The sequence below is a fragment of the Paenibacillus cucumis (ex Kampfer et al. 2016) genome, from assembly GCF_019748695.1.
Lineage (GTDB): Bacteria > Bacillota > Bacilli > Paenibacillales > Paenibacillaceae > Paenibacillus > Paenibacillus polysaccharolyticus.
In genome coordinates, this window is the sequence record NZ_JACLIC010000039.1 from 115,344 (window position 1) to 173,014 (window position 57,671).

Annotated in this window: 63 protein-coding genes (1 of these 63 only partly in view); 4 read left to right on the plus strand and 59 right to left on the minus strand. The window is 43.2% G+C overall.

Annotation, left to right across the window (positions count from 1 at the left end; genetic code table 11):
* Window positions 1–3: 3 nt before the first annotated feature.
* Window positions 4–1,041, minus strand: coding sequence for an ROK family protein (locus tag H7T88_RS22080; RefSeq protein WP_221790327.1), 1,038 nt, complete (start codon window positions 1,039–1,041; stop codon window positions 4–6).
* A gap of 223 nt (window positions 1,042–1,264) precedes the next feature.
* Window positions 1,265–1,387 (minus strand): hypothetical protein, encoded by a 123-nt coding sequence (locus H7T88_RS28880; RefSeq protein WP_260511070.1) that lies wholly within the window; start codon window positions 1,385–1,387, stop codon window positions 1,265–1,267.
* 29 nt (window positions 1,388–1,416) lie between these two features.
* On the opposite strand from H7T88_RS28880, the gene H7T88_RS22085 reads away from it, so the two are divergent.
* Window positions 1,417–1,638, plus strand: a complete 222-nt coding sequence (locus H7T88_RS22085; RefSeq protein WP_221790328.1) for an amidohydrolase family protein — start codon at window positions 1,417–1,419, stop codon at window positions 1,636–1,638.
* A gap of 948 nt (window positions 1,639–2,586) precedes the next feature.
* On the opposite strand, the gene H7T88_RS22090 is transcribed toward H7T88_RS22085, so the two are convergent.
* The 20 genes from H7T88_RS22090 to H7T88_RS22185 form a co-directional block, all read right to left on the minus strand.
* Window positions 2,587–3,744, minus strand: coding sequence for a cysteine peptidase family C39 domain-containing protein (locus H7T88_RS22090; protein ID WP_221790329.1), 1,158 nt, complete (start codon window positions 3,742–3,744; stop codon window positions 2,587–2,589).
* Complete coding sequence (locus H7T88_RS22095; protein WP_221790330.1) at window positions 3,722–4,732, minus strand: hypothetical protein; 1,011 nt, start codon at window positions 4,730–4,732, stop codon at window positions 3,722–3,724. The genes H7T88_RS22090 and H7T88_RS22095 overlap by 23 nt, the downstream gene beginning before the upstream one ends.
* 23 nt (window positions 4,733–4,755) lie before the next feature.
* Window positions 4,756–5,154 (minus strand): GNAT family N-acetyltransferase, encoded by a 399-nt coding sequence (locus H7T88_RS22100; RefSeq protein WP_221790332.1) that lies wholly within the window; start codon window positions 5,152–5,154, stop codon window positions 4,756–4,758.
* 15 nt (window positions 5,155–5,169) lie between these two features.
* A complete protein-coding gene (gcvT, locus tag H7T88_RS22105; RefSeq protein ID WP_221790333.1) occupies window positions 5,170–6,306 on the minus strand; it encodes a glycine cleavage system aminomethyltransferase GcvT in 1,137 nt (378 codons plus the stop codon).
* Window positions 6,288–7,271: a HipA family kinase gene (locus tag H7T88_RS22110; protein WP_221790334.1), complete on the minus strand. Its 984-nt coding sequence runs from the start codon at window positions 7,269–7,271 to the stop codon at window positions 6,288–6,290. Before H7T88_RS22110 ends, gcvT begins: the two co-directional genes overlap by 19 nt.
* The gene (locus H7T88_RS29205; RefSeq protein WP_221790335.1) at window positions 7,268–7,522 is read right to left on the minus strand and encodes an acyl carrier protein; all 255 of its coding nucleotides are present in this window, start codon (window positions 7,520–7,522) and stop codon (window positions 7,268–7,270) included. Before H7T88_RS29205 ends, H7T88_RS22110 begins: the two co-directional genes overlap by 4 nt.
* Window positions 7,509–8,525 carry an ABC transporter ATP-binding protein gene (locus H7T88_RS22120; RefSeq protein ID WP_260511071.1) on the minus strand — a complete coding sequence of 339 codons (1,017 nt, stop codon included), beginning with the start codon at window positions 8,523–8,525 and terminating at the stop codon, window positions 7,509–7,511. The genes H7T88_RS29205 and H7T88_RS22120 overlap by 14 nt, the downstream gene beginning before the upstream one ends.
* A 21-nt stretch (window positions 8,526–8,546) precedes the next feature.
* Window positions 8,547–9,332, minus strand: a complete 786-nt coding sequence (locus H7T88_RS22125) for an ABC transporter permease (protein ID WP_312027649.1) — start codon at window positions 9,330–9,332, stop codon at window positions 8,547–8,549.
* A 14-nt stretch (window positions 9,333–9,346) separates the two neighbouring features.
* Window positions 9,347–10,135: an ABC transporter permease gene (locus H7T88_RS22130; protein ID WP_221790338.1), complete on the minus strand. Its 789-nt coding sequence runs from the start codon at window positions 10,133–10,135 to the stop codon at window positions 9,347–9,349.
* Complete coding sequence (locus H7T88_RS22135) at window positions 10,136–11,896, minus strand: hypothetical protein (RefSeq protein WP_221790339.1); 1,761 nt, start codon at window positions 11,894–11,896, stop codon at window positions 10,136–10,138. It lies immediately after the preceding gene.
* Window positions 11,897–13,246 carry an alpha/beta fold hydrolase gene (locus H7T88_RS22140; protein WP_221790340.1) on the minus strand — a complete coding sequence of 450 codons (1,350 nt, stop codon included), beginning with the start codon at window positions 13,244–13,246 and terminating at the stop codon, window positions 11,897–11,899.
* Window positions 13,236–13,667: a GNAT family N-acetyltransferase gene (locus H7T88_RS22145; protein ID WP_221790341.1), complete on the minus strand. Its 432-nt coding sequence runs from the start codon at window positions 13,665–13,667 to the stop codon at window positions 13,236–13,238. Before H7T88_RS22145 ends, H7T88_RS22140 begins: the two co-directional genes overlap by 11 nt.
* Window positions 13,668–13,687: 20 nt before the next feature.
* Window positions 13,688–13,939: an acyl carrier protein gene (locus H7T88_RS22150; RefSeq protein ID WP_221790342.1), complete on the minus strand. Its 252-nt coding sequence runs from the start codon at window positions 13,937–13,939 to the stop codon at window positions 13,688–13,690.
* Complete coding sequence (locus H7T88_RS22155) at window positions 13,926–14,708, minus strand: amidohydrolase family protein (protein WP_221790344.1); 783 nt, start codon at window positions 14,706–14,708, stop codon at window positions 13,926–13,928. The genes H7T88_RS22150 and H7T88_RS22155 overlap by 14 nt, the downstream gene beginning before the upstream one ends.
* A 146-nt stretch (window positions 14,709–14,854) precedes the next feature.
* Window positions 14,855–16,339 (minus strand): class I adenylate-forming enzyme family protein, encoded by a 1,485-nt coding sequence (locus H7T88_RS22160; protein ID WP_221790346.1) that lies wholly within the window; start codon window positions 16,337–16,339, stop codon window positions 14,855–14,857.
* 27 nt (window positions 16,340–16,366) lie between these two features.
* The gene (locus H7T88_RS22165) at window positions 16,367–16,597 is read right to left on the minus strand and encodes a ferredoxin (RefSeq protein WP_221790348.1); all 231 of its coding nucleotides are present in this window, start codon (window positions 16,595–16,597) and stop codon (window positions 16,367–16,369) included.
* A gap of 224 nt (window positions 16,598–16,821) precedes the next feature.
* Window positions 16,822–17,415, minus strand: coding sequence for a YdeI/OmpD-associated family protein (locus tag H7T88_RS22170; RefSeq protein WP_221790350.1), 594 nt, complete (start codon window positions 17,413–17,415; stop codon window positions 16,822–16,824).
* 21 nt (window positions 17,416–17,436) lie between these two features.
* Window positions 17,437–17,865 carry a hypothetical protein gene (locus tag H7T88_RS22175; RefSeq protein ID WP_154887691.1) on the minus strand — a complete coding sequence of 143 codons (429 nt, stop codon included), beginning with the start codon at window positions 17,863–17,865 and terminating at the stop codon, window positions 17,437–17,439.
* Between the two features lie 259 nt (window positions 17,866–18,124).
* Window positions 18,125–18,667, minus strand: coding sequence for a DinB family protein (locus H7T88_RS22180; RefSeq protein ID WP_221790352.1), 543 nt, complete (start codon window positions 18,665–18,667; stop codon window positions 18,125–18,127).
* Window positions 18,668–18,733: 66 nt separating this feature from the next.
* Window positions 18,734–19,681, minus strand: coding sequence for a helix-turn-helix transcriptional regulator (locus H7T88_RS22185; protein WP_221790354.1), 948 nt, complete (start codon window positions 19,679–19,681; stop codon window positions 18,734–18,736).
* A 73-nt stretch (window positions 19,682–19,754) separates the two neighbouring features.
* On the opposite strand from H7T88_RS22185, the gene H7T88_RS22190 reads away from it, so the two are divergent.
* Entirely contained in the window at window positions 19,755–20,105 is a 351-nt protein-coding gene (locus tag H7T88_RS22190; RefSeq protein ID WP_221790356.1) for a hypothetical protein, read from the plus strand.
* Between the two features lie 64 nt (window positions 20,106–20,169).
* Here H7T88_RS22190 and pstB read toward each other — a convergent pair whose 3' ends face one another.
* From pstB to H7T88_RS22220, 6 genes are all read right to left on the minus strand, one after another.
* The gene (pstB, locus tag H7T88_RS22195) at window positions 20,170–20,928 is read right to left on the minus strand and encodes a phosphate ABC transporter ATP-binding protein PstB (RefSeq protein WP_090915327.1); all 759 of its coding nucleotides are present in this window, start codon (window positions 20,926–20,928) and stop codon (window positions 20,170–20,172) included.
* A gap of 81 nt (window positions 20,929–21,009) precedes the next feature.
* Window positions 21,010–21,918 carry a phosphate ABC transporter permease PstA gene (gene pstA, locus H7T88_RS22200; protein ID WP_090915329.1) on the minus strand — a complete coding sequence of 303 codons (909 nt, stop codon included), beginning with the start codon at window positions 21,916–21,918 and terminating at the stop codon, window positions 21,010–21,012.
* Window positions 21,915–22,883: a phosphate ABC transporter permease subunit PstC gene (gene pstC / locus H7T88_RS22205; protein WP_154887679.1), complete on the minus strand. Its 969-nt coding sequence runs from the start codon at window positions 22,881–22,883 to the stop codon at window positions 21,915–21,917. Before pstC ends, pstA begins: the two co-directional genes overlap by 4 nt.
* Before the next feature lie 122 nt (window positions 22,884–23,005).
* A complete protein-coding gene (locus H7T88_RS22210) occupies window positions 23,006–23,869 on the minus strand; it encodes a phosphate ABC transporter substrate-binding protein (RefSeq protein WP_123062783.1) in 864 nt (287 codons plus the stop codon).
* 57 nt (window positions 23,870–23,926) lie between these two features.
* Complete coding sequence (locus tag H7T88_RS22215) at window positions 23,927–25,327, minus strand: stalk domain-containing protein (protein ID WP_260511072.1); 1,401 nt, start codon at window positions 25,325–25,327, stop codon at window positions 23,927–23,929.
* Between the two features lie 330 nt (window positions 25,328–25,657).
* Window positions 25,658–26,485, minus strand: a complete 828-nt coding sequence (locus tag H7T88_RS22220; protein WP_221790357.1) for a sugar phosphate isomerase/epimerase family protein — start codon at window positions 26,483–26,485, stop codon at window positions 25,658–25,660.
* 144 nt (window positions 26,486–26,629) lie between these two features.
* On the opposite strand from H7T88_RS22220, the gene H7T88_RS22225 reads away from it, so the two are divergent.
* A complete protein-coding gene (locus tag H7T88_RS22225; protein ID WP_221790359.1) occupies window positions 26,630–27,331 on the plus strand; it encodes a DUF6199 family natural product biosynthesis protein in 702 nt (233 codons plus the stop codon).
* A 147-nt stretch (window positions 27,332–27,478) separates the two neighbouring features.
* On the opposite strand, the gene H7T88_RS22230 is transcribed toward H7T88_RS22225, so the two are convergent.
* From H7T88_RS22230 to H7T88_RS22355, 26 genes are all read right to left on the minus strand, one after another.
* A complete protein-coding gene (locus H7T88_RS22230; protein WP_090915340.1) occupies window positions 27,479–28,297 on the minus strand; it encodes a purine-nucleoside phosphorylase in 819 nt (272 codons plus the stop codon).
* Between the two features lie 140 nt (window positions 28,298–28,437).
* A complete protein-coding gene (locus tag H7T88_RS22235) occupies window positions 28,438–28,782 on the minus strand; it encodes an immunity protein TriTu family protein (RefSeq protein WP_154983342.1) in 345 nt (114 codons plus the stop codon).
* A gap of 74 nt (window positions 28,783–28,856) precedes the next feature.
* Window positions 28,857–29,027, minus strand: a complete 171-nt coding sequence (locus H7T88_RS22240) for a hypothetical protein (protein WP_167375614.1) — start codon at window positions 29,025–29,027, stop codon at window positions 28,857–28,859.
* A gap of 267 nt (window positions 29,028–29,294) precedes the next feature.
* A complete protein-coding gene (locus tag H7T88_RS22245) occupies window positions 29,295–30,197 on the minus strand; it encodes a carbohydrate ABC transporter permease (RefSeq protein WP_090915344.1) in 903 nt (300 codons plus the stop codon).
* A gap of 13 nt (window positions 30,198–30,210) precedes the next feature.
* Window positions 30,211–31,110 carry an ABC transporter permease gene (locus H7T88_RS22250; protein WP_090915693.1) on the minus strand — a complete coding sequence of 300 codons (900 nt, stop codon included), beginning with the start codon at window positions 31,108–31,110 and terminating at the stop codon, window positions 30,211–30,213.
* A 185-nt stretch (window positions 31,111–31,295) separates the two neighbouring features.
* Window positions 31,296–32,954 (minus strand): ABC transporter substrate-binding protein, encoded by a 1,659-nt coding sequence (locus H7T88_RS22255; RefSeq protein WP_154983343.1) that lies wholly within the window; start codon window positions 32,952–32,954, stop codon window positions 31,296–31,298.
* Between the two features lie 142 nt (window positions 32,955–33,096).
* The gene (locus H7T88_RS22260) at window positions 33,097–34,650 is read right to left on the minus strand and encodes a response regulator transcription factor (protein WP_154957944.1); all 1,554 of its coding nucleotides are present in this window, start codon (window positions 34,648–34,650) and stop codon (window positions 33,097–33,099) included.
* 25 nt (window positions 34,651–34,675) lie between these two features.
* Window positions 34,676–36,421 carry a sensor histidine kinase gene (locus H7T88_RS22265; RefSeq protein WP_244159176.1) on the minus strand — a complete coding sequence of 582 codons (1,746 nt, stop codon included), beginning with the start codon at window positions 36,419–36,421 and terminating at the stop codon, window positions 34,676–34,678.
* Window positions 36,422–36,425: 4 nt separating this feature from the next.
* Window positions 36,426–37,544: a response regulator transcription factor gene (locus H7T88_RS22270; RefSeq protein WP_221790422.1), complete on the minus strand. Its 1,119-nt coding sequence runs from the start codon at window positions 37,542–37,544 to the stop codon at window positions 36,426–36,428.
* A 241-nt stretch (window positions 37,545–37,785) separates the two neighbouring features.
* Complete coding sequence (locus tag H7T88_RS22275) at window positions 37,786–38,784, minus strand: endo-1,4-beta-xylanase (RefSeq protein ID WP_221790361.1); 999 nt, start codon at window positions 38,782–38,784, stop codon at window positions 37,786–37,788.
* 134 nt (window positions 38,785–38,918) lie between these two features.
* Window positions 38,919–39,266: a hypothetical protein gene (locus tag H7T88_RS22280; protein WP_154983345.1), complete on the minus strand. Its 348-nt coding sequence runs from the start codon at window positions 39,264–39,266 to the stop codon at window positions 38,919–38,921.
* A gap of 144 nt (window positions 39,267–39,410) precedes the next feature.
* Window positions 39,411–40,283 carry an aminoglycoside phosphotransferase family protein gene (locus tag H7T88_RS22285; protein WP_221790362.1) on the minus strand — a complete coding sequence of 291 codons (873 nt, stop codon included), beginning with the start codon at window positions 40,281–40,283 and terminating at the stop codon, window positions 39,411–39,413.
* 11 nt (window positions 40,284–40,294) lie between these two features.
* Window positions 40,295–40,789: a DinB family protein gene (locus tag H7T88_RS22290; RefSeq protein ID WP_154957946.1), complete on the minus strand. Its 495-nt coding sequence runs from the start codon at window positions 40,787–40,789 to the stop codon at window positions 40,295–40,297.
* 67 nt (window positions 40,790–40,856) lie between these two features.
* Window positions 40,857–41,147 (minus strand): hypothetical protein, encoded by a 291-nt coding sequence (locus H7T88_RS22295; protein WP_154957947.1) that lies wholly within the window; start codon window positions 41,145–41,147, stop codon window positions 40,857–40,859.
* Window positions 41,147–41,656, minus strand: coding sequence for a hypothetical protein (locus H7T88_RS22300; protein WP_154957948.1), 510 nt, complete (start codon window positions 41,654–41,656; stop codon window positions 41,147–41,149). The genes H7T88_RS22295 and H7T88_RS22300 overlap by 1 nt, the downstream gene beginning before the upstream one ends.
* Before the next feature lie 185 nt (window positions 41,657–41,841).
* Window positions 41,842–42,372 carry a DinB family protein gene (locus H7T88_RS22305; RefSeq protein WP_154983347.1) on the minus strand — a complete coding sequence of 177 codons (531 nt, stop codon included), beginning with the start codon at window positions 42,370–42,372 and terminating at the stop codon, window positions 41,842–41,844.
* 239 nt (window positions 42,373–42,611) lie between these two features.
* The gene (locus H7T88_RS22310; RefSeq protein WP_221790365.1) at window positions 42,612–43,343 is read right to left on the minus strand and encodes a metallophosphoesterase family protein; all 732 of its coding nucleotides are present in this window, start codon (window positions 43,341–43,343) and stop codon (window positions 42,612–42,614) included.
* Entirely contained in the window at window positions 43,340–44,284 is a 945-nt protein-coding gene (locus H7T88_RS22315) for a GNAT family N-acetyltransferase (protein WP_154957951.1), read from the minus strand. Before H7T88_RS22315 ends, H7T88_RS22310 begins: the two co-directional genes overlap by 4 nt.
* A 12-nt stretch (window positions 44,285–44,296) precedes the next feature.
* Window positions 44,297–44,920, minus strand: a complete 624-nt coding sequence (locus H7T88_RS22320; protein ID WP_154957952.1) for a hypothetical protein — start codon at window positions 44,918–44,920, stop codon at window positions 44,297–44,299.
* Window positions 44,917–45,648, minus strand: a complete 732-nt coding sequence (locus H7T88_RS22325) for a DUF1361 domain-containing protein (protein WP_154957953.1) — start codon at window positions 45,646–45,648, stop codon at window positions 44,917–44,919. The genes H7T88_RS22320 and H7T88_RS22325 overlap by 4 nt, the downstream gene beginning before the upstream one ends.
* A gap of 33 nt (window positions 45,649–45,681) precedes the next feature.
* Window positions 45,682–46,110 (minus strand): GNAT family N-acetyltransferase, encoded by a 429-nt coding sequence (locus H7T88_RS22330; protein ID WP_154957954.1) that lies wholly within the window; start codon window positions 46,108–46,110, stop codon window positions 45,682–45,684.
* 12 nt (window positions 46,111–46,122) lie between these two features.
* Window positions 46,123–46,593 carry a GNAT family N-acetyltransferase gene (locus H7T88_RS22335; protein ID WP_154957955.1) on the minus strand — a complete coding sequence of 157 codons (471 nt, stop codon included), beginning with the start codon at window positions 46,591–46,593 and terminating at the stop codon, window positions 46,123–46,125.
* Window positions 46,594–46,596: 3 nt separating this feature from the next.
* The gene (locus H7T88_RS22340) at window positions 46,597–47,025 is read right to left on the minus strand and encodes a GNAT family N-acetyltransferase (protein WP_154983433.1); all 429 of its coding nucleotides are present in this window, start codon (window positions 47,023–47,025) and stop codon (window positions 46,597–46,599) included.
* Window positions 47,026–47,232: 207 nt separating this feature from the next.
* Complete coding sequence (locus tag H7T88_RS22345; RefSeq protein ID WP_221790366.1) at window positions 47,233–48,462, minus strand: amidohydrolase; 1,230 nt, start codon at window positions 48,460–48,462, stop codon at window positions 47,233–47,235.
* A gap of 38 nt (window positions 48,463–48,500) precedes the next feature.
* The gene (locus H7T88_RS22350; protein ID WP_154957957.1) at window positions 48,501–49,055 is read right to left on the minus strand and encodes a methylated-DNA--[protein]-cysteine S-methyltransferase; all 555 of its coding nucleotides are present in this window, start codon (window positions 49,053–49,055) and stop codon (window positions 48,501–48,503) included.
* A 33-nt stretch (window positions 49,056–49,088) separates the two neighbouring features.
* Window positions 49,089–49,811, minus strand: coding sequence for a DNA alkylation repair protein (locus tag H7T88_RS22355; protein ID WP_221790368.1), 723 nt, complete (start codon window positions 49,809–49,811; stop codon window positions 49,089–49,091).
* Between the two features lie 162 nt (window positions 49,812–49,973).
* On the opposite strand from H7T88_RS22355, the gene mgtE reads away from it, so the two are divergent.
* Complete coding sequence (gene mgtE, locus H7T88_RS22360; RefSeq protein WP_221790370.1) at window positions 49,974–51,344, plus strand: magnesium transporter; 1,371 nt, start codon at window positions 49,974–49,976, stop codon at window positions 51,342–51,344.
* 108 nt (window positions 51,345–51,452) lie between these two features.
* Here the strand turns inward: mgtE and mmsB are convergent, their stop codons facing one another.
* The 5 genes from mmsB to H7T88_RS22385 all read right to left on the minus strand — a co-directional run.
* Window positions 51,453–52,616: a multiple monosaccharide ABC transporter permease gene (gene mmsB, locus H7T88_RS22365; protein ID WP_221790372.1), complete on the minus strand. Its 1,164-nt coding sequence runs from the start codon at window positions 52,614–52,616 to the stop codon at window positions 51,453–51,455.
* Window positions 52,600–54,150 (minus strand): multiple monosaccharide ABC transporter ATP-binding protein, encoded by a 1,551-nt coding sequence (gene mmsA / locus H7T88_RS22370; protein ID WP_221790374.1) that lies wholly within the window; start codon window positions 54,148–54,150, stop codon window positions 52,600–52,602. Before mmsA ends, mmsB begins: the two co-directional genes overlap by 17 nt.
* A gap of 122 nt (window positions 54,151–54,272) precedes the next feature.
* Window positions 54,273–55,358, minus strand: a complete 1,086-nt coding sequence (gene chvE / locus H7T88_RS22375; protein WP_221790376.1) for a multiple monosaccharide ABC transporter substrate-binding protein — start codon at window positions 55,356–55,358, stop codon at window positions 54,273–54,275.
* A gap of 277 nt (window positions 55,359–55,635) precedes the next feature.
* Complete coding sequence (locus H7T88_RS22380; protein ID WP_221790423.1) at window positions 55,636–56,865, minus strand: response regulator; 1,230 nt, start codon at window positions 56,863–56,865, stop codon at window positions 55,636–55,638.
* A 44-nt stretch (window positions 56,866–56,909) separates the two neighbouring features.
* Window positions 56,910–57,671: the final stretch of a cache domain-containing sensor histidine kinase gene (locus H7T88_RS22385; protein WP_221790378.1), read on the minus strand. It continues 1,206 nt past the right edge of the window; only the last 762 of its 1,968 coding nucleotides appear in the window; its start codon lies off the right edge, out of view; it ends in the stop codon at window positions 56,910–56,912.

The window sequence follows — 57,671 nt, forward strand, 5'->3', positions numbered from 1 at the left end:
TTCCTACCACTGCTTCTCAACTACCTGAATGCGGTAGGTCAGGCTTTCGAGTGTTACAGCTACCAGCCCAGTAACATACTCGCGCCGGGTGTCGCGGCGAATCATTAGCTCAGGCATATGCTCCTGTGGAATATGGTGATCCCGGCAGCCTTGGATCAGGCCATCCCGCATCGCTGGGTCCATCGTATCGCCCGTCACCACAATGGCCGCCGGGTTGATGATGGCAATAATGGAGACCAGCGTCTGTACGACGAGTTCCTGCAATCCGTCTGTCGTTTTCAACATGCGCAGCTGTTCTTCCCGTGACACGCCAAATGGCAAAAAGGACACCTCTCCCCCAAATTGCGTATTCCCGGTGATTGGCCGACCATCGATAATAAAACCTGCTCCCGGAAAATGATTTTCAGGGAACGTCACCACCGCAAAGTTCTTCTCTTGCTCAAATTGCTGTTCATTGTACAGTCCGTACACCGTCAGATTCATATCGTTGCCAATGACCACTTCGATGTCTTCGTATTGCTCTTTGAGTCTTAAACCGAGCGGCTGATTAGCCAACTCTGGTACGTCACAGATACCGATCACACCATTGTGCGCCACCCCTGGTATCCCGATTCCGATGGACTGCACATTGTGATGCTGCTCGATCAGCCCAGCAATGAGTTCCTCCACCACCGTGACATTAATCTCATCTAAAACAAGTGTCTGTTCGTCCGCCATCTCTCCGTTCAGGTTGGCATATGTATGTGTGATCGAGTGGATGCCGCCTTCCGTACGAATAATCAGACACAGCACATTTGCGTAGTCCGCATTAAACTGATATCGACTCGCCGGTCTGCCCCCGCTGGACTCATCCGGGCCGAGATCAATGATCTCCCCTGTCTGGAGTAATTCATTTAGTATCGTTCCGCAAGTCGCCACGCTGAGTTTGGTCAGGTTTGCAATGGAAGCCTTCGTGCCTACACCCATCGACCGGAGTGTATTTTTTACAATTTCAACGTTAATCCGTTTGACCTGTTGGGTGTTGTGGGAAGTGGGTAACATTATTTGTTGTGTGCCTCCTTTCGTTTGTATGTATATGGGTGATTGCATATTCGAGAAAGTATTGGATGGAAGTTTTTAAAAGTGTTTTAATAATTGAAGTTTAGGGGGATTGGTGTGGAAAGTCAATGCTTATTTGGAAGTGGTTTGGGGCGGGTGAAAAGATAAAAAGGACAGGGCAAGATCATCTTGGGAATGATCCTGTACTGTCCTTTCGTTCAATCGATTATGTAGACTGGCTCATTTGATGGGCCAAGATGCTCTTCTCCAGCCTGACATCAAATAACTTGCGGTTCAGATCCTGTTCCATCGAATGAAGATGATACGCCGCCTGTTTTACCGTATCCATGTTCAGCACCCCTTAAAAAGGTCATCGACATGGTCACCTATACGAATGCCAAAATTCTCGGGATTGATGATATAACGGGTACGTTGGATATCGGCAAACAGGCCGACTTGATTGTACTGGATCAAAATCCGCTAGAACAAATCGAAGCTTTATCCAACATGTCGATGGTTATGGTCAAAGGTAATATGATTCAGAATCCATCCGTTAATCGCATCAAAGAGGTAGATGATGTTCTTAATGCTGTGTGGTGAGATCAGCGTGATGAAATAGGCCCAAGGCAGGAGAATAATTTAGAAGTCAGTATGCTTTTTAGCCCCATTCTGAAAGGTCATCAACATATGCTTATATCTCTAGCTGTTCCTATTTAGGCATCCGAATGAGATACTACTGATAACAATCGAACACTTACTGAAGAGTATAAATATGGAGAAATATCCATTCATGGAGTACAATTAGTTACTGAGAAAGATCAAAAGGACAATACCGGAAAAACCTTAAAGCCAAGGTACCATCCTTAGTTGATACTGCGATAATTCAGAAGAAAAGAAATGCTTGGGACGGAGCGGCCAAAGCACATGGCTACACTAGCTAGCTACGAACCCTATTTAATAAAAAACAAAGGTGGCATAAGCTGCCTTTCGTTATTTGGAGGGAACATGATAAAATTTCTAATTAGTTGCTAATCTTCTTGTTATTAATCGGCTGTTCTCCAAATGATTCTTCTTCCATTCATTTAGAAAACTCTGCTCCAACAGAGAGCTATTTTTCTCAATCCAAAGAGGTTAATATTTATTTTCCTGATGCCATAGATTCTATAGATATACATAAAATAAAATTACTTTCTGATGGAGCTGTTGATCCCTGTCGGTGATTACTATTACGAAGGTCAGATTACTGACGACACGATTCCAGCGATAAGGAAGTATTTATTCGTAATAAACACTATAAACAAACCAATGGAACGCTAATATATACTATTGATTTCACTAATGTTGAAGGAGCAACCGTTGAATCTTCAGTGCTTGAGTCTATAAAGCTCTAATTGAACAAAAAACAATTTCAAAAACATCAGATAGCATAAGAGTTCCACATTGAGATCCCTAAAGACTATTTCATTCAACAGAAGATCACCAATTTAAATCTCGAATTAAAAGCAGACCAACGTTATGAATCTGCTAGGAAAACGATATTTAAGTCATTTATTCCTCAACACTAAGACACAACTTATCTGCATCAGAACTTGCCCAACCCGTTATTCTCTCATTATGACGTCTTACTAAATAAAACATAATTCTCCTTATCAGTTCAGCTTCAAATACCAAAGACCACTTATGAAAATCAACTAACAAATCTATTAAGTTTGAGTCCTGCGTTATGTTATATTTAATAGCTGTATTCCTGGCGAGAATATTTTTCGCTTTACTTTCTTCTAACATTAACCTCAATTCTTCGATGTTTCCGATGAATGAAGATTCACTCAGCGAATTCACAAACTCCATAAGAACCACCTTATGATTCAACATCGTGTGATATCGGCGAACATCTAACTTTGATTTACTAACACGTATATTTTCTAAATCCTCTATAAAAAACCGATGTATGTCTATCCCATAAACAAACATATCGCCGGTTGTTGGCCAATGCCAGTTATATTTGAAGCCATTATGAACATATTGTTCTTCTTCATCATAGGTGATGATACCGTACGAAGATGAATCCTTACCCTCAATATAGTCTCTTAATTTGTTATATATTTCCTCAATATTCATCTCTACCTTCTGATCTCGCTTGATCCCTACTTGTAAGACCCTCTTCAGATCTATGCTCTCTGAGCTTCTTCGTGCCAATTCCATTTCAGCAAACTTAACTTTGACACTAACGTATTTACCTGAAATGAAATTATCAGATACATAGAAAATTTGTTCGGATATATCATAACCATAAACAATCGTTTCATGATTCTTATTCCGTTTATGGTAAGCATCCGAAGCTTCAATGTAATAATGATCTAAATGAATGATAACGTAAAACCCCTTGTCGAGGCATCGTATTATTGACTGACCCACATTAATGAGGACATCATCTGTTATATCATACTCATCCAAGAAGGTGTGATTGCGATATTCCGCATAATACTTGTTATTATTAGAAGAGACTATATTACATCTATAATAATCAAAATAATCCCCGTCACAAAAATCAAGATAATCATTATCAATGCAATAAGCAAGCCTTAAAAATCTATGATATATCCACGGTTTAAGATCACTATGCTGTTCTACAATAGAGACAATATTAGCATGGTAGCTATATGTATCTATTATTGGTTTTTGTTTAAACGGTAAATAAATGTTCATCCTCCTCCTTTTGTTTTATTTCAAGATTATTAATGAGCTTGGTGATTAACTCGTTCTCTCGCTCCAAGGAGCTCACTAACTCCTCAATTAATTGTATTTTTATTTGATATTCCTGTGTAATCATATATTTTAAAGCCAAATTTCTTAGAACAAACGCTCTCTTTTCCATGAGTACAAACTCATTTTTAAAAAAAGAACCGTCTTCTGGTTTCAGATATTTCTCACTTTCTAAATATGTTATGCGATCCACCATAACTTTTTTGTGTTCCCAAAATAAATGAAATGCTCGTTTATCTACCTTAGTCTTCTCTTTCAAGTCAGAAATGAGTTGCATCCATGCATTCATTCCGAATATACTCTCTTCTTTAAAGGCCATGTCTTGAGTTGGGGTAGAGGACAAGTAATTTAATAGCTGCTCTTTCACATGACCAATTTTGAAAGTGAAATCTCCATCTCGTTTTTGTAGGAGTGTAATGCCTTTATAAAAATCATTATCGGACAGTATACTGTTATATCCAACCTCTATTTCATTAAAATCGCTCTCTGTAAGTACGTATTTTCCTTCCCTAAGATTATCAGCTACATAAAATATTTCCTTATTGGAGTCATATCCATAGATTAATATTTCATGCCAGATGTCCTTCTTTTTCTGATAGACTGTTGACTTAGAAATAAAATACCGATCAACATACAAATATACATAACAGTCTAAGTTGATTGAATCAATGATACATTCCTTAAGAGACTTCCATTTCATCTCCATCATCGATTGAGGTATTCTGTACCTGGCATAGAATGGACAATTATCAAAAATTAAATGATGGTTATCAAAAAAATATGATTTCCACTCAGGTACGTATCTTATTTGTATGAAATTGTTGTAAACCCAAGGCCAGATCTCCTCATCATGTGATGCAATAGAAAAAGTAGTTCCGTATAAGTTATATGTATTTAGATAAGGGGAAGGATTCATACGTAACATTTTCATAAGATCATCACCTCCAGAACGAATTAGAATTTTCTTGACATTCGAAATCCATTATTAACTAGTTCAAAACCAATTTGAGGATAGAAGGACAACGCTTGTTCTGAAGATAAAAGTACAATTGACACGCCATCCCCTAGTACCTTCTGTAGGTGTTGTACAAGATCCTTACCTATATTTTTCCTTTGAAAATCCTTAATAACGGCTAAATCCGAAAGGTAACAACAGTAACTATAATCCGTAATTGCCCGGGCTAACCCTACAATCCGATCACCTTCCCAACAACTTATGATGATATCTGCTTGATCAATCATCTTTTTCATGCGCTCCAAATCTTCATAGGGACGCTTTATACCTGATAATTTGAAAACTTCTGCCATTTGTTCTGGCTTTACCTCTTCATTCACCTTAAATTCTAAAACCATTGTCATAATCCCCTTTCAAATTTCATTCCTCATCTTAAATTTATAATCCGAAGTATAGAATGGATACTTTATAATGACACCCTCTAAATGTACCTGCCGATTAACAATCCATACGTTTGTACCTAAAGCAGTATAATCAACTGAAATAATAGCAAGCGCAATATACTTCTGAAGAATTTCAGAATACATTCCTGAAGTTACCCTGCCTACTTCTAGATCACCGACGAATATTGGATTGTTGTAGCGAGGAGTTTTTTCATCTAAGATTTGTATTCCTACTAGCTTTTTTTTCACTCCTTGAGAATATAAGTACTCCAACATCTCTTTACCAATAAAATCACTCTTGTTTAGCTTAACAGCGAAGCCTAGTCTCACCTCGTAAGGATTTAAACTAATGTCTATTTCCTTGCCGTACAGAGGTAGTCCCGATTCTATTCGCAGATGATCAAAGGCTAGCATACCGAACGGAAGCACACCAATGTCTTTTCCTCCAAGCATGATAGATTCCCATAGATCAACAGCTTCGTCTTTAGGAATATAAATCTCGAAACCATCCTCACCGGTAAAACCTGTCCGAGATATTAATCCTAATGCATTTCCGATCTTAACATCAGTCATAAAGTGTAAGAATGGAATAGCTCCAAGATCATCATCCATCAGAGTCTGTAAAATCGTTTGTGCTTCTGGCCCCTGAATGGTTACAATTGCTGTATTAAAGGTTCTATTTTCGATCTCAACATTTGGATAATGCTGTGCATTATTAATGAGCCATTGAAAATCTTTGTTGATATTCATCGCGTTTACCACCAACATATAATGCTCCTCGTCTATCATATAAAGAAGCAAGTCATCGATTATACCTCCTTGTTCGTTACACATTAAGGTAAATTGAACTTGATTGGCTTTTAATACCGACACATCATTTGTCAAAACGTACTGTAGAAAAACATAGGCGTCTTTTCCTGTTATATGGATATTACCCATATGGGAAATATCACATATTCCAGCCTTACTACGTACAGCTTGATACTCTAATGGTATTCCATCATATTGTGCAGGTAATAATCTTTCTCCCCATTTTAAGAGTTTGGCATTATATTTTGCGTAGACTGGAAAAAGAGGAGTTTCGGGACCTACATGGGTTGATTCCAAGGAAGATTCCCTCCTTTATAATTACGAAAAGCTCCATTGGCAACCATCGTGTTTAACAATTCACGAATCAAGTTTTTCTTATATAATAAGAACTCTACATACCTTTCCACCTGATCATCATATGAAACGAACCAATCAAGAGGGATGTTATTGATCCATTCATTTATCATTCTTTGATCAATCTGTTCTATTAAACTAATCGTTTGCATTATAGGAAGTGCGCCTTCATCGTCAAAATAAATATGTTGATCAATAGCTCTAAACAAAGTGCCTAGTCCACTCATAGGTAACCGGTATCCCGATGCACCAATGAGTTTTCTAAAGTACATATCTAGATATAGCTCTTTATTACTGATCTGATTCATCATATTTTTTTTAGAATCTACCCATACGTGACCCCAGAAAGTAAATCCATGATCAATAATGAAAAATTCCCTATTGTCTTCTTTTACCGAAACAATAAGATTCCCCACATTTCCAAACCGATCAAAGTTACAGACGAATAAATCCATAACAATCATTTTCCCGAAATCGTCTTTGTTTGAAATTCGAGAATAAAAATCAAACCAGCTTTGCTTTAATAACATCTTATGTTCATCCAAGGATAGATCCAATGAATCCATATAGTTTGTCTCGACATTATTAATTCGTGTAGAAGCAAAATATAACCCTTCTGAAAACCCATTTAATCTTAAGACTGAAAATTTCCCAATAGCCTCTCTATCTATCTCTACTATTGCATATGCCGGTATATTCAACTTTAAGTAAGCAGCAATTTCAGAAACGAGAGCCTCTTGCAAGAACATACAATCCAAATAAGTCTGTTTCTTAGTTTTAGGATCAATGATCCAAGGCTTTTTAAGAAAATAAACTTCACCGTCATTCCCAACGACGGTGATCGGTTTACTCAATCCCTTTGTCACCTGTTCTGTCAAAATTTCAGTTATATAGATAGGTTTCTTCATACATTATCTTGCGCTGACACATGTAGATTTTCTACAAATTCACATATACTTTTGACCGTTGGAAACATACCGATATCTAAGTAAGTCTCTTCGATTCTAATATTGTATTCGTGTTCAATCTCTACAAGAAGTCTAATAAAGCCGAGAGAGTCCATTCCAATATCGTTCTCCAATTCATGGTCAGGCATGACTGAATTATGATTGGTTATTGTCGAAATTTTTTCGATTATTCTATTGCTAATTGATTCCATAGCCTATATCAATCCCTTCATTATTAGATTGTGAACTGTGTTTCCCATCATAAATCTGTTTGATAATATTTTCGATTTGAGGCTCCTCGACCGTAAAATCCTCAACCTCATAGGTTTTAATTAAACTTGAAATGATTTGAGTCGGATTTGTTACATTCCTGTTAAATTGAATCCAAACCTTACTGCCTTCTATTTTAGAGATGGATGCGTTCTCAACATATACCGGTTTTTCTGTTTTAATATCAACAATAAGTGTTCGATATTTACCAAATTGACTTTTCATGTTACCTAGGTCGCCATTATAGATAATCTTACCTTTATCAATGATTATCGTCCTATGGCACAATGCTTCTATATCACCTACATCATGTGTAGTTAGGATAACAGTGACCTTGTTCTCTTTGTTAATGGTCTGAATAAACTCTCTGATCCGTTCTTTAGCGATAACATCGAGGCCTATGGTAGGTTCATCAAGAAACAAAATTTGAGGATCATGGAGTAGAGAGGCAGCAAAATCCGCTCTCATTTTCTGCCCCAAACTTAAATTTCTAACTGGCGTGTTCAAAAAGGAACCGACATCAAGAACGTCATGAAACAAATCAAGTTTTTGTTTAAAGCGCTTTTCGGGCACTTTATACATATGCCTGAGCAAGTTAAAAGAATCAATAACAGGAAGTTCCCACCATAACTGAGAACGTTGTCCAAATACTACCCCAATCTGTTTGGAATGCTCTTTTCTATTCTTATGAGGTACAATGCCATTGACTAGGATTTCTCCTGCGGATGGCACCAGTATTCCTGTAAGCATTTTAATCGTAGTCGACTTTCCTGCACCATTTGGTCCCAAGTAACCCACGATTTCTCCTTCTCCTACATTGAAAGAAATATTATCAACCACTCTTTTTGTTTCATAGCTCTTCCTTGAAAGTATTTTCCATATGGGTTCTTTCTGTTTTCGCTGAACTTGATAATGTTTAGACAAATGGTTTACCTCTATCTTCATCAAGTATCCTCCTCATATAATTTAACTTCCGGTGCTATTGTACTTTTTCACACCGATTTGAGTGAGAAGAATTGCACCGATCATCATTAAAGTTCCAACTATTGGCGTCAATAAATAACCCATACTTAACTCATCTTGTTTCCCCAATACAAATACAGCTGGATAATAATTAATGAGAGCCCAGGGTAGTACAAAGGTTAATACATTTCGTATAAATGGACCAAAAATAGTTAAGGGATAGTTTATGAATGTTTTTAGATTGTAGAACAAGATGACAGATAAAGAATAAGATTTTTTAACCCAGAAACTTAATGTTCCAAATATCATAAGGGCCGCTCCTTGGATCAAAACGCCGCCTATTAAACAGAACACAAAAACGATAATTTTATAAGCTGTCCAGTGGATATCTAAAGCCAACATCGAATTGATTAGAAAAACGCTAGATACTAACAACTGACCTATTCCCATCCATGCAAAACCATCAAAAATCAAGCTAATGATAGGATTAATAGGTCTAACTAAAATGCGATCAAACCGCCCCTCTAAAAGATAATTTTCCAGTCCAGATACATAATGATATAAAACAGTTATCGCAATAGCATACGTAAACAAATTCAAGGCTGTAAGAAAAACAAGTTCATTGTAATTCCAACCATCGATCACACTGAATTTGTGTGTAAGAATCCAAATGGACATATACGTTAGAAAATAAGTATAGAGATTCGCAAATAATCCAAAAAAGAAATTGGTTTTGTACTGATACTCCGCTTTTATGGTCGACTTCATAAACATGAAATAAAGCTGCATTAAATGAATTGCACTCAACCTCCCTGGATGACCAGCTTCTTAACGCCTAAAGACCATAAGTACCATGCTACTAAGGTTAAAACTATAATCCAGGTACATTCTAATGTAATGTTTCGTATAATCTCGTACTCACTGATCTTGTTAATTAATAAGCTTTGCGGAAATTGATAAAGTAGTTGAAAAGGTAATATTTCTGAAATAGTCTTTAACATTTCTGGAAAATACCACAACGGGATGATAGCACCACTAAATACGAGAATGGTATCTTTCAATATTCTTACAAACCAGTTTGCACTAATGAATATAAAATAGAGTAGCCCGATAATATAATGAAAGAGCCAAAACATAAGAAAATTCATTGGAATCACGATAGCTAATAACAAAACATTCATCGTCGTAAGGTGAACCACAGGATTGTAAAAGTAAGCTACAAAGCATATTAATGAGATACCTCTAATGATCATTTCAATCAGAGTGCTGCCAATAGTATTCGCAAACATATAAGCACTAAAAGAATAAGGCTTGATTAACGCTAAGGATATCGATCCATCTCTAACCTTACTGCCTACCTCATGAGCAACATTACTGTTGTATATAATACCTAACAGCACTCCTACTGTTTGATAAGTAATCATCTCCTCAAACGTCACTACGTTATTATTACTTGTAGAGAGAAGCATCTTCCATAGTAAAATTTGAACTAATAGTGTGAAGATGCTAGTTAATATTGAGATAGAAGTATGAAATTTATGAACAACCGCATTTTTGATTGTTATTTTAATTACTTCTAAATAGGTACGCATTTAATTAATTTGCTCCTTATAGCGTTCTTGGTACCATTGCTTGTTGAAAGCCTGTATACGTATTGAGGTCTTTTTGTTAATGAGGTAATCTAATAACGCCTGATTTAAAGCTCTGATGTGACCTGTGAAACCAATCGCAGCGGCTAGCGTCTCTTCTCTAAAAGGTTCTCCTGATTGTCTCATGAATCGAAGATCACACAGACCATAGAAAACCCTGTCTTTACAAACTATTTCCTTAGGTGAACGAATTGAATATAATACGTTTGCTAATACGTGGCCGGCATGATGCAAGTTAGACCACTCCGCTGTATCAGGCATTCTTGGAGGCAGGTAATAATCTCGTTTAAGAGGTATACTATCGTGAGGAAAATGTCCGGGCATATAATGCCAACTGTTGTAATCCATTCTTTGCGCTATCGCATTAACAATCGTAAAAAGTAGATTTTTAGGATGCCCTTTGAACATGTCTTTCATCTTCTTGGAAGGTACTACACAGCAATAAAACTCTGTCACTGGCCATTCACTCACCTCAACGGCGGAAATCCTCTCCTCTGTAATATCTTTAATTTTACTAATATCACGAATACCTCTGGACATGCCTATGTCTGCATTCACATATTCTGTTGCCAAAGCAACTATTTCATTCAGTAACTCCTCGTAATCGAATAGTTCTGTACTCTCAATTTCGATATCTTGTAACCATGCATAGAATAAATCGTAGGAATTGTTGAATTGATTAAAATATTCTTTGTTATCCGTACGACTTATTAATAAAGTTTTTATCAATTGAAATGTTTTAAGTTCATCATTATTTAGCTCTGCTTTACTGTAGAGAAATTCCCTTTTATTAAAATTTAAACCGTTGATTTCACGATAGGTTTGAAAATTATTTTGCATGGATTGCTTCAATTGTTTTAGCCTTAATGCCTTATTAAAAAGACCGTCTAATTCGACTCCTTCACCCTGTAACTTATCCATACCAAACGATTGATAGTATCCTAAGCGCTCATCAAAATAACGACCTAGATTGGTAAGGTTCAATTGCAAACCATTAAATTCTTCACTTCGAAATCCAGCTTCATGGAGAAGATTCATCGCATACAGAAAAACTTTTTCACTCTCACCAAGCTTTGTTTCATCCACCGATCCATCGGAAGAAAACAGATGCTCACTTCCTGAGTTACGATCCCCCAGTAAATTGTTATATTTTCCGAATAAAGAAAATGTTTGTTGATCAACATAGATTGTGATCGGGTCAATATGTGTAATCATTTTCTTGACATTAGAAAACAACATATGTTGCTCAGCTTGTGATAGCAATTCCCAGTAATTATTCATTTCTTCACGAAGTCTAGTTTCCTCAATGCAAGAAGACTGATACACTTCATTAATTATATGCTCTTCAGCAGTAGTCAATTTAAACACTCCAAATATATCGTCAGTCTCTTCTTTCTCTACATATTTCCCTAAAATAATACGTCCATATGTTTTCATTCCGACAGCATAGTAATCTTCGGTTAGTTCCGTAATGCTGTCTTTAGGTTCAATTACAATGTGTTCAGCTTCCTGATAAATGGATTGTTGAAAGATGCTCAGACTTAACCAACCTAAATCATGAGGAAATCTTTTGTTAAAGGTTATAATCCCATCTATAACTTTTCTTAGATTTGTTACGTTTTGAGAATCTTGTTTTATCTCCATTATTAGCTCAGTAAATTTTTTAACTACTGGCACCTTTGGTTGAACATTTGTAATAGACACTTAGCATATCCCCTCCCTATAATCCTGAATATTTACAAAATTACTCTTTACCTCATGCAAACGGTCTAAGATGAAATTGTGTATTATTCTATAAATGAGTTCGCTCTGCTCTATTAAAATAAAATGGTTTCCTCTTTTCACTTTAATAAATACGGCTTGTGATGAGATGCTAGCCAAAAGTTCAGATGATTTTGATGAAGCCATTTGGTCAAAGTCTCCACTAATAAACAACATAGGGATCTTTGCTCCTTGAATGAGTTCTCGAACATCCTTCGACCAGAATTCAGAGAGTTGTCTAAAGTATGGAATAATTTCTTCTTTCTTCTGAAAAGGGCCACCAATAAGCGGCTTTATCTCTGTTCTTGCTGAAGTGAAAACCTCAGTAAATTGGCTATCGTGTATATCATCACAATCACCAGCATCTATTTTTCTTTCAATCATTGTTTTTTTGTTCAGGGAGGATAATATGGATCTTTGAAAGATAGCTTCACTTCCGGGCTGCTTGTCTAGTAATTTGCTTATTTCTTGGAGATTCTTCTCATAATTTGTATCAAAATCCTCTAATTGAGATACTCCTTTGAAGGACCCTGAGATAAACATAAGAGCTTTAACTCTGTGCTCATGCTTGGCATAATATTGTAGAGCAACCTTTGGAGCAGTACACCATCCTAAAAAATAACATTGCTCAATTTCCTCAGCAGACAGAATCATGTCAATATCATCAATATGATTTTCAAACGAAGTATATTGAGAACATCCGCCTTCTTTCCAGTAAGTGCCTCTCGGTTCCCAAATGATTACCTTGTAATCTTTAATAAGTTCGAATAATAGGAAACACCAATAATGAATACTTTGTCCGAAAGCATTCATGATTAGAATCACTTCGTTTCCATTCCCTCCAAAATAGTAATTAACATCAGTCCCATTTAAAGTTTTTAATTTTCTGGTCGTAAAAGTATGAAGAATCTCTTCTGCATTTTTCATATCGAGAGTTTCTTTTTCTAAAATCATAGCAAAGTGCTTCTCTATGACCTCTTCTAACTCTTGATCATTACATTTTATTGATACCATTGAATTTTGTTCTAATATTTCTTTGAAATACAAATCAACTTCATTTAAAATCACTTCTTCAGAGACAAGTTCTAACGTAATGCCAAAGTGTCTCTTAACTCCCACAGATAACGGTTGTATCAGGTAATCTGAAACAAAAAATTCACCTGTCCATTTCACACTAAAATAGTTGAAATAATGCTCAACTTTGCTTTCTATATCATGCTTGAATTGTTGTATTCTATTTAGAAAGAGTAACAATGAATCCGTATATGCATTTAACATCATGTTAGCTTTCATTGAACAACTTCGAGAAGTGGTAACATGTGATATCCATACGTTCACGTAAGTAAAAACGATGGGCTTCATGACGCTGAACACCAGAGTCAAGATGAATTTGGGAGCAATCATTCTCCTTGGCAAAATTTTCAAGCCAGTGTAGTAATGTTTTTCCAAATCCATGAGAGCGCCCATCAGTTACTGTAATAAGATCATCTACATACATAAATTTCTTCCAAGCCAAAGATTCATTGATCCGAAAACCAGCGACTGATTTCACTTCTGAATGATAGAGAACCGCTGCAAGCTGATACCCTCCCTGCTGCATTCGTTTGATTTGCTTATAATACTCACTTTCGATTAGATGAGGCCTAAGTAATTTTATAACGTCAAAAGTAGATTGAATTTCTTCAGTAGTTTGCATCAGTTTTACTTCTTGCATGTAGATCTATCCCTTCGTGTTTATTTTTGAATTAATTCAAAGATGTCGCCTACCGTTACAATATCTGCGATATTTTCGACATTGAAAATGTTGCGGTTTAATCTTTCTTCTGCTTCCAGTATGAAACGTATAAATTGAAGCGAGTCAATTCCTAAATCGTTTTCGATTGTCATATCTCTCGTAATGGAATTTGCAGGCCGTGAGGGTTCTGCAAGTGAAGAAACGAGCTCCTTAATGACAGTAATTTCTTGGGAATGATTATTTTGCTCCATGCTGGGCCTCCGAAAATAAAATTTGGTGTAAATTGTTAAACATGATATTTTCTAAATCTTGTTTGGATAAAATATGCTGTCGCTCTAAATCTTTAACCGCCTCAACCCATTTTTTCTGTCTGCCGAAAAAACGATGAATAGGCCAGTCTGTACCAAACAATACTCTCTTGGATAATCCTTTAGATATATTCCACTTCATAATTTTGCTGAATTGACCATGATTAAGTTCACCTTGGAATCCAGATATATCGAGATAAATATTAGGCCTATATTGAGCGAGTAGAGCCGCCTCCTGATACTGTGTCACTCCCGCATGTCCCATAATAAAGTTCACCTTTGGAAAACGATGGGCAGCACTGTCTAATTCGATAGGCTGAGAGAACCTAAAAGGGAGTGCTGCTGAAGTTGGTCCTATATGAACTAACACAGGTAAACCCATAGAAGAACAAATCTCATAATATGGGTCTAATAATGAATCACTTGGAGAATACCCACATGGTGGATATAACTTCAATCCTTTGAATCCCCATTTCGTTACCGCTTTTTCGAATAAATCAATTCCCTCTTTCCCTCTCCGAGGATCTACACCTGAAAACCCTATGAATTTGTCAGTTTTACTCATGATTTCAACATGACATTTATGAATCTCTTCAATATCATCTTGATACTTTTTATAAGTAATACCAAAATCAATAACAAGTAGTATTGATTTTGTTATCCCTGCTTCATCCATTTCCATGCTTAATCTTTCACATTCTGAATCATCCATAAGTCCATCAAACAACAAGTCCAGCTTCCTAGATTGTGAATCAGATAATGAATACGGCAGTGTTCTTTTGATCGTGTCAGACCATCCTCTAAAAAACTCAACAGGAAAATACTTAAATGATGCAATATGACTGTGACAATCTAATATCATAATATAGCTTTACTCCTTATCTCATCTTGTAGTTGTGCTATCCTTACTTTGTTTGTAGCTGTCCGAGGAATTTCTTCTACAAAGAATATTAGATCTGGACATTTCAATTTCCCCAAATGTTCAACTATATATTTTTTTAGATCATGTTCATCCAATGTATCCTCGTTTTCTCTTACAATAAAACATGCTATCTTATCTATTAAGGTATCCTCCACTCTAATGGAAGCGTTATCTTTTATTCCGGATACTGTAGATATAAATTTATCTACATCTTCCAGGTATATTTTTTCTCCTCCTTTAATCACCATATTTTTTTTCCTTCCGGTTATATAAAAGTAATTTTCATCATCGTAATAGCCAAGATCTCCTGTTTTAAACCAGCCTGGATAGTTGACTGAATAGCACTCACGATCATCTTTGAAGTATCCCTCTGTTATTACACTAGGTCCTTGAACGATTATTTCTCCGATTTCATTAGCCGGTAATTCATGATCATGTTCTGAGATTACTTTTATCGCAATATTCGCTGCTTTTCCAGCCGATCCATAGCGTATATCATGCATCGGTGTAATAAGACAGAAACATGTCGTTTCGGTCAGTCCATAAGCTGGAATAATTTCAAATTGAAAAGCCTCAAAAAACCTTTCGGATGTGCTCTTCGATAGTGGAGCAGCACCAGCAATACAAAACTTCATAGACGTTTGTTTCAGATTACATTTTAATTTGATGAGAAGTTCAAAAATAAGAGGTACAGCACTGAAGGAATTAACGTCATAGGTTTTTATTGCTTTAGTAATGTTTGAGACAGCGGAAGCGTCGAAAATATCCATAATAACGGACGAACCACCCGCAAAGAGCATAGTTGAAACATCACTTATAAAACCAAATGTATGAAACAGAGGTAACAAACATAAGGTTGTATGTTCCTTGTTATAGTTGAAAGATTCTATTGCTGTCATTGTGTTATGGTAAATATTAGAGAGATTTAGAAAAACCCCCTTAGGTTTCCCCGTAGTTCCCGAGGTGTAAATTAAGAGGCCACCATGTTCATCTCCGTTTGAATTTAAAATTCGATTTAAATAGTTGGAAGAGCTGTATTCCTCATTCTCATATTCTTTTATATATATCGAAGCAAGAGATCTATGTTCACTTCCGTCATTAACAATCAAACGCGGATTAGCATGCTCAGTAAGATAAGAAATTTCTGTTTGCGAAAGCTTAGGGTTCAAAGGCATGACTACAGCCCCATAGAGCATAACTCCGTATGTCCATACAATGTGGTCTACACTATTGTTTGCAATTAGGGCCACTACTTCACCTTCAGCAATCTCATACGCCTCCAACACACCCATTACCTTGCATACTTTTTGACCAAATGACTCATACGTCACTTCTAATGCTTGAGTATAATCAACAAATAAGGTTTTGTTACGAAATGTAAGAATAGAATCAAGTACTTTTTTATTGATAGACAGCACCATAAATCTCCCTCCTCGGTTGTTAGGTGACTATCCATCATCACCAATAGCACTAACCGGGCATAGTTCTAAAGCTTCGATGCAGAGTGAATACTCTTCTTCATTGGATGGCTGCTTATAAACAATAGAATGTTCGTTACTGTTTTTCATACTAAAACATTCTGGAGCCACCGTAACACAAGTCACACAAGCAATACATGTACTATCAACATAAAAATCACCTGATTCGTTACCAGGTAATCTACTAGTACTATCAGCCACAGTTATTCTCTCCTTATCATTTTTACATTCATCTAACAAATCCAAATAAGGTTAACGCGTTCAAGAGACAACACTTTAACGCCTTAAAGTACCCACATCATACCATATATTTACAAGAAAAAATACCCCTTTGATTCTAAATTAAGTAAAAAATTCTATATAAAAGCGAATAGACCCAAAATGAAATCTATGGGTCATCCCTGGACAGTGTTAGCTTTGAAGCATCAGTCGTTCAACCCTTTTCCCTCCATTATAGGCTGCATACATTTTTCAATGCGGGATGTCTTGGTTTTGGATTGTTTTGGCTGTGAAAAGTGATACAGATAGGCCCGCTGGCGTCCAGGAGTTAGCGCTTTAAATGCTTCCTGGAATGCAGGATTGGCATCAAATTGGTGCTGGAGTTCGTCCGGAACCGCATATTCCTCTGTTTTCTTTTTCTCTACTTGCAATCCGGCTTGCTCAACTTCAATTGCCTCCTGAATATACGATTTCAGCATGTCTTCCTGCTCTACAATCTGCTGCAAATTAGTAAAACGAATCTGACGACCCGCTTGCACATTTTCTGTTTGCTGAACCAAGAGGCCATGGGTGTCCTTGAGCAGAGCTCCTTTAATAAAGAGGATCGCACAGTACTCCTTAAAGCCATGAATCAGCACCACATTCTTCCCGTTCAACGTGTAGCATGGATGCATCCATTTGTAATCTTCGGTCAGGTCGAACTCCTGAATAATCTCCCTTAACTTCACGGATTCTTCTTTCCACGTTTTGATTTTGCTTAAATATTCATCTACTTTGGGATTGGTATTTGGGACTACCACAGGTATCTTCCTCTCGTCTGCTTAATCACGACTAATTAGTCCTCGTACACTTAAATCAACAAGCACATACCATAAAAATGTAACAAGAAGCTCACTTTCCTCTGAAGCATACTCATGGCAATGATCAATAATTACAATCCACTTAGCCCCAGCAGTCCGTAAATCAAACTCATTATCATAAGATAACATGTTTATTAATGAACCCACGGTGAATAGGGGAAATACATCTTTCTCTGCTACTCTTCTTCCTCCATTATAAATAACAGTCCAACTGTCATAATGTTCCTCGATCTCTTCTACAACATACATCTCATCATTGTAAGGAGTAATAATAAAAAAAGGGTCTCCTACCCTTATACTATATCTAACAGACCGTAACACACTTCTTACCTCATGAGACTCATAGTCAAAAACATCATCAACCGTTAATATATCCCGATCATACTGCATAAACTGACAACTCCTTTGAAGTATTACTACTTCATTCGACAACGCTTAACTATCCCCTTCTTAAGATGTCACATCCTGCCATTGAGCTCTTTATTGTGATTTGGATTCAATCCAGCTTGATCTATAGCGCACAAAAAGAGCTCATAAAACAATTTATGAGCCACTTCTTTTCATACTGTTTAGAAAAATTGCAAATGTATAAAGCCTTCTCCGTTAAAGTGTACATAGATGGTTAGACTTATATAATTGACTATTCGATTTACATTACCAGATTCATTTTCAAGCGGTCCAGCTGTAAAAAATGATGTTTGTAGTGCATTTCGATCAAGTGGAACCACTCTTGTGCGTTTAACGCTCCAAGACGGGGGTGAGGCACTTTAGAGCCTGTGGCCGATTCTTCTAGCGCAAGAACAGAAGCTGTACTTCGCATCCGATCCACAACCTGCTGAAGCCCCTGGGCCAGTTGTTCCTTACTTTCGGGTTGCAATGGTGTATATTGCAAAGAAGCAGGTACTTTAACCCGAACAGGAGGGAATTGTTCTGCCTCGAATACCTGACTGCCCAGTTCTGTTTTTTCAGCATCAAAATCTACTGTGTTCTCATTCTTGGCCAAACAATGGTCAATGTTACGCAATTGCATGAACAGCGCCGATTGAATCAAATGCATGTACATCTGCCCGATCGACCATTCCTCTTCATCCTCTTTTCGTAGTAACTCATCCATATTCAAAAGATTTAATTCTGCTACATACCTCTCTACTGTAGTCTCGAAAGATTGTAATATTTCATTTGTGCTCTTCATCCTACAAACAACTCCTCTTCATCTTGATTAATTCCAGTATAAAAAAACACTACTGACAAGGGTATGTCAGTAGTGCTTCAAGATATTTTTCGCCATCTCCCGCATACGTACACGCAGGGACTCCGGCTCCATCACTTTGATATCTCCGCCCAAACCAAGTAGATGATGCATAATTTCCTCAGGATAGCGGACACGAAAGTGGAAATGAATACCGTCCTCGTGCTCCTCCACACGGTCAATATAAAAATGAAGGGTCTCCATCATTTTGTCAGCAACTTCTGATTTTGCTTGAACAAGCACATGTTCGCTACGATCATCCGGCGGCTGATACCGATTCAGATCAAAATCTGGCGGCAGACGAAATTTCTCTTCCAGAACAGAAAGCTCCGACATGCGGGACAAACGAAAATGACGAATATCTTGCCGCAGATCACACCTTCCGATCAACACCCAATTTTCCCGCACCAAGGTAAGCCCATATGGCGACACGACACGCTGATTCGAGCGTTTCCCGTCCGAGCCCGGCATTTTTTTCAGATACATCAAGCTGATTTTGCGTTGCTCCAGAATGGCATTACGTATATCGTTAAGGTAACTTCTCACCATCCCGGTTGTATCAGGTCCCATCGGATGAAGCACACGCATCGTTTCCTGTACACGTGTGGACTGTTTGCGAACAGCTTCTGGTAAAATCGCTTCAATCTTACGCTGTGCAGACTTAGCCTGAATACCATACGCGGTATCCCATCTCTGTTCGATAAACTTCGCTCCCATGAGCAGCGACACGGCTTCCTCCGCAGTAAAACTAACAGGGGGAAGAAAGTATCCATCCATCAGAGAGTACCCATGACCCGGTGCACCTGCAATGGGCACTCCAGCCTCGCTTAATGCTTGAATGTCACGATATATTGTACGAACACTTGTCTCAAACTGAGCGGCCAGATCCTCCGCCCTGATCAGTTTTGTTCGTTGTAGTTCCAGGGTAATGGCGAGCTGTCGTTCTGTTTTATTCATGTTTCATTCCGTCCTCTACCGTTTCATCATCCTTAATTATTTATTCTATCATAAACATCCTGGAGGTCTGCAAATGAAGAAAAAACGCTGGATTACGAGTGCAATTCTTATGCTTTTCATCAGCGTACTACTTCTAAGTGAACTCGTAATGTTATCTTCCCAGAAGGTGGGCTTGATCAATACATCCTACCGATTCATCTCAGGCGCACCTCATATTAGCACGCAGGGGCAGACTCTGTCTTATCAAGGAAAGATGCACGGGGAAGACTTTCTGGACAACCTAGAACCATATTCAACAAGTGATGACGGAACAACTTTATACAAAGCGTTCGGCACCCCCGTCCCACCTCCATGGATTTATGTTAAATATGAGAATAATACCGTTTTTCGTTACAAGTACCCTCGTCTCCCCTGGAAAATGTAAACGACAAAAGAGCCTTTCAGACCACATCTGAAAGGCTCTCGTCTACTGCTTAAGCAGCACCATCTCAACCAAATCGGCCGCTGATATAATCCTGTGTGCGCACATCGACAGGTTCGGAGAACATGCTCTTCGTAGGCGAATACTCTACAACTTCGCCGTTCAGGAAAAACACGGTCTGCTGGGAGACACGCGCGGCTTGCTGCATGTTGTGGGTGACCATCACGATGGTGTAACGTTCCTTCAGCTCATGTGTCAATTCCTCAATCTTGAAGGTGGAGACCGGATCAAGAGAGGCTGTCGCTTCATCCATGAGTAGAATATCCGGTTCCACGGCCAGAGCACGAGCGATGCACAGACGTTGCTGTTGTCCACCTGACAAACTAAGCGCTGAGCGCTTCAGGTTGTCTTTGACTTCGTCCCAGAGAGCGGCGGAACGCAGACTGCGTTCGACGATCTCATCGAGCTTTTTTTTGCCATGAATCCCGTGCTGTCTTGGTCCGAATGCAATGTTGTCATAGATGGATTTCGGAAAAGGATTCGGTGACTGGAAGACCATACCGATCTTCTTGCGCAGTGTCTCCACATGCACGTCACCACTGTAAATATCCGTTCCACCAACAGCCACCGTTCCCTCAATTCGTGTGCCAGGTATCCGGTCATTCATACGATTCAGGGTGCGTAGCAAGGTAGATTTGCCACAGCCGGATGGACCGATAAATGCCGTAATGGCGCGCTCTGGAATTTCAATGGATACTTCTTTCAGCGCCTGAAAGGTACCGTAAAATAAGTTCAGCTTATTCGTTTCAATAATCGATTGCACCATGTGCCCTCCTGGCGATGAATTGGAATATACTATTTTTATAACAGACATAACAGGTTTGCCCGCATAGACTTTGGCTCTACGTTACATTTGATTTTTACGAGAATTAAACCACAGCGGCACACGGAATAAAATATTGATAAGCAGCACGACAAAAATCAGTACGGCTGTGGATTTCTGGGCAATCTGCTCCGCATCCGGCACAATGGCTTCGGACTGGATATACCACAGATGCACCGCCAGCGTTCCGCCTGGTGATAACAGATTGAAATCCCACATCTCGCCGGACGTGGATACACCCGCGGTCAGAATAATAACGGCACTTTCGCCAAAAGCACGGCCTGCGGTCAGACAGATACCTGTCATGATTCCGTTCAGCGCAACAGGAAGAACCACTTGCCGAATCGTCTGCAGATGCGTTGCACCCAGTGCAAACGAACCGTTACGAAGTTCGGTCGGGACAGCACGAACCGCTTCCTCTGTCACCCGGGTCAACACAGGCAAGTTCAGGAAGGCAAGGCTGACCGCAGCTCCAAGAATTGTCAGACCGATCTCGAAATACTCGACAAATAGTGCAATCCCAAACAAACCAAATATAATCGATGGCACGGACGACAGCCCTTCCACGCATATACGCACAACCTCGATCAGCTTGTTGTTTGGTGCAAATTCAGCAAGATAAATACCTGCTGCAAGCCCGATCGGAATCGAGATGAGAAGAGACAGAATCAGCACATAGAAAGAGTTGAACAGCGCAGGGCCAATGCCTCCGCCTTCTTCAATCTCACTCGGTACACCGTACAGGAAATCCCAGCTGAGCATCGGCAACCCTTTTTGCAACAACAGAAACAACAATCCCACAATAAATAAAATAACGATGATACCTACGCCCCACACTGTCCCCGTAAACAGCCGATCCATCCATGCCGAGGACGATCGCCGTTTGCCGAAGGAATACGCAGTAGCCGGATTAACCTCTCTTTTCACACTCACAGGTGGCGTCCCCCTCTCTTCTGCAGCATTCTCACGGCAACGATCATCAGGATGGAAATCGCCAGCAAAATAAAGCCCATCATATACAAGCCATGATTCCAGATCGAATCGAATTCTACACTGGAGATTTGCATCACAATGTTACTGGTCAGCACGGCAGTTGGCGTAAACAGACTGGTCGGCAGCTGCGCCGTGTTACCAATAACCATAACCACTGCCATCGTCTCACCAATGGCACGTGTCATACCCAGAATGACCGCATACATAATACCGCCTCTTGCCGCCGGAAGCACGACCCGGGTAATCGTTTGAAACCGATTCGTACCGAGTGCATACGCCGCATCCCGGTATTTGTTCGGCACGGCGGAGATCGCATCATCACTAATCCGGCTAATCGTCGGCAGTACCATGATGGTCAGTACAATAGATGCTGCTAGCAGACCATCTGCCAGATCACGTCCGCTCAAGTCCCGAAGCCATGGAATTAGAACCGTCAAACCAAGATAACCGTACACGACGGACGGGATACCCACCAGCAGATCCAGCACCGGACGCAGCAGGCGACGAAGCCATTTTGGTGTCATTTCCGCCAGAAATACAGCAATGATGACGGAGAGAGGAATCGCCATCAGCATCGTCAGCCCAGTGAGAGCAAACGTGCCCAGAATAAATGTCAGTGCACCGTAGTGCTCATTTTCCGGGTCCCAGTTCGTGGAGAAAAAGAATTCTTTCAGCGAGACGTCTGCAAAAGTAAGGACACCTGTGCGAAGCATAAGCACCAGAATACAGAACAGAACGAGGCAGACAAAGGCTGCACTGCTAATGCAGAGGATGCGAAACATGCGGTTAGACCACCGGAGCCGGGCTTTACGGTCAAAACGTCGTCTCTTCTCGGGCGCTTTGCCAAGGCTTGAACCCAGCTCATTCGGAGCCGGGCTGTTCGCCGGTGGATTCATTTCCATCATAGAGGACTCTTCCTTTCACATAGAGAAGCCAGCTTGGCGACCACGCGCGGAAGCTGGCTATCCCTTTCTTATGAAATGCAGGTGCAGGATGTTGAAGTCTGATTCAGATCAGACTGAACGTTTTACTTAACGGCTGCGAGCGGAATGAATTTCAGCTTTTTCAGGGAACCGTTTTGGAATTTGTTGCTTTGGATGTACTCGATGAATGCCTTCGTTGCACCCGTTGGTTGACCTTTCGTCATGTAGTATCCGATACCCCATACTTTGTATGTTTTGTTCAGCACGTTTTTCTCTGTTGGTGCTACGCCATTGATGGATACAGCTTTCATTTTGCTTGTTACGTACGGCAGGTCGATATAACCAATTGCGTTAGGTGTCGTTTCGATCGTCGTTTTCATGTCACCGCTCGAACCTACTTCTTTGTAGTTGTCCCCTTTGCTCATGAAGTCTTTACCATCGAGTGCTTTTTGTTGGAAGTTAACACGTGTACCTGATCCGAACTTACGGTTAACCACAACGATTTTACCGTCTGAACCGCCAACTTCTTTCCAGTTGGTTACTTTGCCGGAGAAGATGTCTTGCAATTGTTTTGTAGTCAGATTCGTTACACCCACGTTTGTATTTACTACCGCAGTAAACACAGTTACAGCTACCGGATGAGCGACCTGTCCGTCGAATTTTTTGAAGCCAGGAACATCTTTGGATGCATCCCAGTCTACCGCACCGATATCTGCAATGCCTTTGCGAACAGATTGTGGGCCAGTTACGGAACCCGCAGCAGATGCGGAGATTTTAACTTTTGGATTGTCTTTCTTGAATTCACTTGCAGCTTGAAGCGTCAATGGAAGGAGTGCAGAAGAACCATTGATGACAATTTTGCCTTTCTCCGTGCTTTTGGCAGCCGATGCTGTCATTGCACCACCAAGTCCACCAACCAGGGATACTGCCATCAACATGGCCGTGAAAGGTTTGATCCATTTTTTCATTGTAAAAAGCTCCTCTCGAATTTTGCGTTAAATTTTAATTTTCAGTACATTTTAGTTTTACTTCGTTACAGCTTTCCAGCTGCCGTCCGTTTGCACCAGTACTCGTCCGTTCTCAACAACTGCGAGCTGCGAACCCTTCACAACGATGGATGATACGTCAGAGGATACCGTGTAGAGCTTGGATTGTTGACCGGTCACCGTATCGATCGACAGAATCACGCTGTTCTTTTCATCCTGCGCAGCAAGTACGTATAAGGTACCGCCTGACAAAACTGCTTGTTCTACATCATGTTCGCTATACACCGTAACTGGTTTCTGGGATGCATCTACGGACATGAGGGAGGCATTACCATCCTCAGACGGTACACTCACGTAGTAGGCTTTCTGACCATCTGCGGAATAGATAAATACTTTATCATCCGTTGAAGTGGTTAACTTCACCGCAGCTGGTTTTTCAGAAGCGTTGTTATACGAAAATAATTGCTGTTGATTCGCCGAGAAATCAATATCCACATTGTCTGCATCTACATTCGTCGAATCTGCGGTTACTTTACCCAGAGTAGTTACGGTATAGACGAATCGTTTGCCGCTCAGTGACACATTCAGGTTTTCTTTGTAATCGACTTTATCTTCCACCAGTTTCTTGATGGTACCGTCCGCCAGATTCAAGTTCGCGATCACCGATCCTTTATCTCCTTGCAGGAAATAGATCGAACTCTCGTCCGCAGCCCAGACCAGTTCCGGTTTGATGCTTGTATCATTCGTAATGAGCTTGGAAGCCTTCGTTTTCAAGTCAATAACGTATACGGCTCCTTCTGCATTCGTATAGGCTGCTTGATTGCCGCTTGGGGATACAACGAGATCTGAACCACCTTCAGTCGTTAACAACAGCTCATATTTTCCAGTAGCCGTATTGATGAGATAATCACTTCTGCCCTCATCGTCATTTTTGGAGACAATTAGCTCATTTGCTCCGGCAAAACGCGGGTTCTCTGTACCTTCAATCAGAGCAATCGTGCTGACTTCAAGCTGACCGTTCTTCAAACCAACGGTACCGCCTACGCCTGCCACGAGCGGACGAAGTGCAACGTAGCTTACTCCTCCAATGATCGTAACCGGCTGATTCAGATTCACCTTAGCCCCGTCCACGACAAGCTGCTTGGACTTGTTCTGCAAGCTAACCGTGTGACCATTCAATTGAATCACCGTCGCTCCGTTTGCAATTTCAGCTTGTGCACCGATCGCTTGGATTACATCACGAACGGCTACAAGTGTTTCTCCATTTTTCACAATGGAACGTACAATGACACTGTTACCGTTTATGGTAAACGTGGAGTTTTTCACCTGAGCTGCACTCGTACTAGCTACAGATTTTGTTGCAGGAGCAGCCGATACTGCGTGAGCCACAGAGGTTGTTAATACTGTGGCTACCATGGACACTACTAACGTCTTCTTCATTGACATTGGCTTTTGTCACCCTTCTTTTCTCCATATAATCTTGCCTGATATTGCTGTGCCCTGCTTGGTGTGTTTGCATGTATCGTCTATATGAGAGCTAGTTCGCCTCATCCCCCCAAACTATCCACGTTCATAGTAAAAATGACCTATCACGTTTGTAATTATAGGAGGGATTTGTAAACAGGAAATCTTGGAATCGTTAACGCATTGTCAATGTTTTCATATAAACACATTCATATTGTAAAATTTTCATTACAATTCGGCTCGCCCCGTGATTGCAACAACAAATAACCCATACGAATTGCATGGGTCAAAGGTTATCGCATTTTTTTAAAGGGAAGCAAACGCCCGATCAAAGCCTGCCTTTGACTTGGCAAACCGTGTCTCCACATCCAGTTCGGATGCAGGTGCCAGCACTTCCTGAGCCACAACATCGTTATAACCGATGGCCTGCAGATTTTTCAGAAAACCTGTTAGATTAATGGTACCTTCTCCCGGATAAAGCCGTTCTCCGTCCTTCAATTCCTCAATAGGCAGGTCATAAGCATCATTGATGTGTACGTGAACCACCTGCTCCTGCTTTAGCTTCAGTAGCTCATTCATCTCCATCCCATTCGTGTGCCAGTGATACGAATCGACGAGCAGACCCACATTAGGTGCATGTATCGTATCGACCCAGTCCAACGTATCCCCTACACGCCAAAGAAACGGATTCTTCCATTGCGTACGCAAGTGATGACATCCTACAAACTCCAGTCCGAGCCGGATACCATAAGCATCCAGAATATCAGCACAAAGTCTTAGTCGTTTGGTCGCTACAGCCATAAATGTCGCTGCAGGCTGATCGGTAGAGGGGAGAATGTAGGTACAGCATTTGTCTACGTTCAGTGCGGCAGATGCTTCGGCCATCGCGACGAGATTCGGCAGCCCCTCTCGGAATTGTTCATCGTCTGAGCGCCATTCTACTGGAAAATCCGCTGAGCCAATGATAACCTGATTGCTTTCCAGCAGATGCTGGGCTTGTCCTATGCCATACGTCTGTAAGAATGAGAGCGGATTCAAATCAACTGCCCCAAAACCATACCTGGCAGCATACGTGATATATTGTTCATCGGATTCCAGCTTGCCAAGTCCTGCCTTGGTCAATCCCTTAATCATCCCTTCGCCTCCTGTCAGTCCTTTTAGATGCTTATTCCATTGTATACGAAATGCCTACTCCCCAACAGAACAAACGCAACCCTTCACCACACATTGCGTATTAAAAAGAACATTCGTTTACAGGAAAGGATTGGATATTCATCTGTGAATTCTCTATTAAAAAAACATGGGCCTACCCTCATTATGCTAGCTTGTCTTGCTGTTTTATCCATCATTGTCGGGATCAGTTCGAAATCTTATTTTACACAGCCTGTATTCTATATTGATCAACATAAATATGGTTCAGACCATGAGGACGGCACAACAATCACCTATAGAAGCCAAGATGCAGTCCCCATTCAGGTACAAGTCGAACAGCACAAACGTATCGTAACGATTGGCGAGCAGAATTTCACTGTAACTCAAACCGCTTCCAAGCCTATTTCAACGTATAATGTATTTTACCCTCAAGGGAACAAATATGAAGTCGAGCAACAACACGGCACTTTATTGAGTTATGATGAAAAAGGTCATATGGCTCCTCCGCAAAGTGACGTTCTAAACGGGGAACGCATAATTGCAGAGGGCGAGGAACAATATACACCGGTTATGCTCGTAACGGCCGCCTTCCCAGAGTACCACGAGAAACCAGGTATGCCTGCTTTTCTATTCCTCGCCATTGCCGTATTCATTTACGGATGGTGCACGTTTTATTACGAATCATTTCAGCGGGCTCTCTTCTGGATTTCCTTCCAATGGGTATGGGTGAATAATCCCGAGCCAAGTGATTTTTATTATGTTATGTGCAAAATAGGAGGCGTCCTGTGCATGCTCCTTGCCATCTGGACCGCATTTCAGGCATTTTAAAAACTTATAAGTTATAAGTCACACAAGCTGATGCAGGAATATATTCTTGCATCAGCCTCCTCTCTGCAAAAAAAACATTGCCCCACCAGAAGTTTCTGATGAGACAATGCCTGCGAATGGATTCTACTAGTATAGCGCGATGCTGTATTACATTTTTTGCAAAATACCTTTAACCAAGCCAATGAACGTTGTTTTCACTTTGGCTGCGACCTCAATCACTTCATCATGGCTGAGAGGTTGATCCAGAATACCACATGCCATGTTTGTCAGACAGGAGATTCCTAATACCTTCATGCCGCCATGAATGGCAACAATCGCTTCTGGTACAGTAGACATTCCTACAGCGTCCGCACCCATCGTGCGAATCATGCGAATCTCAGCAGGTGTTTCATAAGCTGGGCCACTCCACCACGCGTATACCCCTTGTTGCAGGCTTACATTTTGCTCTTCAGCAACCTGGAGAGCGACACTGCGCAATTCACGGTTGTACACTTGAGACACATCCGGGAAGCGCACGCCCAGATCAGCATTGTTTGGTCCAATCAGGGGATTGTTGCCAACCAGATTAATATGATCCGTAATCAGCATGAGCTGGCCTGGTTCGAAACCGGTATTGACCGCACCACAAGCGTTGGTGACGATCAGTTGTTCAACGCCAAGTGCCTTCATAATGCGAACCGGGAATGTTACTTCATCTAAGGTAAAACCTTCATAGTAGTGAAGGCGGCCTTTCATGGCTACAACGGTCTTCCCCATTAATTCTCCAATCACCAATTCATTAGCGTGTCCAATGGCTTCGGATTGAGCAAAATATGGAATCTCTGTATAAGGAATCACTGTTGCATTCTCAATCTCGTCCGCAAGTGCTCCCAGTCCTGAACCCAGAATCATACCTACCACTGGCTTGGAGTTGATCCGGTTTAATATGTAATCGCGTGCTTCCTGAATGTGTGCTGATTGATGCATAATAACGTCCTCCTGATAATCTGAATTGATATTACATATACCCTATTTATAAGCGTTACTTATCAAGTGTAATGAACAACGGCTCGGATGTAAATGGGTGTCCTCATTCTGTCTTCAATACACAATTCCGACAAGCTTTGTTAGGCTTTAACTCCAGACTGCAACGCGCCGAAGTAAGGCTTCAACATCGTTTCGAAAATTGCGTCTTGTTCTTCAATCTGCTCAACATACGTCCACAATAAACGTTCTTCTGTGTCGATGTTTATTACCTCAAACTCCATCTGCCGAGAGGCCCATATCGTGACCTGCCCCATAGCTCTCTCCGATTCATGAACATATCCAATGAAAGGATCGGGAGTACACTCCTTCTCATTTTCAGGATTTCCTTTTCTCTCTTCCGTAGAGATCTGGAGCACCTGCAGTTGTTCCTGTTTACGTTGCATCCAGCATCGGAATGAATCCAGCGAAAACGGTCGTGACAGCAATCCAGCACCTCCTCTCCAAAATTGTACACCAAATAGCCAATCCTCTGCCGGGACCGGCTCCATGGTACCATATGCTAATTCAGCGTATGACTCCCTCTACGTTTATACCAGTCTATCCCCATCATTAAGATAAACATCCAGAACGCAAATATCAGCGGTTTACCGATCCTTCCCTCTCCGAAAATAAAATAGGCCATTGCGAAATTTCCGATAAACGTTAACGCATTATTACGGATACTTTCCATCTTATTCAACTCCATCTTGAATTCAATTTATAACTCTTCAAGATATATCGTTTCGGCTCGATCTTCATTCCATTGAACCGCTGACTCACAAGACTACTCTATATTATTGAAAATTATAACATATACAGCAAATAATTAGATGTCATTTTCTTTTCATTTTGCTTATACATGCGTATACCAAAAAAAGCCGGCCTCACTCGGCCGACTTCTTTAGATCCTACTATAATTCGCTTCCTAACGATGATAACTCATCATTGCTGCTTCTTACTATTCCTTCACACTACCCAGTTGCAATCCGTGTACAAAGTACTTCTGCAAGAACGGATACACCACCAGGATCGGCAATGCCGCAACAATGGTAATCGCTGCCCGGATCGATATCGGCGTAACCATATTACGCGCTTGCCCCATATCAGCCCCGCTGGATACCGCAGCACTGCTGTTGGTATTCATAGAAGAGGACAGCAGTTTCATCAACTCGTACTGCAACGTACTCAGGTTTTGCTTGGATGAAGCGTACAGGAACGTATCAAACCAAGAGTTCCATTGCCCTACCGCAATGAACAACGCGACCGTTGCAAGTACAGGCTGACACAACGGTAAAATGATCGACATAAACGTTCTGAAATCGCCGGCACCATCAATCTTGGCTGACTCAATCAATCCTTCAGGCAACGTCTGGATATACGTCCGAATAACGATCATATTAAACGCACTGATCAGACCCGGAATGATGTATACCAGGAAGTTGTTAAGCAAGTGTAAATCTTTGATCAGGAAGTATGTTGGAATGAGACCTGCACTGAAATACATGGTCAATACAACGATAATCGTGATCGGTTTGCGCAGAATATAGTCTTTGCGGCTCAGCGTATATGCCAGCATGGAAGTGAGGAACAAGCTGAGAACAGTACCTAGTACAGTTCTGGCAACCGAGACCCCAAAAGCCGCGAATATGGTTCCACCCGCAAATACAGCTTTGTAGTTTTGGGTAGTCCACTCCCTCGGCAACAGATAGATTCCGCCCCGAATCGTATCGTTACCCGCATTAAAAGAAATAGCCAGTGTGTTCAAAAATGGATATAAGGTTACTACTGCAATAAAGATCATCAGCAAGCCGTTAAATGTGTGGAAGACAATCGGCTCAACTCGAGATTTGTTTATTCCCATCGATGTGTCCTCCTCATATTAATCGGTCTTCGCCGAATCGTTTGGATATTGAGTTAGCCGCAAATATCAGAGTGATACTGACGACCGTTTTGAATATACCGGCTGCGGTAGCTAGTGAATAGTTACCGATCTGTAGCCCGTATTTCAAGACAAAGATGTCAATGGTCTGAGACCAGTCAACAACGACACCATTTCCAAGCAAGTACTGGACTTCGAATCCGGCTTCCAGAATCCATCCCATGTTCATAATCAACAAGATGATGACGATGGACTTGATGCCAGGCAACGTAACATACAACATTTTTTTATACCGGTTAGCTCCATCAATCTCAGCCGCTTCATAGAGTGAAGGGTCAATGGAAGTGATCGCAGCCAGATAAATGATTGCATTCCAGCCGACTTCTTTCCACACGTGTGATGCACCGACAATACCCCAGAAATACTCTGGAACGCTGAGCCACATAATCGGTTCTTTAATGAATCCCAGCTTCATCAGCACCACGTTCACAATCCCGCCATCAACCGATAACGAACTGGCTACAATGCCCGTAACGATGATCCATGACAGGAAGTGAGGCAGATATGAGATTGTTTGAATCGTGCGCTTGTACAGCTTGTGTTTGATTTCATTCAGCAAAATCGCAAAAACAATGGCTGTTACAAAGCCAAGAATCATGTTAATTAAACTCATCGCGATCGTATTGCGAAGCACGTTCAGAAACGCGTCGTCCGTAAGCAGAAACTTGAAGTGCTTAAGTCCGACCCACTCCTGTTGCGAGAATTTCTTCGCTGGACTGTAATTCTGGAACGCCATAACCCAGCCCCAGATCGGATAATACGAGAAAACCAAAATATAAGCGACGATGGGCAGAGACATAAACATCAGTTGTTTTTGACTGCGCAGGCGCTTCATCAGAGGCGTCTTGGTCACAACGGTTGGAGCAGATTTTTCCTGTATGGCTCCCGGCGTATTCGCCATCTTTCACTCCTCCTATCAACGTACAGCGGATTTTAGGGATGAATTGCTCGGAAGGCACAAGGCATGATTTACATCCATGCACCTGACACCTTCCGAGCTAATCCAACAGCCGCTTTTATTTATTTCACGGTCCAGTTCTGAATCCGCCATTGTAATTGCTCATTGATTCGGTCTTCATACGCTTTCACGTTGATTTTCTTGTAAGCGTCCACATACTCGCTCCAGATCGAATCAAATTGATCTGAATTAGACATGATCGCTCTAGGCAAGTACTTCAGCGATGTATCGGTCATTTGTTTGTTGGCTACCGAAGCATCTGAACCTTCTTTCAAGTCTACTTGCCATGCTGGATAATACACTGGGTTTTCAGGTGCAGGAGAGAAGAAATCACTCCATGTTTTGAAACCGTACGCATCCAGCAATTCTTTATCCTCTTTCTTCAAGCCATCATAGAATTCTTCAGGCTGATTGGTTGCACCAATCGCGTTGCCATCCGAGAAAGTACCTTCCATTTTCGGTGCTGCACCGTAGAAACCTTCTGCTTTGTTAGCCAGTTTCCATGCCGGGTCTTCCTGCTGAAGACGTTGTTCAGGTGTACGATAGAATCTGCCTTTATCGTTAACCATGTAGTCTACGCCCTCTTCACCCCAAGACAGCAACTTTTGATACTTCTCATCCATCAACTTATCCAGGAATTCCAGGATTGCAACAGGATCTTTAGCATCTTTACTGATACCAAAACCGTTGTTCAAGTTGATAACTGGACGATCCAGGTAGTGATCCTTAATGCTTGTGTCATATACAAGTGGGAAACCAACATACGTTTCACCAATTTTGTTCTGAGCTACGAGCGGATCTTCACCTTGCTGGAAGTTCCAGTGTTGGTCAAACATACCGACAACACGTCCAGATGAGATTTTAGCCAGATACTGGTCATAGTTCTGAACGAAAGCTTCTTTATCAAGCAGTCCTTCATTATAGAGACTGTTCAGCTCTTTATAATATCTTTTCGAAATATCTTTATCCGCGAATACGCTTGCAACACCTTTATCATCAACCACAACCCCGCCATCATTCGGATGACCTGTCAAATGCTCTGGCGGATTGAGCAGTGGAAAGGTTCTCCAGTCGGAAGCCAAAGTTGTGAAACCAATCGTTGGCTGTCCATCCGCTGTTGTTGGATGTTTTGCAGTATAATCACGAATCAGTTTCATATACTCATCAAGTGTTTTCGGTGTTGGATATCCGGCTTCTTTCAGTACCTGCTTTTGAATCCAGAACGCAGGACCGGAATAGTAGTTACTGATGAACTCACCCGTGTATACACCGTAGTTTGGCAACCAGTAGATATGTCCATCACTGGAATCTTTCATCCGTTCCCAGTCTTTTGCGTAATGCTTTTTGAGATTTGGAGCATGTTGCTCGATCAGATCCTCCAGTGGAATAACCGCGCCGGCCGCAACCAGTTTGGTATCTGCTGTAATCAGATCCGGGTATTCTCCACCCGCAACCATAACACCTAGCTTCTGTTGCAAGTCACCGACCAGAAACTCCATGTTTAGTTTGACACCCAGCTCATCTTCAATCTTTTTGTAGATGCGGTTATCCGCTGCCGGTGCCTGATTTGGTGTACCAATAAATGCCGAGATGTTTAATACTTCCTTACCATCGGGTGTCGTCGTTTTGGCCTCTTCTCCACTGCATCCTGCCAGTGCCAGAGTTAGTGCCAGAACAAGAGAAACGGAACCCCAAAGTTTCTTTTTCTTCAATCCCCCCATGTATTGCGCCTCCTTGGAAGTGGTTTGCCTTACTGATTTCATTATGAGGAAATGTATGCGGTTTCAAAATAAACAGATTTAAGCATCTCCCCCCCTTAATTGCAGGAGGTCTTGAACCGGATCATACCTCCTTATATTTGCTCTACTTAGCATGCTTAAGGCGATACTCAGCCGGTTTCAGCCCTGTTCTCCGCTCGAACTGTTTCAGGAAATGCTGGTAACTCTTATAACCAACCTGCTCTGCAATCGCACATGAAGCATCGTCTGAATCTCTGAGCAGTCTCATCGCTTCCTCTATCCTAAGATCATGTACCATGTCCAGAACACCCTTGCCATATTTGCGCATAAAAGATTGGCCCAGATGCACAGGATGCATGAAGAATCGCTCGGCAAGCTCCTTAATGGTAAAGGTCTCTCTAAAATGCGCTTGCAAGTATTCAGCTACCATCGCCTGTGTTCCACCAAGCTGTTTTTGACGTAGAGATGATGCCACAGCTTGACACTTCAAGCAAAACTTTTCCATCATACTCGCTGATTTTTCGATGTTCCAGTGATACCGGTCATCGGAATGAAAGGCTGTATCCAGCAACAGATCCTTCGTTTCTCCTCCAAGCTCCTTGCATAGAGAAAAACCGCGGAATAAAATATGGGTCATGAATATGTGCACAAATTCAGGTGCAGTCTTGTTCATTACAAATTGATGGAATGCTTCTCTAATCGACAGACTTAATTGTTCTGGCGAACCGTTTTCCAGATGCTCCATAATGAGATCCACTTCACGGAGAGATTCGGGATTAAATCTTAGACGTTGTTCCTGAAGATCTTCGGCGAATAGCAAATTCCCTTGGTGCAGAAACAAAAAACGCTCCGTCTCGATAGCCATACTTCTGGAAAGAGATAAGGCTTCCGGTTGCTGCACAGGCAAACCTACGGCAAACTGAACTCCGTCTGGAACAACTTCATTTAAGTCAGACAACAACCTTTCCGCAAAATCCCGATGATCTCTTCCTTGCCATGTTTCTAACTCTGAGGACACTTCACCCCAGACAATACCGCAGGTATCCTGTTCATTTTCCACCACATAACAGCACGGTTCACGGCTTACGGTCTCATGAATCATCGAGCGAATCTGACCAGAATCAGCACGCTGAAATCTCACTTTCACATACGTCCACTTCTGAGCTTGCTCATACAAATGAGCGATATCGTGAGCCATCTGTTCTGCATCCTCAACTTCCTGTCCGGTAACCAGTGTAGCCAAAACATGCCGGGTTTCCTGTACTTTGGCCTGTTCACGAACAACTTCGCGCTCTTGCTTCTCCTTCAACTCCTGCGCCAGTCGCTCCAGCATATCGTCCGCTTCCATCGTATCCACAGGTTTGGTTAAGTAATTGCTGACGCCAAGACGAATAGCCTGCCTCGCGTAATTAAAATCGCTGTAGCCACTTGTAATGACAAACATTGTGGAATCGTGCCCCAGACGGCGTGCCTCTTCAATCAATTCCAGTCCGTTCATCGCTGGCATATGAATATCCGTGACAACCAGATCAGGTTTACTCGTACGGATCGCTTCGACTGCCTCTTCTCCATTCGTGCACACACCGTTAATTTCAAAACCGAATTTTCGCCAATCAATTAACAACTGCAGGCCTTCAATCGCAAACGGCTCATCATCCACCAATAGTACTTTATACATCTTGCTGTCCCCCTTTGTTCATCAGTCACAGTCTATCTGTCGGAATATGAAATCCGGCTTCCGTACCGCTGCCCTTCTCACTGCGAATCGTGAACGTTGCATCCCCTTCATAAAATAATTCCAGGCGGCGATAGACATTACGAATGCCCACATGTGAACCGTCCTTCGCCTGATCCGAGCGTACGTCCTGTATTAATTGCCGCAGTTTATCCTGCTCCATCCCGATCCCGTTATCGATAACACGAATAACCAGTCCGGATTCACCTAGCTTTGCGGTAATATGAATTAATCGCCCATTTTTGCGTGCTTGCAATCCATGTTTGCACGCATTCTCCACCAGCGGCTGAATACTCATACGCGGAATACGTTTGCCCGCAGCCTTTGGATCAATATCCAGAGTATAATCAAACAACTCTCCGAATCTGAACTTCTCAATTTGAAGATAAAGTGTTGTGAATTGTAACTCCTCTTCGAGTGGGATCAAGTTGTCTGATCTGCTGAGCAACTGTCTCATGAGTAAAGATAAGCTTTTAATAATCTCAGATACTTCGGTATAGCCGTTTTTAGTGCTTACGACGAGTAATGCGTTCAGTGTATTAAACAGAAAATGTGGATTCATCTGGCTCTGGAGCATAGATAACTCCGTTCGGACTTGATCCAGTTCCAGATCCTTGTGCCTGATCTCCAGTTTGTACACGTCGTTAATCAGGGAATGGATTTTGCTGATCATCATATTAAACGTGCGAATTAACCCGCCAATCTCGTCCCGACCTTCCTGGATCTCGATCAGGTCAAAACGTTCATTCCGCACTTTCTCCATATGCCGTGACAATTTACGGATACGGTAGTGGTACGAACGCAAAATAAAGTAAATGAGCACCGAGGGTACGATGACACTGATAATCGCCAGCCACAAAATGGAATTACGCGCTTCGTCCAACAACTGATCCACATGCCGCGTATCCGCAACACCGATCAGCTTCCAGCCGTCCAGATAAGCCAGATTACCAAGTGACTTCTCCATGATATATTCGGACTTCGCATCGGAAGACCATCCCTCTGCCGGGAAGCGTGCACTGGAAACGACCGGACGGCTATTTCCGTCCACAAGTCTGAGCTGCAGGCTGTTTGTCTCCCGATTAAGGATGCTGTAAATGCGATTCACTTCGAGATCAATTTTGGAATACTTCGCGTAGGTAGCATATGAAGTAAATGTCTTCATTTTCCCAATAACACTAATTCGCTTCCCGCGGCTAAATCCAGACTGTTCTTCGTAATCAATAACTAAAATATCGCCGTTTGCTTGATTTAACTGCTCCATGCCCGGCAACGATGTCGTTTTGTCCTTCATGACAATGTAGTGACTACCGGTCTGAATGGTATCGTTATCCGTATAAATTCGGACTTCCAAAATATTGGCCGACATATACCGTGTCAATTTGTCACGCAGGAAAACATGATATTCGTTGTAATAATCCACAGGTGACGCGTAGGTACGATCCAGAGCTTCATATAAGGAATCATCGGCGGCAATCATACGGCTTAGCGCCACGCTCTCATCAATCATACCAACCAATTCTCCTGCGGCTCTATCAATCGATTTGCGCAGATTTTCCTGTTCCCGTACTTTGATATCTGCAGATGTTCGTTGATAGAAAAACAGATTAATCGCAATAATCGGTAGCAGAATACTGACCACATAGATCAGCAGAAATTTATATCGAAGGGGGATGTCGTTTACCGTATGAAAAGTCCTCTTCTTCTTATGCACATAATCACCCTTGGTTGTTGTTTTTATATAGAGATGGAAGCTCACCTGTAAGCGCTTTAAATTTTTCTGTAAAATACTCCGCATCATGATAGCCCAATTCAAATGCAATATCTGAGATTTTCATATTAGTTCGGCGGAGCATCCTGCGTGCCTCTTCAATACGAAGACGATGAACATATTCACTGAAGCTGACTCCCATCTCACGCTTGAACTGCTGACCTAGATAAGCCGAGTTGACATGAATGTGATTAGCGAGCTGCTGCAGTTTGATTTTGGTACGATAATGCTCCTTCAGATACTGGACAGCCTCTGCCACCAGACTACTGGAACCCGGATCAGCCTGAGCCATTGAAGCAAACGTTTCCGTAATCCGAATAAACAATTTCTTCAAGTCCCCCATGAACCAACTCTCTGTATGATGCCAGGTTCGCACTTGGAGAAGGGTCTGATCTGCTCCGATCATGCTATATCTGCGTAGTAGTTCTCCATGGATGTATCTGACTGCGCTTTGAGCCCAGATCATCGCGGCCCGAGATTCTTGTATCTCCTGTAGCATATCATCAACAGAGCGAGCAACGCCTGTTACATCTCCTGCCTCGATTAAAGCGATAAACTGCCGCGCCCGCGATGCCATTTTCTCCAGATCCGCCTCATCCAGCATGCCGCCCTCATCCGTAGTTGAGTCCAGTATCTCCATGGCGTGATATTGCTCTTCCGCAAGCTTGATCTCTATTTCCTGCCGCTGGGTATCCAGCGGTACGATCAGGTTCCGTAATAACTCGTGAATTTCTTCTGGCACCAAAGGTTTGAGCACATATTCATTCACCCGATATCGTATCGCCTGCTGTGCATAACCAAACTCGGAATACCCTGTTACGATCACGATTTGGGAATCATATTTTAACTCTTCACGCATGGTTCGGATCAGCCCCAGTCCATCAAGCACGGGCATCTGGATATCGGTTACCACCAAATCCGGATTTACATGATTGATCAGTTCCAGTGCTTCTTCTCCATCGGTCGCAGTTCCACACAACTCATATCCGCAGCCTTGCCAATCGATCATCGTTTTCCAGCCTTCCAGCATAAACGGCTCATCATCTGCTACAATGACCTTGTACATTGGATTCACCTGCCATTTCCCCTTTTTTTCTCCAGTATGGCATCGTACCGTCCATGTGACAATGCTATTATTCGAATATATCTGCTCTATATATAAGATACTTCAAAAAAGCCTTACAGGCTTAACCCTTTTTATGGGGTCCGCATGTAAGGCTGTAATTCCGAAACACTCAGCAGAGCGCTGTATGCTTAGCTTAAACGTATATCTAAATTGAGCCTGAAATTTTGCCTTAGCTTTCTTCTTACTTTTGCCCGAGAATGCGCCAAAATGAATCCTTCGGTTGCTGCTTGGTATCGAACACAAATGGCCAGTTTTTGCGGCCACGTACCGGGAAATTATCCAACCACGTATAATGATCAGCCGCACCCCAGAATGTTACAGAAGTAATATTGGATTGATACTCCCGGAACAGCTTGAAAATCTCCTCATACCGTTTCTCCTGAAGCTCCATCATCTCAGACGTTGGCTCTGTCAGATCAGTTCGCGTATCATCATGTTGAAACACAGATACATCCAATTCAGTGACGTGAAGCTGCACATCCAGTGAAGCATAACGTTCAATGGCTTCACGGATCTCTTCTATGGACGGTCCATGAATATTCCAGTGACCCTGCATTCCTATACCATGAACCGGAACCCCTTGATCCAGCAGTGATTTTACTAGATTGTATATTTTCTCCCGTTTGACCGGATTAGTCTCGTTGTAATCGTTGTAAAACAGCAATGCATCAGGATCAGCTTCATGAGCCATATGGAATGCCTGTGCCAGGTAATCTTCTCCCAGCAATCGCAACCATTTTGTATCTCGCATGATCACGTCAGTCTTGTCTTCGATCGCCTCGTTTACCACATCCCATGCGTAGATCTGTCCTTTGTAACGGCCAACAACGGTATCGATATGCTGCTTCAAGAGGGACAACATCAGTTCCCTCGAAGCCGGTCCGCCGGAAGCATCCTCAAACACCCATGCCGGCGTCTGGTTGTGCCATACCAACGTGTGACCACGTACACCTATCGCACGGCCCACTGCAAAATCAACGATCTCATCTGCTGCCTCAAACGTATATTCATGTTCTCGCGGATGAACTTCTTCAAACTTCATCTGATTCTCCGCAGTAACACTATTGTAGTGCTTCGCAATAAATTCCCCTTCGGATTGTAGCATTCTTGTATGTACTGCTGCACCTATTTTGAACGCATCGGCATAAGCAGTATGTAGGGACGGAATTTCGGTAGACATCCTGGTTCCTCCTCGCAGATTTATTTCTTCATCATAACGGAAAATGAATGCGCTTTCCCTGAACAAAATAAACCTTCTCCCCCCTGAAATTCTACCAATTTCAGCACAAAAAGAAGAAATGCAGGCAATATACGTTATAACTTGTCTATCTGTAGCAAAGTCACTTGCTTCACTGTACATGCCGGGCTGACTTGTTCTTCGGAGAGTACATTAAGCTTGATCAGGCTTTTCAGCTTATGGCTGTCCACCTTGGACAGCAGCCTCCAAATCTCCGGGTCGGGCAGGGATGCATATAGCTTCTGATCGTCATATTCCTTGCGGTGCTGGAGCACCGTTTTCACCTTATATCCGCCTACTTCGGTCTCATATACGCCTTGCTGAGCACAGTATGCCACAATCTCATCTCTCAATACAGATAACTGTTGTTCGATCTCTTTCTGCTGCTGTTTCAGATCAAAGTAAGTCTGTACCTTCTGTTCCATTACTCATCACGCTCCTCTACTACCATAGGTATGCAGAAAATGTGAGTTTAGGACAGGCTTGTAGGTCACCTTAAAAAGATATTTCGAATACCAAATCGTAATTTTAGGACTTTAAGAAAAAATTCTATAGAGAGGATATTTCATTTACAACAAGTCTGCTTGGAGGTAAGGGTTATGAGTAGCTACATCAAACACTCGCCGCATGACTTCTACATTTCTCGGAACATCGCCTTCGCGCGAGAGCAACACCCAGCGTAACCAGGCCAATGCTTCAAAACCCTCCTCCTCATCCAGCGTATCGCCGGCAACCGCTCGTAATTCGCCCTGATAAAACCTTCCAAACTCTCTTCCGTTATAGATGGTGATTAGAAAAACAGACCATGCCGCATCATATCTCGGATCTCCGTACTGTCCGTTGGTCCAGTCTATAACGGTGTATTTTCCATTCATCTCTAGAATATTTCCTAGGTTGTAGTCACCATGAATGAAGTGATCCTGTCTGATCTTTACACGTTTCATCAAGTCATGAACAATGTGATGGATATCTTGGTGCTTAGCAACCTGAGGAAAAAAATAGTCGACGAAATTGTAATGAGGAATGTAATCTTGTTTTGCTTCTTTCCTTTGTGGCTCTTTAACACGGACTGGATGCTGGTGGATATCATTCAAAATCTGAGCAAGCCGTCTTAATATCCCTTGATCTAGCCGGGTAACCGGCACACCATCGTAACTTGTGAGCAGCACTTGATTCTGATGCTCATCTGTTCCCCAGCCATATGGCTGGGAAACCTGAATCCCGCTTTGTGTGAGACTATGCAACAACTGATATTGTTTTCTAATATCCGGGCGTGAGTCCTTATTCCAGATTTTCAGTACATACAGCTGATCATGAAGTTCAACACGCATAACATCCGCTTCCAATCCAGGCTTAAGCGGGATCATCCGATGCTCCTGACCTATTCCTTGCCGAATCGCTTCATCCAGTTGAACCCAGCGAATACTGCTAAGTTGTATCACTTGTACTCACCTCACGGCCCTTTACCATGGTTAGGTTCAATCAATCCTTTGCCTATAACATTAGCAGATACGGGCTCTCGGCCAAGTTCTCTTGCCCATACAGATAACTGCCCTATATGATGAATTTCATGTGCAATTACATGACGCATAACTTCGCCCCAAGCATCGATATGCACGTGTCCGTCGGTTCGGCGGTCGATGTAAGTTCTCTTTTCCATGCTCGGCTCCCACAATAAAACAAATGCTTCTACATCTTGATGTAGCTTGCGGTCCAGCTCACGAACAGCTTCGAGCGTCTGGTAGTTTGCAAAATCCTCCGCAGTATCCGGTTTTCCTTGTAACAGTTGAAGCCAGCTCCACTCCACATCAATGATATGAAAAAAAGTCTTCAGGATACTTCCCACACCACCTGTACGCGGTCGAAGCAATTCTTCTGACGGCAGGTCTGCACACCATGCATACCACTGTTCACGCACGATCCAGTTGTATCGAAAAAAGGTTTCCATACCGTAGCCTCCTATGTTGCTGTACTCAGGTCATTAAAGCTTCTTGATCAATTCAATAGATTATTATTCACTCCACTGATTTCTTAGTTAATCTTTTTTTGATATAGACAATCACATGTATTCCAGCATAAATAAATAGAACATTCACGAAATAAACCAGTAAATTAATATGCATATTGGATATAAACCAGATTGATCCGTTTGAATTCGAGACATGATAATCCGTCAAAAAACGAAGCGGGAATCCATACTCGGTTCGTAAAGGTTCGTTATCATTATTCAGCGTTCCCGGAATAAAAAAGACAGCCAATACAGCAAGCCAGGCCGAAAGATTGAATATTTTTTTGTGTATCTTCATTACGTCTCCTCCTGTTCCTCCTTAGCCAGATCTCCTCCGTAATAGGTTCCCTCCAGCTTTTGATCCAGGTAACTCTCCAACGCCTGATGGTGCAGTGCGTACCTCGAAATTTTGCTAAAACGGCCAATCTTCGTAACATAAATCTGTTTGCCGTTGTATTGTATCATGACCTGATTGTTATGCTTCAATCTCAGAGCGATGCCCATATGAATGCTGCCCTCAATGCGATCTACAGCCGTCTTCGCTGAGGCTGGAGCTTCATTCAACCAATCAACAACTCTGCTTGTTTCTGCTTCATTTAAAACAGCCTCATCAAAACGGATCTGTACTCCGCTGCCACCCTTGGTATATATCGCTTTGCTCGTATCTGCATGGACAATCTCCGCGCTAGATAAAGGGGTTTCAATATCCACAAACCGGTTGTTCATAAAAAAGAAGTACAGGGCTAGCGCTGCTACCACAGTGCCCATAACCAACCAAAATCGTTTGATATTTCGTGTGTTATTCATTCTTCATCACCTCGTAATGTGTGCCATGTCCACCACATGAGCAAACATGCTCAACACCGAATTATGATTTTCAATAATCTTCTGTTCCACGTTTCCACGGGCTCCCACTATTCTTATAATAAAAACAACCTGAATTGAACTTTAGTTACAACCTATTTTATCATTTATTCATTTGCGCCCTCCCTTCATCGATCAGATGTATGAGTGTGGAACCATTTCCGCAACTGATTTATATGCGCCTGATGATAACGATTGTGGTCAGCCATGTGCCAAAGTCCCCAGCGAACAGAAGCTTGCTTTTCATTCGTATGCCCGAAAGTAACTACGATATCCATATCCGCATCCGTAAGAATTGTGCATGTTTCCTGTAGCATGTTCATGATCAACTGATGTTGAGAAATAAGTGTGTCTCTGGATATCCCCGCTATGAAAGGAAGTTTGTTATTTTCATCAATCATGGGACCGTATTGCTCCAACATATCGTAAGGTAACGTTTTTCCTTTGATGCGATACACCCAGTTCAGGTCAACGAACGTGATATGTCTCAGTAACTGAGCTGTACTGTTATATAGGTTGCCAGGTCCTCTGTAATCGACCTCATCCTGTGACATGGAATCCGTGATGGATTTCAGACGATCACTGTTCTCTTTAACCGCGGCGAAAAGCATCCCCGTGACAGAAGGCATATTTCCCTCCCCTTTTAAATCATGAATCATACCCTCACCTCTTCATTAAGCTATCGTTACTGTCTCTCTTTCAATAAAGACTTAATTTCCTTTAACTCTTCCAAAATCTCTTTCGTATACTGAGTATTTTTGGATGTATCAATGGCTGTTTTGATGACATATTGACCTAGAATTAAAAGTACAAGTAAACAAATAATCACAAAAAATATAATGATCTTCTCCTCTTTTTTCGGAAATAAAGAGGGCGATCTCGTTAGACCGCCCGCCCTCTACAACATTTCTTTTTCGAGTTGATTTCCATGGAACGCTTTCAAAATAAAATCCTTATCTGGAACGTTCAGGTGCTCATACGCTTGAAGATACTGCCTGTTGTCATAGGGAACCGCTGTAAATCTCAGATCCAGACGTTCCTTCTGAAAATCCACAATTCCGTATCTTGCCACCGCAAGATCATTGCATCCCAATGCTCCAGGATTCATGTAAACCCGCTGCTCTGTTCTGAAATAATGCAGTATGTGATAATGTCCAAAACAGATCAAGTCATAAGGTGTTCCTTTATATTTTACATCCCATTTCACGCCTGAGGGTTCCCGGTCAATCGTATCCAGCTTGTTATCATTCATATGATAATGAGTCAAAAGTATATGATGTCCTTCGACTTCTTTTTCGATTGATTGGGGCAGGTTCTGTATTCTCTTGATCGATTCCTGACTCAGCTGACCGCCAACCCACTCATGATGATCCTTCATTCCTTTGTGTCCTTCTAGTGGCCCTCTGCCTTGAAGCAAATGAAGCACAGCGGCTTCGTGATTCCCTGCAATGGCTGTCATATGCTCGCGGCTATACAACATTTCGATGACTTCATTCGAATAAGGACCAATACCAATCATATCCCCTAAACAAAATATTTGTTCAATGTCCCCCTGTTGATCGATATCATTTAGCACAGCTTGAAGCGCAGGAATATTTCCATGAATATCGGTTAAAATGGCCGCCTTCATTCCGCTTCCTCCTCTGGTATATACATCGTCTGAATCTCCTGAACACCCTGTACAAAACCCAGATTCAGATATGCCGACTCGGCATCATTGCCTTCCATCACATACAGTCGTAAAAATGGATAGTGCCCCTTGAGCATCGTTAATGCTCTTTGTAACATTTGGGTAGCAATTCCTCTGCCTCTGTACGAGGGGATTACGCCTATACTGTATACCGCAGCCTGATTGTCCTGTAGACATAAGCGGCAGTTGGCGACCAGTTGACCTGATGCTTGATCGTATACCAATGTAGATGCCTGAGTCAGGATTTCATTGGTATAATTAGGATCTTCGTCAGGTGTAAAATCTTCAAGAGAGCTCTGCTTTCTGCGCGTTGCTTCTAGACTTCCACCGAAACTTTCCAGATCACACTGGGCGATTTCCTCTTCGTTTACATATTTGAAACCGCCTGATGCTTTTCCAATAATCTCTGGGCTCTTAACAGTCACCCTGCTGTCCCAATCCACCTCGAAATGATCCGTAGGACGCTGCATCCAGCGGCATCTGAATTCGGCCGGCCAGAATCCCGCTCTCGCAAACCAGTCCACTTGACCTGGTAGAATCTCAAATGTCAGAATTCGTTTACTCCGATCCGACCACTGCATTAATTTCTGTTTCAGCAGCTTGACGATCTCAAAGCCTTGCTGGAATGGCGGAATGAGAAACAAATGATACATCTTGTTAGGCTCCATTCGCACACCACCTATTTTACTTTCCCCGCGATAGATCCAGTACGCACTGCATCTTGAGGAACTGAATTCTTCTTCCCTAAAAAATCCGACGTATCCCATATCATAATAGATGGTACAAAATAATCCCCACTCCGTAACATCCGCAAGGCGAATCGAGTATTCATCCGACAGATCATATTGAAGTGTACCTGCAGACCATTCTGTTAAATGCATATGTCCTTCCTCCTAAGCCGGGTATCCGATTTCTGCAATGTCCTCTTCCAACTCATCTAACTCGATCTCCGGGTTTAATGCCTGTAACAGTTGTTCGTTTAACGGTTTCATGTCAAAAACATGCCAGATCGGCTCTAGATCAAGTTCAATCTCGTAGTAATTCTGGGCCCATGCATGGTAGTGCTCCGCACCGCCCACAAGAACTTGAAGTAGAGCATAGGCTTCATCCGCGAGCTGTTGACTCGAAATCCATTCATTATTTCCCTTTTCATTCCAGATGCAGAAGCTGGTCAAATCCATCATAAAAGCAGGCTCGTCCAGAAACGTTGTTTTGAAATCTGCCGGCACACCCTTCAATACATCACCAAGTTGATCTTTATGTAGGGAAGCATAAGCTTTGTCGTAACCTTTGATGATTAAACGGTTGCTCGAATCAAATAACGCGAAATAGTGATCTCCCTCCCCATCTCTCATCGAAGCCATCTGTTCGTTCGCATCCCACTGCGCATTGTACGAATAATACCTGTACTCCCATTCTGGCATTAGAATTGCATCCAGCATCGCTACTGCCTTGAAGATTCGCTGACATTCAGAAATGCTGGGCAATTGATGGATAAAATCAGAAGTATTGCTCATTTTCTTACCTCCCGAGTAATCGAACTACCTATCAATGAAATAATGACATATGCAAATGCCTGGATCACAAACATCAGCGTAACAAACGCCACCGGAAGACCGCTTTCTGAACTAAAATCATTCATCAAATCGATAACAACCTGCCGGGGTCTGGACACGATATCCCATGAATTCCAGCGATTAAATCTCCCGATATATACGCCCAGACCACTTAGAAGTAAAATGAATCCGACAATAACCCAGCAAACGAACCTGTGTACGAACAATTGCAGCACATGTTCTATTTGCCTTATAGAACATGTGGAGAGCATCAACCCTAAAATAGCTACACCAAACGTAAGGGCCAGACTGTACCAGAAATCCATCTCGAACCAAAAAGCACTCTCAGGCTGAGCAATAAAATACCGGAATGCATGCAACATTTCTGTAAACAGATAGGCCGCATTAGGCAAAAAGAACAGCCAGATCATTCCGAGCAAACCTGTCAACAACATACCCATCCATCCGGGTCTCACAGCCTTACGTCGAAAGATAAGAGCAATCATCGTTGAAATGAGAAACGGAACCCATGCCAGAAACATATCCCAGTCTAGGAAGGCATACATATTCGATCCTGACTTTGCACGCAGATACACCGCAATGCCAAGACAGCATAACGTCATAAGCAGCAATGTGAACGCTAAGGCAATAAATCTATTGTTCAAAATTCGATCATGTTTATCTATCATCTTGTTGGATTAGTCCTTCTTCTGGAAATAAATTTATAGATATTTTTTAAAGGCTTTGCTGGACTCGCCATCGTATCCTAGCTTTTGATAAAATTGATGGGCCCCTTGCCTAGAAGCCCCGCTAGCGAGGAGGATCTTGGATGCATTCATCTGCAAACATACCTGTTCCACATGTTCCATTAATTCTGTTCCGTATCCGTTGCCCTGCATCTCGCTAGACATAACGACCCTTTCAACCAAACCAAACGGCCGATTTCCTGCCAGAGCGTCTAGGCAGATATGTAAATGTGCCGTACCTACCACCTGCTCCCGGACTTCGTACACAAAAAGGAAGCTGTGTTCGTGAAGCCGGATCTCTTCAATTCGTTCAGCCAGCACCTCAGTATGCGCGTGGTTAGGCAACAGCTCCCTGTACAATTTGTCAATAGTTGCTGCATCCCTGGCTTCGGCTTCTCTGATCATTTTTTGCCACCTCTACTCTCTAACTTGATAACCTAAAATAATATCGCCGTTATCCTCCAACTCACCTGTTTCCTGGAACCCACTACGCTTGTATAGTGCATTAGCCGCAACATTATGCGGAATATGAGATACCCTGATTTGCCGACAATCCCTTCGCTCCTGCAACATGTGAATAACTTCTTGGATGGCACGTTTCCCATAACCCTGCCCCTGATGTTTCCCATCAATCATAAAACGAAGAATCCAATAATGCCCATCTGTATAGATCTCGTTATCAAATAAAATAAACCCGACCATCTCATTCCCTGCATAGATCCCGTAAGGTCTTGAAGTTACTTCCTTGGTCGCATGGATTAAGGAATCCGCATTGCTCGCTACCAGTGTGAGCTGATCTTCCCTCGGTTGCAGAAGGATACACTCACTTTCATTTTCCTGTGTAATCGGTTGCAAAGTGACTTGTTTCTCTATCATGTTATCACGCATATCTCATTCTCCTTCAACTATGACTCCTTCAATTTTCTTCATCAGTATAATTTCTAATGGCTGTGTATCTAACAGTAAAGCTCCTGCATCCACATATCCAATTCCACGATAGAAATGTTGAGCACTCTCATCAGACTGCGTAGAAGTCATAACCGTATCAAAGCCCTTCTTTTTCATTTCATTTTCCCAATACTGTACGACACGTTGTCCTGATCCACGGCCACGAAACGGCTCATCGATCCAAATCATGTTCATAAAAGGCGTGTTGTCCCAAAAGTATCCATATCTCATCCAGCCAATCCTTGCCTCGTCTTCCCAGAGGATATATATTTCCTTCTCTTTTATTTTCGTCTCAACAAGTGTGGGATGGATATGCCGATCTTTTTCAACGATATATGCATGGTCTGCCTTTGAAGCATATGTAATGTTCATAGGATTAACTCCTTCAATAGTAAAATCATAATCTATCATAACCCAGAATGTGGGTTATGCGTATAATTTCTTCCTCTATATGGGCTATATATGTTGAGCTAAAATAGTTCCACACGACTCATGCCTATTCATGCAAAAAAAGCTACGGCATCCGTAGCTTAATCTTTAACCTTCATTCTGTTTTATTACATCTTAAAGCGATGCCTGTTACGCTAGCGATCCGCTTACCAATTGTCCCTGATACCACACAGCCAGCCTTCCAGATCGCCTTGCCACCGCTTCGGCTGCACAACTCGCCTGCACCAGAACAAAGCTTGCTACATCGCCTGCCTTTGGCCATACGCTCTCTCCTGCTGCATTCAGCGAAGTCACTCCGCCCGTAATCGTAGCTATTGACTGGGACAACGATAACTCGTCGCTATATCCATACAGCTCGGCGAAGCGTCCAGCCTTTTCAAGCATATCTCCACTACCAAAAGGAGACCAGTGATCCGTCAGACTGTCTGTCGCCAGTCTCACGTTTACACCCACACGTTGCAACATCGGAAGTGGCATCATTATTCTGCCAATCGGCACGGTTGAAGTCACACTCATTCCCAGCGATGCCATGCGGCTCGCCATCTCTTCGGCTTCCTGTTTCTCCGCTCCTGCAAACCAGAACGCGTGGCTAACCGTCACCTGACCCTGAAGCCCTGCTTCTTCAGTCAGCCTTACAAGTTCCAGTAACGTTTGCTTGCCAGCTTCACCACCATCATGCAGATGCATATCGATCCCTGCCTGATGTTTGACTGCTAGTTCCACCATGGTATGCAGCGATTTTTCGATGTTCTCATCTACGGTATACGGATCAAGTCCGCCTACATGTGTTGCACCCTCTGTCATGGCTTGTCCCATGAGTTCGACCGAGCTGGATCGTAACAGCCCATGCTGAGGGAACGCGACAATCTCTGAAGATATTTTACCCGTGTAACTCTCCAGGGCTTGCTTGGTTGCTTCCAAACGTTTTAATCCACTGACTGGCTCAATATTGCAGTGCGCGCGAACGTGTGTAGAACCGTAACCCTGTATTAGTGCAAGGATGCTTTCCGCCTGCCGTTTTGCATCGGGTAACAATTTGGGTAGTAATACCTTCTCCTCTTCAATACGATCAAAGATGCTGGAGCTGCGTCTGACCGCTTTCCATGACCCGTCATAATAGGTTTTGTCCAGATGAATATGTGCTTCTTCAAACGAAGGCAACAATAACAAACCTTTGCCATCCACTCGCGGCAGTTCTTCTGTCAATTGCGCCTTTGCGTCCACAATGGCAGCAATAACTCCGTTCTCAATCCGCAGATGAGCAAGACCCGTTTGTGTGCCCGTCACCTCTGCTCCTTCACGAATATATCCTTGTTCCAATCTTACATTGGTCAGCCAGAATGCCTGTTGCTGTTGCATTGTCTTTCCCTCATTTCTCTCTTCTCTTTTCTCTTTAATTAAAAATTAAACCGTGCATGTCCGCCATCTGTCACGCCCTCAATTTGTTCAATATCGAGTAATCTGCGCTTCATCTCGAGACCACCACGAAAACCCGTCAGCTTGCGATTGGCACCAATAATCCGGTGGCATGGCAGTAACACTGGAATGGGGTTCGCCCCGTTCGCCGCACCTACAGCCCGCACAGCCGAAGGTCGTCCGATCACGGCAGCGATATCGCCATAGGTACGTGTCTCACCGTATGGCACACGCCCGAGCGCTTTCCATACCTGTTGCTGAAATTCGGTACCGATCAGGTCCAGCGGGATGTCCTCTGTGTAAGCTGTCTTTTCCCCTGCAAAATAGGACTCCAGCCAGTCCATCATGCCCGTCTGTCTTAATGCCTGCTCATTCTCTTCAAGTTTAACACCCGGGGCAATTTTACTAATCCAGCCGTGCCAGTCTTCCAGCGTTTCGTTCGGCATAACGATCCGGCACAGTCCCTTTTCGGTCGCAAGCAGACTCCAGGGACGACCGTCCAGCAACATCGTGGCATACATCATCTTTTGTCTCATTTCATATTCGACCTTTCTTTATATATATCTGAGTCAGGAGCTTGTCTGTTTGGGGGCACTTGTCTGTTTGTTCACCTTGCGTTTCATGCTGCGGATCACTTGTTTGTCCTCCGGTGTCACGCGGTACGATTCCGTAATCTTCTGGAGTGCTTTGTTGTACGTAAAATCGTCAAGCGTATTGTTTTGCAAATACGGCATGGTCACCTCAGGTTGCTTCACATACGCGATCGAGATCGCCCAGGCCACCGCCATTTTCACATAATAGGCCTCATGTTTAATCTGATCAAGTAACGGCAACACCTGATGAATATAAGGCGGCTCCAGATAAAAGTTCAACAGCATGACCACGCCAAACCGGATTTCATATTCCTGATCCGACTTGATATAAGGCTGAATGAAGTTCCACATCGCATCCATATGCACTTTCGTATATTTCAGTCCGGCACAGAAGCTGTCACATACCGACCAGTTATCCATTTTAGGTACAAAAGCCGCAATACGTTTTAACAATTCGTCCAGATCTGCTTGAACGTGACCAATGACCATTGCTTGCAGCATCACTTCTTCAAAATAGTCATCCTGCGCCGTATCCAGGTACGTACGCCAGTCTGCAACGGCAATCTGTTTGGCTATTTTGCGGATCGTCGGCAAGCGCACACCCATCACGTTTGAAATATTCGGTATAAGGGAAGCCGCGAATTTCTGGTATTCTGGCTCAGCCAGGCTGAGCAGTTGTGTTCGAATATCGGTTTCCAAGGGCACTGGACCTCCTCGTTGATTACTGTAAAACAAGTATATCCTGACTGCTTTCTTTTGTAAGCCCATCTCGAATGTTTGAGCAAGATTTCAATATTGTTTAACAACGAATGCATTCCGTTTAAAAATATGAAGCGCACCATTCAGGAAAGGAGTGTCATTATGAACGGTTCTCAAACCAATAAAGAGCTCTCCGTTGAGGAGATCACCCATCAACTGACACAGCATGTGCAATCCCAGAATCTGCCGGAATTCTATAAACTGGTGAAGGAACTGCGTCCCTATGATCTTTCACTCATCTATAAAAAATTCCCTGAAGACGAAAAGAATCGTTTTCTTCTTCTATTTAAACCGGATACACTTGCCGATCTGGCCGAAAACTTAAAGCTGCACGAGCAGGCTGAACTGTTTGAACGACTCGGACCAGAGCGTACGCTGGAAGTCATGCAGCAGATGGACAAAAGTGATCTCATTCGCTTCATGCACGACCTGCCCGCAAAACGCAGGGAAGAATTGTTATCCAGCATGAATCTGGATCACTCCGCCATCATTCGCTCTGTACTCAGCTATCCACCAGAAACTGCCGGACGGATCATGACCGACCGCTATCGTACATTGTCCACCCACGACACAGCGAAGGAAGCACTGAAGCAATCACAAGGTACGCTGCACCTCTCCCCGTCCAGTTACCTTTATGTCATTGACGATGAAGGCAAGCTGGCTGGTGTCGTTAGTTACCGCTCGCTTGCTCTGGCCGATGACAAAACCAAAGTGGAACAACTGATGACCAGACGTGTCATTCACGCCACCGTAGATATGGATCAGGAAGAGGCTGCCCAGTTGCTCCAACGTTACGAATTCATCGCCGTTCCGGTCGTCGATGAGAATAATAGGCTGTGCGGTATCATCCAGATGGATGACGTCATTGACATCATTATGGATGAGGCCAGCGAAGACCTCGCCAAAATGGGCGGTGGCGGTAAAGATATTGATTTTGATACCAAACCGCTCGTTGCGGTCAAACGAAGGTTGCCTTGGCTTATTTTGCTGTTATTGATCGGCTTGATCTCGGGAAGCATTGTGGATTTTTTTGAAGATACACTGAATCAGGTTGTGGCTCTTGCGTTTTTCATGCCTATGATTGCGGGTATGACGGGAAATACAGGGACGCAATCCCTTGCTGTCGTCGTACGCGGACTTATTGGACGCAAGCTGGACAAGTCAACGGTACTCGCTCTGATTGGACGAGAGATTAAAGTCGGTACGATGATCGGTCTTGTCTGCGGTCTGCTCATTACGGTCATTGCTTATTTCTGGCAAGGGGACTGGTTGCTCGGGATGATTATCGGTGTATCCCTGTTTCTCACGCTAATCATCGGTACACTGACAGGCACATGCATCCCGCTCCTGCTCAGCCGTTTCAAGGTTGATCCCGCAGTGGCATCCGGCCCGTTAATTACAACGCTAAATGATATCTTGTCCCTGTTTATCTACTTTGGTATTGCTACACGTTTTATAGGCGCACTGATGTAGCTTCTTGTGCAGTATAACGGACGGCATATGGTGGACGACTTATGGTTCTTATGCACCAAAAGGACCCTGATCATTAGATCAGGGTCCTTTCTTTAGCTCCCACTACTCTTAAGCAGCTCGTTTATTTTTATTATAGATATCAAATGCCACTGCCAGCAGCAACACCAATCCTTTGATTCCTTGCTGCCAGTCAATACCCAGGCCGATCAGGGACATCCCGTTGTTCAGCACACCCATAACCAGACCACCGATGATCGCACCGAATACGGTACCGATTCCGCCCGAAGCTGACGCTCCGCCGATGAAGCAGGCTGCAATGGCATCCAGCTCAAAGTTCGTACCCGCTCTTGGCGTAGCCGCATTCAGACGTGCGGCGAAGATCAGACCCGATACAGCCGCAAGTGTACCCATGTTCACGAATACCCAGAACGTCACTTTTTTCGTTTTGACCCCGGATAGCCCTGCCGCCTTCTCATTGCCGCCGAGTGCGTACACATGACGTCCCATCACGGTACGATTCATGACAAAGGAATACACCACGATCAGAACAAACAGAAGCACCAGAATGTTCGGAATACCCGCATAACTTGCCAGTACAAACGTGAACAGGTTGGTTACTGCTGCTACCACAATCAGCTTGAGCAGGAACAGCCCTTGCGATACTACTTCAAATCCATACTTGCGCTGGGAAGCACGTTCCCGCAGTTCATTCACAATGTACCAAATCGTAAGCGCAATCCCCACAATAATGGACACCAGACCCATGCCTGAGAATTGTACATCCGGCAGGAAACCGGAGCTGATCTTTTGAAATCCTGCAGGGAAAGGGGATATCGACTGCCCTTCCAGTACAATCATCGTCAGACCACGGAAGAGCAACATGCCGGCAAGCGTAACAATGAAGGCGGGAATCCGCACATACGCAATCCAGAAGCCCTGCCATGCACCAATGAGTGCACCGACCAGCAGGGAAGCAATGACTGCGAGCCAAGCTGGCAACTGCCAATTCACCATCATAATGGCGGCTACAGCACCGACAAAGGCCGCAATGGAACCGACGGACAAGTCGATATGCCCTGTGATAATGACCAGCACCATACCAATGGCCAAGACTAGAATGTAGCTGTTTTGCAAAATCAGGTTCGTAATATTAATTGGTTTGAGCAACAGCCCACTAGTTAACACCTCAAATAGAAGCATAATGACAACAAGGGCAATGATCATGCCATATTGACGTATATTATTTTTGAACAGTTTAGTTACCGTTTCCATGCTTACCGCCTCCAGACTTGGTCATATATCTCATCAGTGTTTCCTGCGATGCCTGCTCCCTGCTGACTTCACCCGTAATTCGTCCGGCATTCATCACATAGATCCGGTCACACAGACCCAGCACTTCCGGCAGCTCCGATGAAATCACCAGCACACCCTTACCTTCGGCAGCAAGCCGGTGGATAATCGTATAAATTTCGAACTTGGCACCCACGTCGATCCCGCGTGTCGGCTCATCCAGAATGAGAATATCCGGCCCGGCAAAAATCCACTTGCTCAGTACCACCTTCTGCTGGTTACCTCCGCTCAGATTCCCGGTTTTCTGCAGGATATTAGGAGCCTTGATGTTCATGCTTTTCTTCATCTCTTCCGCAACCAGCACTTCCTCCTGCTCGTTCACAACGGCATTACGGGTCAGTTTACCAAGTCCGGTGAGGGAAATATTGCGTTTGATATCATCCATCAAAATAAGGCCATATTCCTTACGATCCTCCGTCACATAAGCAAAACCATTCTGAATCGCCTCGGTCACACTGTTATTCTGAATCGGCTTGCCATCCTTGATCAGCTGCCCCGAGATGTTACGGCCATATGATTTGCCGAAAATACTCATTGCAAGCTCCGTACGTCCTGCGCCCATCAGTCCCGCGATCCCTACGATCTCGCCACGTCTGATGTTCATGTTGATCTGATCCAGCACCTTGCGCTCGGCCTGATGCTCGTGGTACACCGTCCAGTCTTTTACTTCCAGCACCACGTCACCAATGGTGGCATGACGTTCAGGGTAGCGGCTCGTCAGGTCCCGTCCAACCATGCCGCTGATGATGCGATCCTCGGTGACGTTATCCTTTTTCATATCGAGCGTTTCAATCGTCTTGCCATCCCTCAGGATCGTCACCGCATCCGAGACCTTGGACACCTCGTTCAGCTTGTGAGAGATGAGGATACAGGCGATGCCCTGCTTTTTGAATTCCAGCATCAGTTGTAGCAGATTTTCACTGTCATCTTCATTCAACGCTGCGGTAGGCTCATCCAGAATAAGCAGACGCACTTTTTTGGAGAGCGCTTTCGCAATTTCAACCAGTTGTTGCTTACCTACCCCGATGCTGGATACCAGCGTGTTCGGGTTTTCATTCAAACCTACTTTGCCAAGTAGTTCACGTGTCCCGATAAAGGTTTCCTTCCAATTCACGATGCCTTTGCTTGCACGCTCATTGCCCAGATATATATTTTCCGCAATGGAGAGATACGGGATCAGCGCAAGCTCCTGATGAATAATGACAATGCCCAGATCCTCGCTCTGTTTGATATCTTTGAACTCACAAGTCTTACCTCGGAATAAAATGTCCCCTTCATAGCTTCCATGCGGGTATACTCCGCTCAGCACCTTCATCAGCGTAGACTTGCCTGCGCCATTCTCTCCGCATATGGAATGAATTTCGCCTTCCCGGATCTTCAGGTTGACGTTCTCCAGCGCTTTGACTCCCGGAAACGTTTTGGTAATGTTCTTCATTTCAAGAATAATGTCCGTCATGGCATGTGCTCCTTTCCTTGGATGATGCGTTATAACAAGCCGATCTTTTGCTCCACGCTTTACGCTAGCCCGATCACTTGCATCGTATCTTACGGCAGCCTTCTCTCTTCCTGGATATACCTTTAAGGCAATCCTATTTCTTCTTTCGTGTAATACTTGCTGCCTACAATATCTTTTTCCACATTGGTACGATCTACAGAGATCGGGTCGAGCAGATACGCAGGTACAATCATTAATCCATTGTTATATGACTTTGTGTCATTCACCTCTGCTTGTTTTCCTTGCAAAATGCTGTTAGCCATCTCCACCGTTTTCTCGGCGAGCTTACGTGTATCCTTGAAGACCGTTTGGGTCTGCTCTCCGGCCACAATGGACTTGATGGATGCCAGTTCCGCATCCTGCCCCGTAATAACTGGAAGTGGTTTGTTCGGCTTGCCGTAGCCAATGCCCTTCAGGGATGAGATAATCCCGATACTGATTCCGTCATACGGAGATAACACCGCATCCAGATTATCGCCTGAATAGTAAGCACTCAGCAGGTTATCCATCCTTGATTGGGCCAAAGCCCCGTCCCAGCGCAGTGTGGCAATTTGCGCCATCGTCATCTGTTTGCTTCGGACGACCAGTTTGCCAGAGTCAATATACGGTTTGAGCACCGACATCGCACCGTCGAAGAAAAAGTATGCATTGTTATCATCCGGTGATCCACCAAACAACTCAATGTTAAACGGCCCCTTGCCATCCTTAAGCCCCAGCTTCTGTTCAATATAGGAGGCTTGTAGCACCCCGACTTTAAAGTTGTCAAATGTAGCATAGTAAGTCAGATATGGCGTGTTACGAATAAGCCGGTCATACGAGATGACCTGAATGCCTTCATCATGCGCCTTCTTGATGACATCGGTTAGCGTGTTGCCATCAACAGAAGCGATGACCATGACATCAACACCTTTGGTAATCATGTTCTCAATCTGAGAGATTTGATTCTCTACCACGTCTTCGGCGTACTGAAGATCTGTTTTGTAACCTTGCTCCTGAAACAGACGAACCATATTCTCTCCGTCTCCCACCCAGCGTTCCGATGATTTGGTAGGCATGGATATGCCGACATATCCTTTCTCCTTGCTTCCCACATCACTTTCAGCCAGATTACAGGCTGAGAGCATGACGGACATTACCAGAAGCCAGATGAGTATTGCTCCTTTTTTCATATGAAGTTCCCCTTTCCTCACGTCATCGCGTTCGGTATGATTCGTAAGATAACGCTTACAACACACGGAGTATCTTGCAGTTGCTTATTGTTCCTCTCTGCATCCCATGGTAGCATTTCGCAGCGAGCAAGGTCTTTGCAGGTTTTGAACCTTTTTTATAAAAATTTAACTTTTGATGGAAAAGGGCAAACGAAAAACCCACCACAGGTGGTTAACCTTTAAAGGTGGGTTTGTTTTTAGCCTATTGATATCCATACTTCCGATGAAGCTTCGAAATCTACACAGAGCCTGCGCTGGAACTGTCTGTTCCGCCATTTTTACGATATTGGGCAGGCGAGATACCCATCGTTTTTTTGAACGCTGTGCTGAAATAATGCTGTGTATCATACCCTACCCGTTCAGCGATGGTATGGATCGGGAGCGACGTGGAGTCCAGTAGCTGTGCGGCTTTACGAATACGAGTATGAGTGACCAGAGTAACGAACGAGTCGTTCAACTCTTTTTTCAACACACGACTGAGATATACCGCCGACACCTGCAAACGGGATGCGAGTGATTCCAGCGTCAACTCCCGTTCTGCGTACTCCTCCTGAATCAGCTGCCTTGCCCTGCGAACGAGCGGAGAGAGCTTCACTTCTTCATATACCTGTTCACGGCAATGCCGATACGTACCCGGCACCTCTTCCAGCGTCCCCCTATGAGGTTCAACATGGGCATGAACAGCGATGTTCAGGCAAGCACTAATCTGCTGCTCCAGCAGGAGTGCAATCTCCTCAGGGGTCTCCTGCCACAGGCAGATCCCGATAACACTACTAGCATCACGAAAGAGCACGTGCGGATGATCTCCGAGCAGTTCTGCTATGATATTTTCCATGGCATACAGAAACAGCTGACGATCATTCTCCCTCAGTATGGTCTGACGCGCCTCGGCAGCAGGCCAACGCACCACTCCAACTTGTACAGGAGATACAGAAGGCAGATGTAGAAAAGCAAGTTGCTCCATCAGACTATTACCATCTACCTGTCCTTTCATCCACTCCTGACAAAATCGCTGACGAAGCAGCGGGATATTTCGTTCAATCTGCTCTGCCGCCTGTCTGACATAGGCTGTCCGCTGATGTTCCTCATCCAGCCGCTGACGCAACCGCTCCAGTGCAGCTCTCAATTGGTCTGCTTGTACAGGCTTCAGGATGTAATCCTCCACCCCGAGACGAACCGCTTCCTGCGCATAAGCGAATTCATCGTGCCCCGATATGATCAGGTACCGAACCCCGGGGCACTGTTCCTGTAAAGCACGAATCAGTTCAATTCCATTCAGGAACGGCATATTCATATCGACTAGCACGACATGTACATTCAACTTAACTGCCCGATCGAGTGCTTCTTCACCGTCCTCGGCTTCACCGACAACCTCCATGCCAAGCGTAGCCCAATCCATAGCTTCGCGGATTCCTTCTCGAATAATCGGTTCATCGTCGGCAATCAGCACACGATACAGGTTATCCATTGCATTGGCATTGACGGGTGTCACTGTATAATCCACAGCCTTCTTCACTCCTTCTTTTGTCGATCTTGGTTATCTCGGGGCTCAACCCGGGAAGGTATTGTTACAGGCATTTCCCGCATCAGTGGATGAATAATCGTAACGCGGGTTCCCTCACCCTGCCTGCTGTCCAGCAAAATCCCATAGTCACTGCCAAATGATAATCTTAATCGTGCCTGTACATTCAGCATCCCGTAACTTTTACCCGTCCACTCCGGTAAAGTCGATTCCAGACTCTCCATCGGCATATCCAGCAGCTGCAGCATCTCCGCCAGTCGTTCTTCGCTCATTCCGGCTCCGTCGTCCTTAATTGTCAGATGTAGCCGCCCCTGCTCCACATTCCCTTCTATGACAATGTGGCCTGGGCCTCGTCTGCCCTTGATCCCATGGTATATCGCATTTTCTACCAAAGGCTGGAGTAACAGCTTCAGCACATACAAGTTGTGCAATTCTTCCGGGACATGGATGGTGTATCCAAGACGATCCCGATATCTGGTCTGCTGAATCTGCAGATAACTGCTGATATGTTCCAGCTCGGAGTGTAGGGGAATATAATCCTGTCCCTTGCTGAGTCCGATTCGGAACAAACGGGACAGTGCCCCAACCATATTAGACACACCGTCAGCGCCTTCTTTTCGAGCCATCCAGTGAATCGTATCCAGCGTATTATATAAAAAATGAGGCTTGATATGCTCCTGCAAACTGCGCATCTCGGCATCCCGTTTCTGCCGTTCCCTCAGTTCATTCAGCGTAATCAGCTGACGAATCTG

Coding starts and splice junctions, on each gene's coding strand:
- H7T88_RS22080 (WP_221790327.1), bottom strand. CDS start 1,041: ATGTTACCCACTTCCCACAACACCCAACAGGTCAAACGGATTAACGTT.
- H7T88_RS28880 (WP_260511070.1), bottom strand. CDS start 1,387: ATGGATACGGTAAAACAGGCGGCGTATCATCTTCATTCGATGGAACAG.
- H7T88_RS22085 (WP_221790328.1), top strand. CDS start 1,417: ATGGTCACCTATACGAATGCCAAAATTCTCGGGATTGATGATATAACG.
- H7T88_RS22090 (WP_221790329.1), bottom strand. CDS start 3,744: ATGAACATTTATTTACCGTTTAAACAAAAACCAATAATAGATACATAT.
- H7T88_RS22095 (WP_221790330.1), bottom strand. CDS start 4,732: ATGAAAATGTTACGTATGAATCCTTCCCCTTATCTAAATACATATAAC.
- H7T88_RS22100 (WP_221790332.1), bottom strand. CDS start 5,154: ATGGTTTTAGAATTTAAGGTGAATGAAGAGGTAAAGCCAGAACAAATG.
- H7T88_RS22110 (WP_221790334.1), bottom strand. CDS start 7,271: ATGAAGAAACCTATCTATATAACTGAAATTTTGACAGAACAGGTGACA.
- H7T88_RS29205 (WP_221790335.1), bottom strand. CDS start 7,522: ATGGAATCAATTAGCAATAGAATAATCGAAAAAATTTCGACAATAACC.
- H7T88_RS22120 (WP_260511071.1), bottom strand. CDS start 8,525: ATGAAGATAGAGGTAAACCATTTGTCTAAACATTATCAAGTTCAGCGA.
- H7T88_RS22125 (WP_312027649.1), bottom strand. CDS start 9,332: ATGCAGCTTTATTTCATGTTTATGAAGTCGACCATAAAAGCGGAGTAT.
- H7T88_RS22130 (WP_221790338.1), bottom strand. CDS start 10,135: ATGCGTACCTATTTAGAAGTAATTAAAATAACAATCAAAAATGCGGTT.
- H7T88_RS22140 (WP_221790340.1), bottom strand. CDS start 13,246: ATGAAAGCTAACATGATGTTAAATGCATATACGGATTCATTGTTACTC.
- H7T88_RS22145 (WP_221790341.1), bottom strand. CDS start 13,667: ATGCAAGAAGTAAAACTGATGCAAACTACTGAAGAAATTCAATCTACT.
- H7T88_RS22150 (WP_221790342.1), bottom strand. CDS start 13,939: ATGGAGCAAAATAATCATTCCCAAGAAATTACTGTCATTAAGGAGCTC.
- H7T88_RS22155 (WP_221790344.1), bottom strand. CDS start 14,708: ATGGATGATTCAGAATGTGAAAGATTAAGCATGGAAATGGATGAAGCA.
- H7T88_RS22160 (WP_221790346.1), bottom strand. CDS start 16,339: ATGGTGCTGTCTATCAATAAAAAAGTACTTGATTCTATTCTTACATTT.
- H7T88_RS22175 (WP_154887691.1), bottom strand. CDS start 17,865: ATGCAGTATGATCGGGATATATTAACGGTTGATGATGTTTTTGACTAT.
- H7T88_RS22180 (WP_221790352.1), bottom strand. CDS start 18,667: ATGAAGAGCACAAATGAAATATTACAATCTTTCGAGACTACAGTAGAG.
- H7T88_RS22185 (WP_221790354.1), bottom strand. CDS start 19,681: ATGAATAAAACAGAACGACAGCTCGCCATTACCCTGGAACTACAACGA.
- H7T88_RS22190 (WP_221790356.1), top strand. CDS start 19,755: ATGAAGAAAAAACGCTGGATTACGAGTGCAATTCTTATGCTTTTCATC.
- pstB (WP_090915327.1), bottom strand. CDS start 20,928: ATGGTGCAATCGATTATTGAAACGAATAAGCTGAACTTATTTTACGGT.
- pstC (WP_154887679.1), bottom strand. CDS start 22,883: ATGATGGAAATGAATCCACCGGCGAACAGCCCGGCTCCGAATGAGCTG.
- H7T88_RS22210 (WP_123062783.1), bottom strand. CDS start 23,869: ATGAAAAAATGGATCAAACCTTTCACGGCCATGTTGATGGCAGTATCC.
- H7T88_RS22215 (WP_260511072.1), bottom strand. CDS start 25,327: ATGAAGAAGACGTTAGTAGTGTCCATGGTAGCCACAGTATTAACAACC.
- H7T88_RS22220 (WP_221790357.1), bottom strand. CDS start 26,485: ATGATTAAGGGATTGACCAAGGCAGGACTTGGCAAGCTGGAATCCGAT.
- H7T88_RS22230 (WP_090915340.1), bottom strand. CDS start 28,297: ATGCATCAATCAGCACACATTCAGGAAGCACGCGATTACATATTAAAC.
- H7T88_RS22240 (WP_167375614.1), bottom strand. CDS start 29,027: ATGGAAAGTATCCGTAATAATGCGTTAACGTTTATCGGAAATTTCGCA.
- H7T88_RS22245 (WP_090915344.1), bottom strand. CDS start 30,197: ATGGGAATAAACAAATCTCGAGTTGAGCCGATTGTCTTCCACACATTT.
- H7T88_RS22250 (WP_090915693.1), bottom strand. CDS start 31,110: ATGAAGCGCCTGCGCAGTCAAAAACAACTGATGTTTATGTCTCTGCCC.
- H7T88_RS22255 (WP_154983343.1), bottom strand. CDS start 32,954: ATGGGGGGATTGAAGAAAAAGAAACTTTGGGGTTCCGTTTCTCTTGTT.
- H7T88_RS22260 (WP_154957944.1), bottom strand. CDS start 34,650: ATGTATAAAGTACTATTGGTGGATGATGAGCCGTTTGCGATTGAAGGC.
- H7T88_RS22270 (WP_221790422.1), bottom strand. CDS start 37,544: ATGTACAAGGTCATTGTAGCAGATGATGAGCCGTTTATGCTGGAAGGC.
- H7T88_RS22275 (WP_221790361.1), bottom strand. CDS start 38,784: ATGTCTACCGAAATTCCGTCCCTACATACTGCTTATGCCGATGCGTTC.
- H7T88_RS22280 (WP_154983345.1), bottom strand. CDS start 39,266: ATGGAACAGAAGGTACAGACTTACTTTGATCTGAAACAGCAGCAGAAA.
- H7T88_RS22290 (WP_154957946.1), bottom strand. CDS start 40,789: ATGGAAACCTTTTTTCGATACAACTGGATCGTGCGTGAACAGTGGTAT.
- H7T88_RS22295 (WP_154957947.1), bottom strand. CDS start 41,147: ATGAAGATACACAAAAAAATATTCAATCTTTCGGCCTGGCTTGCTGTA.
- H7T88_RS22300 (WP_154957948.1), bottom strand. CDS start 41,656: ATGAATAACACACGAAATATCAAACGATTTTGGTTGGTTATGGGCACT.
- H7T88_RS22305 (WP_154983347.1), bottom strand. CDS start 42,372: ATGATTCATGATTTAAAAGGGGAGGGAAATATGCCTTCTGTCACGGGG.
- H7T88_RS22310 (WP_221790365.1), bottom strand. CDS start 43,343: ATGAAGGCGGCCATTTTAACCGATATTCATGGAAATATTCCTGCGCTT.
- H7T88_RS22315 (WP_154957951.1), bottom strand. CDS start 44,284: ATGCATTTAACAGAATGGTCTGCAGGTACACTTCAATATGATCTGTCG.
- H7T88_RS22320 (WP_154957952.1), bottom strand. CDS start 44,920: ATGAGCAATACTTCTGATTTTATCCATCAATTGCCCAGCATTTCTGAA.
- H7T88_RS22325 (WP_154957953.1), bottom strand. CDS start 45,648: ATGATAGATAAACATGATCGAATTTTGAACAATAGATTTATTGCCTTA.
- H7T88_RS22330 (WP_154957954.1), bottom strand. CDS start 46,110: ATGATCAGAGAAGCCGAAGCCAGGGATGCAGCAACTATTGACAAATTG.
- H7T88_RS22335 (WP_154957955.1), bottom strand. CDS start 46,593: ATGCGTGATAACATGATAGAGAAACAAGTCACTTTGCAACCGATTACA.
- H7T88_RS22340 (WP_154983433.1), bottom strand. CDS start 47,025: ATGAACATTACATATGCTTCAAAGGCAGACCATGCATATATCGTTGAA.
- H7T88_RS22345 (WP_221790366.1), bottom strand. CDS start 48,462: ATGCAACAGCAACAGGCATTCTGGCTGACCAATGTAAGATTGGAACAA.
- H7T88_RS22350 (WP_154957957.1), bottom strand. CDS start 49,055: ATGAGACAAAAGATGATGTATGCCACGATGTTGCTGGACGGTCGTCCC.
- mgtE (WP_221790370.1), top strand. CDS start 49,974: ATGAACGGTTCTCAAACCAATAAAGAGCTCTCCGTTGAGGAGATCACC.
- mmsB (WP_221790372.1), bottom strand. CDS start 52,616: ATGGAAACGGTAACTAAACTGTTCAAAAATAATATACGTCAATATGGC.
- mmsA (WP_221790374.1), bottom strand. CDS start 54,150: ATGACGGACATTATTCTTGAAATGAAGAACATTACCAAAACGTTTCCG.
- chvE (WP_221790376.1), bottom strand. CDS start 55,358: ATGAAAAAAGGAGCAATACTCATCTGGCTTCTGGTAATGTCCGTCATG.
- H7T88_RS22380 (WP_221790423.1), bottom strand. CDS start 56,865: ATGGATAACCTGTATCGTGTGCTGATTGCCGACGATGAACCGATTATT.